General features: G+C 48.4%; 58 protein-coding genes, 2 tRNA genes and 1 riboswitch. Of the genes, 27 read left to right on the top strand and 33 right to left on the bottom strand.

Annotated elements, in window-relative coordinates:
- The first annotated feature begins 155 nt into the window (after window positions 1–155).
- Window positions 156–1160, top strand: a complete 1005-nt coding sequence (locus tag SYN6312_RS00790) for an acyltransferase (protein WP_015122958.1) — start codon at window positions 156–158, stop codon at window positions 1158–1160.
- A gap of 52 nt (window positions 1161–1212) precedes the next feature.
- Here the strand turns inward: SYN6312_RS00790 and ilvB are convergent, their stop codons facing one another.
- Complete coding sequence (ilvB, locus tag SYN6312_RS00785) at window positions 1213–3021, bottom strand: biosynthetic-type acetolactate synthase large subunit (RefSeq protein ID WP_015122957.1); 1809 nt, start codon at window positions 3019–3021, stop codon at window positions 1213–1215.
- A gap of 320 nt (window positions 3022–3341) precedes the next feature.
- Here ilvB and SYN6312_RS00780 point away from each other — a divergent pair, with 320 nt between their 5' ends.
- The 4 genes from SYN6312_RS00780 to SYN6312_RS00765 all read left to right on the top strand — a co-directional run bounded on the left by SYN6312_RS00780 (window position 3342) and on the right by SYN6312_RS00765 (window position 6612).
- On the top strand, window positions 3342–4034 hold the full coding sequence (locus tag SYN6312_RS00780; RefSeq protein WP_015122956.1) for an N-acetylmannosamine-6-phosphate 2-epimerase: 693 nt from the start codon (window positions 3342–3344) through the stop codon (window positions 4032–4034).
- A gap of 68 nt (window positions 4035–4102) precedes the next feature.
- On the top strand, window positions 4103–4690 hold the full coding sequence (locus SYN6312_RS00775) for a Uma2 family endonuclease (RefSeq protein ID WP_015122955.1): 588 nt from the start codon (window positions 4103–4105) through the stop codon (window positions 4688–4690).
- A gap of 211 nt (window positions 4691–4901) precedes the next feature.
- The gene (locus SYN6312_RS20480; RefSeq protein ID WP_371257388.1) at window positions 4902–5165 is read left to right on the top strand and encodes a Uma2 family endonuclease; all 264 of its coding nucleotides are present in this window, start codon (window positions 4902–4904) and stop codon (window positions 5163–5165) included.
- 34 nt (window positions 5166–5199) lie between these two features.
- Window positions 5200–6612: a YdiU family protein gene (locus tag SYN6312_RS00765; RefSeq protein ID WP_015122954.1), complete on the top strand. Its 1413-nt coding sequence runs from the start codon at window positions 5200–5202 to the stop codon at window positions 6610–6612.
- Here the strand turns inward: SYN6312_RS00765 and SYN6312_RS00760 are convergent.
- Window positions 6609–7130 carry a hypothetical protein gene (locus SYN6312_RS00760; protein ID WP_015122953.1) on the bottom strand — a complete coding sequence of 174 codons (522 nt, stop codon included), beginning with the start codon at window positions 7128–7130 and terminating at the stop codon, window positions 6609–6611. The genes SYN6312_RS00765 and SYN6312_RS00760 overlap by 4 nt on opposite strands.
- 142 nt (window positions 7131–7272) lie before the next feature.
- Here SYN6312_RS00760 and SYN6312_RS00755 point away from each other — a divergent pair, with 142 nt between their 5' ends.
- Genes SYN6312_RS00755 through SYN6312_RS00745 form a run of 3 tightly spaced genes read left to right on the top strand, consistent with a single transcriptional unit; the run spans window position 7273 to window position 10487 of the window.
- A complete protein-coding gene (locus SYN6312_RS00755; protein ID WP_015122952.1) occupies window positions 7273–8319 on the top strand; it encodes a thiamine phosphate synthase in 1047 nt (348 codons plus the stop codon).
- Between the two features lie 17 nt (window positions 8320–8336).
- Entirely contained in the window at window positions 8337–8561 is a 225-nt protein-coding gene (gene thiS, locus SYN6312_RS00750) for a sulfur carrier protein ThiS (RefSeq protein WP_015122951.1), read from the top strand.
- 6 nt (window positions 8562–8567) lie between these two features.
- Window positions 8568–10487 (top strand): ABC-F family ATP-binding cassette domain-containing protein, encoded by a 1920-nt coding sequence (locus tag SYN6312_RS00745; RefSeq protein ID WP_015122950.1) that lies wholly within the window; start codon window positions 8568–8570, stop codon window positions 10485–10487.
- On the opposite strand, the gene SYN6312_RS00740 is transcribed toward SYN6312_RS00745, so the two are convergent.
- Window positions 10477–11253 carry a TIGR01548 family HAD-type hydrolase gene (locus SYN6312_RS00740; protein ID WP_015122949.1) on the bottom strand — a complete coding sequence of 259 codons (777 nt, stop codon included), beginning with the start codon at window positions 11251–11253 and terminating at the stop codon, window positions 10477–10479. The two genes, SYN6312_RS00745 and SYN6312_RS00740, sit on opposite strands and share 11 nt — an antisense overlap.
- Before the next feature lie 120 nt (window positions 11254–11373).
- On the opposite strand from SYN6312_RS00740, the gene SYN6312_RS00735 reads away from it, so the two are divergent.
- A complete protein-coding gene (locus tag SYN6312_RS00735) occupies window positions 11374–11673 on the top strand; it encodes a 30S ribosomal protein PSRP-3 (protein WP_015122948.1) in 300 nt (99 codons plus the stop codon).
- A 21-nt stretch (window positions 11674–11694) separates the two neighbouring features.
- Here SYN6312_RS00735 and SYN6312_RS00730 read toward each other — a convergent pair whose 3' ends face one another.
- The 15 genes from SYN6312_RS00730 to SYN6312_RS00655 form a co-directional block, all read right to left on the bottom strand.
- Window positions 11695–11964 carry a hypothetical protein gene (locus tag SYN6312_RS00730; protein ID WP_015122947.1) on the bottom strand — a complete coding sequence of 90 codons (270 nt, stop codon included), beginning with the start codon at window positions 11962–11964 and terminating at the stop codon, window positions 11695–11697.
- A 352-nt stretch (window positions 11965–12316) separates the two neighbouring features.
- A complete protein-coding gene (locus tag SYN6312_RS00725) occupies window positions 12317–13306 on the bottom strand; it encodes a J domain-containing protein (RefSeq protein WP_015122946.1) in 990 nt (329 codons plus the stop codon).
- A gap of 27 nt (window positions 13307–13333) precedes the next feature.
- A complete protein-coding gene (locus tag SYN6312_RS00720) occupies window positions 13334–13606 on the bottom strand; it encodes a glutaredoxin family protein (RefSeq protein ID WP_041430951.1) in 273 nt (90 codons plus the stop codon).
- A 19-nt stretch (window positions 13607–13625) separates the two neighbouring features.
- Window positions 13626–14885: a VWA domain-containing protein gene (locus SYN6312_RS00715; protein ID WP_015122944.1), complete on the bottom strand. Its 1260-nt coding sequence runs from the start codon at window positions 14883–14885 to the stop codon at window positions 13626–13628.
- A 623-nt stretch (window positions 14886–15508) separates the two neighbouring features.
- On the bottom strand, window positions 15509–15736 hold the full coding sequence (locus tag SYN6312_RS00705) for a hypothetical protein (protein WP_015122942.1): 228 nt from the start codon (window positions 15734–15736) through the stop codon (window positions 15509–15511).
- A 27-nt stretch (window positions 15737–15763) separates the two neighbouring features.
- Window positions 15764–17476, bottom strand: coding sequence for an ATP-binding protein (locus SYN6312_RS00700; protein ID WP_015122941.1), 1713 nt, complete (start codon window positions 17474–17476; stop codon window positions 15764–15766).
- Between the two features lie 391 nt (window positions 17477–17867).
- Window positions 17868–17940, bottom strand: a tRNA-Ala gene (locus SYN6312_RS00695).
- Window positions 17941–17967: 27 nt separating this feature from the next.
- Window positions 17968–18525, bottom strand: a complete 558-nt coding sequence (gene psbP, locus SYN6312_RS00690; protein WP_041430950.1) for a photosystem II reaction center PsbP — start codon at window positions 18523–18525, stop codon at window positions 17968–17970.
- A gap of 113 nt (window positions 18526–18638) precedes the next feature.
- Window positions 18639–19142 carry a universal stress protein gene (locus SYN6312_RS00685; protein ID WP_015122939.1) on the bottom strand — a complete coding sequence of 168 codons (504 nt, stop codon included), beginning with the start codon at window positions 19140–19142 and terminating at the stop codon, window positions 18639–18641.
- Between the two features lie 338 nt (window positions 19143–19480).
- Window positions 19481–20617 (bottom strand): glycine oxidase ThiO, encoded by a 1137-nt coding sequence (gene thiO / locus SYN6312_RS00680; protein ID WP_041430466.1) that lies wholly within the window; start codon window positions 20615–20617, stop codon window positions 19481–19483.
- 87 nt (window positions 20618–20704) lie between these two features.
- Entirely contained in the window at window positions 20705–21169 is a 465-nt protein-coding gene (locus SYN6312_RS00675) for an ASCH domain-containing protein (protein ID WP_015122937.1), read from the bottom strand.
- 165 nt (window positions 21170–21334) lie between these two features.
- Window positions 21335–22363 (bottom strand): cobalamin biosynthesis protein CobW, encoded by a 1029-nt coding sequence (gene cobW, locus SYN6312_RS00670; protein ID WP_015122936.1) that lies wholly within the window; start codon window positions 22361–22363, stop codon window positions 21335–21337.
- A 128-nt stretch (window positions 22364–22491) separates the two neighbouring features.
- Window positions 22492–22821 carry an energy-coupling factor ABC transporter substrate-binding protein gene (locus tag SYN6312_RS00665; RefSeq protein ID WP_015122935.1) on the bottom strand — a complete coding sequence of 110 codons (330 nt, stop codon included), beginning with the start codon at window positions 22819–22821 and terminating at the stop codon, window positions 22492–22494.
- Window positions 22822–22862: 41 nt separating this feature from the next.
- Window positions 22863–23108 carry a hypothetical protein gene (locus SYN6312_RS00660; RefSeq protein WP_015122934.1) on the bottom strand — a complete coding sequence of 82 codons (246 nt, stop codon included), beginning with the start codon at window positions 23106–23108 and terminating at the stop codon, window positions 22863–22865.
- Window positions 23109–23113: 5 nt separating this feature from the next.
- Complete coding sequence (locus SYN6312_RS00655; RefSeq protein ID WP_015122933.1) at window positions 23114–23878, bottom strand: energy-coupling factor ABC transporter permease; 765 nt, start codon at window positions 23876–23878, stop codon at window positions 23114–23116.
- Between the two features lie 30 nt (window positions 23879–23908).
- Window positions 23909–24062: riboswitch (cobalamin riboswitch) on the bottom strand.
- A gap of 130 nt (window positions 24063–24192) precedes the next feature.
- Here SYN6312_RS00655 and SYN6312_RS00650 point away from each other — a divergent pair.
- Window positions 24193–24265 (top strand) — tRNA-Arg (locus tag SYN6312_RS00650).
- Window positions 24266–24438: 173 nt separating this feature from the next.
- Here the strand turns inward: SYN6312_RS00650 and SYN6312_RS18070 are convergent.
- From SYN6312_RS18070 to nblB, 6 genes are all read right to left on the bottom strand, one after another.
- Window positions 24439–26751, bottom strand: a complete 2313-nt coding sequence (locus SYN6312_RS18070; protein ID WP_015122932.1) for an ATP-binding protein — start codon at window positions 26749–26751, stop codon at window positions 24439–24441.
- Complete coding sequence (locus SYN6312_RS00640; RefSeq protein ID WP_015122931.1) at window positions 26751–28532, bottom strand: bifunctional diguanylate cyclase/phosphodiesterase; 1782 nt, start codon at window positions 28530–28532, stop codon at window positions 26751–26753. Before SYN6312_RS00640 ends, SYN6312_RS18070 begins: the two co-directional genes overlap by 1 nt.
- A 474-nt stretch (window positions 28533–29006) precedes the next feature.
- Window positions 29007–30254 carry an FtsW/RodA/SpoVE family cell cycle protein gene (locus SYN6312_RS00635; RefSeq protein WP_015122930.1) on the bottom strand — a complete coding sequence of 416 codons (1248 nt, stop codon included), beginning with the start codon at window positions 30252–30254 and terminating at the stop codon, window positions 29007–29009.
- Between the two features lie 123 nt (window positions 30255–30377).
- Window positions 30378–30935, bottom strand: a complete 558-nt coding sequence (locus tag SYN6312_RS00630) for a thioredoxin family protein (RefSeq protein ID WP_015122929.1) — start codon at window positions 30933–30935, stop codon at window positions 30378–30380.
- A gap of 151 nt (window positions 30936–31086) precedes the next feature.
- Window positions 31087–33216 carry a TIGR00300 family protein gene (locus SYN6312_RS00625; protein ID WP_015122928.1) on the bottom strand — a complete coding sequence of 710 codons (2130 nt, stop codon included), beginning with the start codon at window positions 33214–33216 and terminating at the stop codon, window positions 31087–31089.
- Window positions 33217–33308: 92 nt separating this feature from the next.
- Window positions 33309–33977, bottom strand: a complete 669-nt coding sequence (gene nblB, locus SYN6312_RS00620; RefSeq protein ID WP_015122927.1) for a phycobilisome degradation protein NblB — start codon at window positions 33975–33977, stop codon at window positions 33309–33311.
- A 293-nt stretch (window positions 33978–34270) separates the two neighbouring features.
- Here nblB and petE point away from each other — a divergent pair, with 293 nt between their 5' ends.
- The 3 genes from petE (at window position 34271) to SYN6312_RS00605 (ending at window position 36570) form a co-directional block, all read left to right on the top strand.
- Window positions 34271–34693 carry a plastocyanin gene (gene petE / locus SYN6312_RS00615; RefSeq protein ID WP_015122926.1) on the top strand — a complete coding sequence of 141 codons (423 nt, stop codon included), beginning with the start codon at window positions 34271–34273 and terminating at the stop codon, window positions 34691–34693.
- A 26-nt stretch (window positions 34694–34719) separates the two neighbouring features.
- Complete coding sequence (locus tag SYN6312_RS00610; protein WP_015122925.1) at window positions 34720–35946, top strand: FAD-dependent hydroxylase; 1227 nt, start codon at window positions 34720–34722, stop codon at window positions 35944–35946.
- 168 nt (window positions 35947–36114) lie between these two features.
- Complete coding sequence (locus SYN6312_RS00605) at window positions 36115–36570, top strand: COG3650 family protein (RefSeq protein WP_015122924.1); 456 nt, start codon at window positions 36115–36117, stop codon at window positions 36568–36570.
- Window positions 36571–36650: 80 nt separating this feature from the next.
- Here the strand turns inward: SYN6312_RS00605 and SYN6312_RS18615 are convergent, their stop codons facing one another.
- A complete protein-coding gene (locus SYN6312_RS18615; RefSeq protein ID WP_015122923.1) occupies window positions 36651–37094 on the bottom strand; it encodes a hypothetical protein in 444 nt (147 codons plus the stop codon).
- 170 nt (window positions 37095–37264) lie between these two features.
- On the opposite strand from SYN6312_RS18615, the gene SYN6312_RS00595 reads away from it, so the two are divergent.
- From SYN6312_RS00595 to secF, 3 genes are read left to right on the top strand one after another with little or no spacing between them, the layout of a single operon-like run.
- On the top strand, window positions 37265–38248 hold the full coding sequence (locus SYN6312_RS00595; RefSeq protein WP_015122922.1) for an alpha-ketoacid dehydrogenase subunit beta: 984 nt from the start codon (window positions 37265–37267) through the stop codon (window positions 38246–38248).
- Between the two features lie 28 nt (window positions 38249–38276).
- Window positions 38277–39713 carry a protein translocase subunit SecD gene (secD, locus tag SYN6312_RS00590; RefSeq protein WP_015122921.1) on the top strand — a complete coding sequence of 479 codons (1437 nt, stop codon included), beginning with the start codon at window positions 38277–38279 and terminating at the stop codon, window positions 39711–39713.
- On the top strand, window positions 39710–40627 hold the full coding sequence (secF, locus tag SYN6312_RS00585; RefSeq protein WP_015122920.1) for a protein translocase subunit SecF: 918 nt from the start codon (window positions 39710–39712) through the stop codon (window positions 40625–40627). Before secD ends, secF begins: the two co-directional genes overlap by 4 nt.
- 43 nt (window positions 40628–40670) lie before the next feature.
- On the opposite strand, the gene SYN6312_RS00580 is transcribed toward secF, so the two are convergent.
- Complete coding sequence (locus tag SYN6312_RS00580) at window positions 40671–41525, bottom strand: alpha/beta fold hydrolase (RefSeq protein ID WP_015122919.1); 855 nt, start codon at window positions 41523–41525, stop codon at window positions 40671–40673.
- Window positions 41526–41616: 91 nt separating this feature from the next.
- Entirely contained in the window at window positions 41617–42525 is a 909-nt protein-coding gene (locus SYN6312_RS00575; RefSeq protein ID WP_015122918.1) for a Sll0314/Alr1548 family TPR repeat-containing protein, read from the bottom strand.
- A gap of 25 nt (window positions 42526–42550) precedes the next feature.
- Between SYN6312_RS00575 and SYN6312_RS00570 the strand changes: the two genes are divergently transcribed.
- The 6 genes from SYN6312_RS00570 (at window position 42551) to SYN6312_RS00545 (ending at window position 46824) form a co-directional block, all read left to right on the top strand.
- Window positions 42551–43213 (top strand): ABC transporter ATP-binding protein, encoded by a 663-nt coding sequence (locus SYN6312_RS00570; RefSeq protein ID WP_015122917.1) that lies wholly within the window; start codon window positions 42551–42553, stop codon window positions 43211–43213.
- Between the two features lie 225 nt (window positions 43214–43438).
- The gene (gene gmd, locus SYN6312_RS00565; protein WP_015122916.1) at window positions 43439–44521 is read left to right on the top strand and encodes a GDP-mannose 4,6-dehydratase; all 1083 of its coding nucleotides are present in this window, start codon (window positions 43439–43441) and stop codon (window positions 44519–44521) included.
- Between the two features lie 4 nt (window positions 44522–44525).
- Window positions 44526–45464 (top strand): GDP-L-fucose synthase, encoded by a 939-nt coding sequence (locus SYN6312_RS00560; protein WP_015122915.1) that lies wholly within the window; start codon window positions 44526–44528, stop codon window positions 45462–45464.
- A gap of 116 nt (window positions 45465–45580) precedes the next feature.
- On the top strand, window positions 45581–45937 hold the full coding sequence (locus SYN6312_RS00555; protein WP_015122914.1) for a hypothetical protein: 357 nt from the start codon (window positions 45581–45583) through the stop codon (window positions 45935–45937).
- A 2-nt stretch (window positions 45938–45939) separates the two neighbouring features.
- Window positions 45940–46296, top strand: coding sequence for a YtxH domain-containing protein (locus SYN6312_RS00550; protein ID WP_015122913.1), 357 nt, complete (start codon window positions 45940–45942; stop codon window positions 46294–46296).
- 18 nt (window positions 46297–46314) lie between these two features.
- Window positions 46315–46824, top strand: a complete 510-nt coding sequence (locus tag SYN6312_RS00545) for a hypothetical protein (RefSeq protein ID WP_015122912.1) — start codon at window positions 46315–46317, stop codon at window positions 46822–46824.
- Here SYN6312_RS00545 and holA read toward each other — a convergent pair.
- Window positions 46775–47773, bottom strand: coding sequence for a DNA polymerase III subunit delta (gene holA, locus SYN6312_RS00540; RefSeq protein ID WP_015122911.1), 999 nt, complete (start codon window positions 47771–47773; stop codon window positions 46775–46777). The two genes, SYN6312_RS00545 and holA, sit on opposite strands and share 50 nt — an antisense overlap.
- A gap of 22 nt (window positions 47774–47795) precedes the next feature.
- Between holA and SYN6312_RS00535 the strand changes: the two genes are divergently transcribed.
- Entirely contained in the window at window positions 47796–48557 is a 762-nt protein-coding gene (locus tag SYN6312_RS00535) for an HAD family hydrolase (RefSeq protein WP_253276393.1), read from the top strand.
- Window positions 48558–48602: 45 nt separating this feature from the next.
- On the opposite strand, the gene csaB is transcribed toward SYN6312_RS00535, so the two are convergent.
- Window positions 48603–49661, bottom strand: a complete 1059-nt coding sequence (gene csaB, locus SYN6312_RS00530) for a polysaccharide pyruvyl transferase CsaB (protein ID WP_015122909.1) — start codon at window positions 49659–49661, stop codon at window positions 48603–48605.
- Between the two features lie 302 nt (window positions 49662–49963).
- Window positions 49964–50503: a hypothetical protein gene (locus SYN6312_RS00525; RefSeq protein WP_015122908.1), complete on the bottom strand. Its 540-nt coding sequence runs from the start codon at window positions 50501–50503 to the stop codon at window positions 49964–49966.
- 234 nt (window positions 50504–50737) lie between these two features.
- Between SYN6312_RS00525 and SYN6312_RS00520 the strand changes: the two genes are divergently transcribed.
- Together SYN6312_RS00520 and SYN6312_RS00515 are read left to right on the top strand one after the other, a co-directional pair.
- Entirely contained in the window at window positions 50738–51409 is a 672-nt protein-coding gene (locus tag SYN6312_RS00520; RefSeq protein ID WP_015122907.1) for a response regulator transcription factor, read from the top strand.
- A gap of 33 nt (window positions 51410–51442) precedes the next feature.
- On the top strand, window positions 51443–52717 hold the full coding sequence (locus SYN6312_RS00515; RefSeq protein ID WP_015122906.1) for a GAF domain-containing sensor histidine kinase: 1275 nt from the start codon (window positions 51443–51445) through the stop codon (window positions 52715–52717).
- Here SYN6312_RS00515 and SYN6312_RS00510 read toward each other — a convergent pair whose 3' ends face one another.
- Both SYN6312_RS00510 and SYN6312_RS00505 read right to left on the bottom strand, forming a co-directional pair.
- A complete protein-coding gene (locus SYN6312_RS00510) occupies window positions 52718–53896 on the bottom strand; it encodes an aminotransferase class V-fold PLP-dependent enzyme (RefSeq protein ID WP_015122905.1) in 1179 nt (392 codons plus the stop codon). It abuts the gene before it with no gap.
- Between the two features lie 16 nt (window positions 53897–53912).
- A complete protein-coding gene (locus SYN6312_RS00505; RefSeq protein ID WP_015122904.1) occupies window positions 53913–54131 on the bottom strand; it encodes a DUF433 domain-containing protein in 219 nt (72 codons plus the stop codon).
- Between the two features lie 135 nt (window positions 54132–54266).
- Between SYN6312_RS00505 and SYN6312_RS00500 the strand changes: the two genes are divergently transcribed.
- Window positions 54267–54491, top strand: coding sequence for a hypothetical protein (locus SYN6312_RS00500; RefSeq protein ID WP_015122903.1), 225 nt, complete (start codon window positions 54267–54269; stop codon window positions 54489–54491).
- A gap of 20 nt (window positions 54492–54511) precedes the next feature.
- Entirely contained in the window at window positions 54512–54826 is a 315-nt protein-coding gene (locus tag SYN6312_RS00495; protein ID WP_253276392.1) for a type II toxin-antitoxin system PemK/MazF family toxin, read from the top strand.
- Between the two features lie 40 nt (window positions 54827–54866).
- Here SYN6312_RS00495 and SYN6312_RS00490 read toward each other — a convergent pair whose 3' ends face one another.
- Window positions 54867–56096 carry an FIST N-terminal domain-containing protein gene (locus SYN6312_RS00490; protein ID WP_015122901.1) on the bottom strand — a complete coding sequence of 410 codons (1230 nt, stop codon included), beginning with the start codon at window positions 56094–56096 and terminating at the stop codon, window positions 54867–54869.
- Window positions 56097–56132: the final 36 nt, after the last annotated feature.

The raw sequence follows: 56132 nt of genomic DNA, 5'->3' as shown, positions 1-56132 counted from the left end.
CGTACTTTAGCCGCTGGCCAATCATAAAAAATAATGACTTATTGTAGTGACTAAATCTCTCACGACTAATCCTACCCCAGAAAAGGATTATGCCATTATTTCTCAGTATCTCAATAGAATAACTAATAGTATTCAATCTTAAGGTTCCTAATTTAATGAAACTCCAACGATTAGAAGCTGTTCGAGGCTGTGCCGCTGTATATGTGGTTTTAGGTCATCTATTTCCTAATAATTTTATTTTATCCTTTGGTCAAGAGGCTGTTATTGTTTTTTTCCTCCTTGCAGGTTTTGTAATTGAGTATTCTTCACGGAAAACTCTTGACAAAGGATTCATATATTATTTCAATAAAAGGTTTATTCGTATCTATTCAATTCTCATATGTCTATTTTTAGTGGTAATTCTCCTTCAGAAAACACAATTATCTTCTATTCAGTTTTGGGGACAACTTGCTGGTAATCTGCTGATGCTGCAAGATTTTGGGACTGGGAAGCCTAACGTTATAGTGCCAACCTTATTTGCCAGTGCATTATGGTCTTTACACTATGAATGGTGGTTTTATATGTTTTATTTCCCAGCCGCCACAATGTTAAAGAGAGAAAAGCAAACATTGGTTATTGGCGTAACAGGGCTTGTTTCTGTTATCACTTATTTAATCTATCCAAACTTCATTAGTCGTTTACTATTTTACTTTCCAGTCTGGTGGACAGGAGTAGTTATTGCTAGAATTTATATTGAAAATAAAAAAATAGAATGGAGAACTCTCAAGGTTTCTTGTTTTTCCATGATGGCAGTATCTACCATTTTATTTATTTCCTGTATTCATTACATTGCCTACAGGGGGGGGAAATTCACACCTGGTATTCACCCTTTCTTAGAGTTTCGTCATATTACAGCTGCTCTTGTAATCATCGCTATGGCACTTGGTTGGCAGAAATTAAAATGGATTGGATTTAACCAGATTTTAGGCTGGGGTTGCTGGATTGCTCCGGTTTCATATGCTCTATATATTGCACATCAGCCTTTGTTTGTAGATGCTTCTTATTTGAAAGATTATATGAACCCTATAGTTGCAAAAATATTCTACTTTCTGATATTGATTTTATTCTGCTTGGCTACAGAACTCTGGCTATATCCTAAACTAAGAAAAAAGATTAAATAGCTAGTTATCAACCGATTGGGATAGCAATATTATTAATTTCCGATAGTTATTATTAAAGTTTACTACCACACTCTGGACAAAAATGATGACTGGAAATAGTCTTTGCACCGCAACTAGGGCAATAAATTAGCTCTGCTGCTTTTTCAAGAGTGCGTTTTTCCGGCAAGCCAATCATCTGGGCATTACTCTTACCGGGAGCCACCATCGGATAGCAGTTTTCATTCCGCACCACATGGGCATCAATGAGTACCGGGCCATCGGAGGCTAACATCTCGGTAATAGCAGACTCCAATTCATCTCGATGGGAAATTCGCAGCCCCCGCACGCCAAAGGCCTCCGCTAACTTCACAAAGTCTGGCATTCCGGGTTCCATATTGGAGTGGGAATAGCGTTCTGCGTAAAAAGCCTCTTGCCACTGACGCACCATTCCCTGCCAGAAGTTGTTAATAATCACCGTTTTGACTGCAATTCCGTACTGAGCCAAGGTGGCCAATTCTTGGAAGTTCATCTGAAAACTGGCATCACCACTAATGCAAATAACCTGTCGTTGACCCACGGCCATTTTGGCCCCCATTGCGGCGGGTAAGCCAAACCCCATTGTCCCCAGGCCTGCACTGGAAATCCATTGCCGTGGCCCGTTTTTGAGGAATTGCGCCGCCCACATTTGGTGTTGCCCAACATCGGTGGTAAAAAAGGCATCCGGGGCCTGGACTCCTAATTGATAAATGACTTCTTGGGGCGACAATTTTCCATCAGGATGGGGGACAACGAGGGGATAGTCCGCTTGCCAATGGCGAATTCGTTCTAACCAGGCCTGGGTCTTACTCATGGTGGGTGGTTCATTGTCCCGAATCAGGGTGAGTAATTCGGTCAACACAGCCCGGACATCACCCACAATCGGCACATCGGGGGCGCGATTTTTACCCACTTCCGCCGGATCAATATCAATGTGAATCACTTTCGCCCGGGCCGCAAATTCATCTAACTTGCCCGTAACCCGATCATCAAACCGCGCTCCCACTGCAATCAAGAGATCACATTCACTCACGGCAAAGTTGGCATAGGCGGTTCCGTGCATCCCCAACATCCCTAGGGCTAATTCATGGGTTTCATCAAACGCGCCTTTCCCCATTAGGGTTGTTGTCACCGGAATCTGGAACTGTTCGGCGAGATGTTTAATCTCTGTATGGGCCCCGGCGGCAATGGCTCCTCCACCTACATAAAGTAAGGGCCGATGGCTTTGGCGAATGAGTTTGAGGGCCTGGGTGACTTGACGGGCGTTCCCTTTGACGGTGGGCTTATAGCCAGGCAGTTTGACGCTCCCAGGGGCAATGGGTTTGTAGGTACATTCCTCCAGGCCAACATCCTTGGGAATATCCACTAACACAGGGCCTGGGCGGCCGGTACCCGCAATATAAAACGCTTCGGCAATGATCCGGGCCATGTCCGCGCCTTGGCGCACCACATAGGAATGTTTAACAATCGGCAGCGTAATCCCGTAGATATCCGTTTCTTGGAAAGCATCTGTGCCAATGGCATGACGGGGAACTTGGCCGGTAATCACGACCATCGGAATCGAGTCCATATGGGCTGTGGCAATTCCTGTGACAAGGTTCGTGGCTCCTGGCCCCGATGTCCCAAAACAGACACCCACTTTCCCTGTGGCCCGGGCGTAACCATCGGCTGCATGGGCGGCTCCCTGTTCATGGCGGACAAGAATGTGGCGAATATCTCCGCGGGCCTCGGCACGGTATAGCTCATCATAAATTGGGAGGATCGCCCCACCGGGATAGCCAAAGATACACTCGACCCCATGACGACAAAGGCTATCGAGGAGAATAAACGCACCAGTTGCACGCACAGGCCAACCTCACAGACAAGCACTAAAGAAAGCTAGGTAATTTTTGAGAAAAACTAAAGCTAAGTTTATTAATTGTAATTGGGCGACTTCTAGTGTGTCGAGACGAGCGGAGGGAATCAAGGCCGATACTTAATATTCTGTTACAAGCATTCCTTGGCCTGGGAAAACCAACGTTTCTATCGCGGCAAGATTTCAAGCCTTAAATCCTTAAGTATAGTCTTTGTAAATGCCATGCCCCATGATTGCCAAACAGGAACTATAGAGTATTGTTAAGGCTCGGTGTTGATTGCTGATGATTCACGGTTGCTTAGGTAATTTTTATGATGAATAAGTCCTTTCCTCCAGGCCTGGAGTCTTTAGCAGGTGGTCTTGTGGTCTCCTGCCAGGCCCCGAGTGATTCCCCGTTACATAATCCAATGGTGATTGCCGCCATGGCCCAAGCAGCGGTTATTCAAGGGGCCGTTGGGGTTCGGATTGACAGTCCCGCCCATGTTGCCGCCGTCCGTAACCTGGTCTCGGTCCCGATCATTGGCCTGTGGAAACAAGTCAGTCCCGATTATCCGGTCTATATCACCCCCCGATTTGATCAAGCGGAAGCGGTTGCCTTAGCTGGAGCCGATATTATTGCGATTGATGCCACCCAACGTCCCCGCCCGGAAGACTTAGGATATTTAATTACCCAAATTCAGGATGTTTTAGGCAAGCCTGTGATGGCCGATATTGATACCGAAGAAGCCGCTCAAATTGCTGCCGATTTAGGGGTGGATTGTGTGGGGACAACATTATTTGGCTACACAGAATTAACAGGACAGGAGAAACCGCCGGCCTGGGATTTACTGACAAAATTAGTAAAAACAATGACCATTCCCGTTATTTGTGAAGGGGGGATCAGTTCACCAACAATGGCCCGCCAAGCCCTAGATTTAGGAGCCAACTGTGTTGTTGTGGGAACAGACATTACTGGCATTGATCTGAAAGTCCAGGCCTATCTCAGAGCAATGTGTCTCACCTAAAATATCGGTCATAATAGTTAAAAAATAGCCTCAAAATAGTCAAACTGCTTCATCAAGTGAATAAAATTATGTCCCAGGCCACTGCCCGCAAACTCTATAGCCCAGAAGAATACCTGACATTTGAGGAGACTGCCCTAGAGCGACATGAATATCTTGATGGAGAAATTAGACTCATGCCTGGGGGAATGCCTAATCACAATAAAATTTCTGGCAGATCGTATGCACTATTACTAACAGGCCTGGATTCACAACCGTTTGATGTATTTCATGCTGATCAACGCCTATGGATTCCCGAAAAAAACACTTATACATATCCTGATGTGATGGTGCTTCCTGATCCCTGGGAAAGTCAACCCGGCCGAGAAGACAACCTGATGAATCCAGTATTGATTGCTGAAGTCCTATCTAAATCTACCCAGGCCTATGATCGAGATGAAAAATTTGACATTTACAAAGCTATTCCCAGCTTGCGAGAATATCTCTTAGTTGATCAATACCAGCTTGAAGTCTGGCAATTTATTAAGCAACCGGATCATCAATGGAGCGAAACAATTCTCAATGGGCTGGATGCGACCTTAGCCTTAACAATCGCCAACATTACCATCAAACTCACTGATCTTTATCAAAAAACTAACTTAACCTCCACAGCATCATGATCTCCATAAGTCCTCAAACCTACAGCCCCCAAGCCTATCTGGACGATGAAGAAACGGCCCAAGAACGGCATGAGTATATTCATGGAGAAATTAGACTGATGCCCGGGAAACCTTTACACACAACAGCATATCTGGCAGCCTACTATTTTTGCTGAAATTAGCGTTACGGTTCCAACCTGACAAAATCTTTCATACCGATCAACAATTGTGAATTCCTGAAAAGAATATCTATACCTATCCCGATCTGATTGTGACTCGCAAACCGATTGAACTCAAACCTGGTCGCAGTGATACGGTGATGAATCCCGTTTTAGTCGCCGAAATATTATCTACATCGAATCGTAATTATGACTATGGAGAAACATTTGCTACCTATCGTATAATTATGGTTCTATCTCTAGATGTAATAGGTATTCAGTTCAAAATTGCTGATATTTATGAGGCTATTGAGTGTGAATCTCTGGAATCAGTCTAAGTGTTACATTTCTGATTTAGATGGAATGAATTAAATGAATCCTTTCCTTGGCCTGGACTATATCCCTGCGCTGCAATCCCTAGGTGATAACTACTCAGATCCAGTTGCTGCTGCCGAATTTCCCCAACATATCCTTCGATTTCGTAATGATCAGGTCTTAAAGATTCTTGGCCTGGAGCCGGAAGCAGTCACAGATGAAGATTTTATTGCGGCATTTGGTAAGTTTCAAGAGCGAGAACCCCTTTTGGCCATGCGCTATCACGGTTATCAATTTGGTGAATATAATCCCCGTTTAGGTGATGGGCGTGGTTTTTTGTATGGGCAGGTGCGGGGCCTGGATGGGGAACTCTACGACTTTGGCACCAAAGGCTCCGGGACAACTCCCTATTCGCGGGGCGGAGATGGCCGCTTAACCCTCAAAGGCGGGGTGCGAGAAGTTTTAGGCTCAGAAATGTTGGCCCGTTTGGGCGTGCGAACCTCGCGAACCTTAAGCCTGATTGAAACGGGAGAACAACTCTGGCGGGGGGATGAACCCTCTCCAACTCGTTCATCGGTGTTAGTCCGGTTCAGTCGTTCCCATATTCGTTTTGGTACCTTTGAGCGTCTCCATGCCCTCCAACGTCCTGACTTAATTCCCCCCTTGTTGGATCATGTTCTGGAATATTACTATCCTCACCTCTTAACAAGGAGTGAACCCTATCTAGATTTCTATCAAGAATTGGTGGCTAAAACAGCAAATTTAGTGGCGCAATGGATGGCGGCGGGTTTCTGTCATGCGGTATTGAATACAGATAATATGTCCATTACTGGGGAAAGTTTTGATTACGGCCCCTTTGCCTTTATTCCCACCTACGATACCCACTTTACAGCCGCCTATTTTGACCATTACGGACGCTATAGCTATGGCAATCAACCAGGGATTTGTGTCTGGAATTTAGAAATGTTACAACGGCCCCTAGCAGCAGTCATTGATCCAGCGGGGATGGCGGAACGGTTAGAGAAATTTGCTCCTCTGTTTCAAACCGCCTATGTCCAGGCCATGATCCAACGGCTGGGATTACCCCAATTGGGACTTCCAGAGGCAACAAAGCTCGTCCAGGCCACGGGAGAATTTCTAGCCGCCAGCCAAGTTGGGTACAGTGAGTTTTTTGTTGAACTCCGACAAAAATTTAGTCCATTGTGGCGAGTGGATTCTGGTCATATTTTGAGAACATCAGAATTAGTTCAATCAGTAAAACCAGAGATTTTGAATACCTGGCAAACTGCTTATTTCCACGCCCTCAACCAACTACCGGAATCGGAATTAACCCACATTCAAGCCAACCTGAAAACCTATAATTCCCTGGTGATCATGACCCGACCAACTATTGAGCAGGTTTGGGCAGCCATTACAGAGCGGGATGACTGGGAACCCTTTAATCAACTGATTTTGGACATCCAAGACTAGGGTAACATTTCAATCGCGGCCTGGAAACCATTATTGGCCAGCACTTGGACAAAATTCTCGGCCCGGTGACGCTCCTGAAAACTCCCCACTTGCATTGCAGATTGACCTTGATAGCGGCTGAAAAAGGCTCCTGGGGCCAACGTTTGCAGTTGTGGCTCGCCTAAGTTTGAGAGAACAACCACTCGATAGCGGGGACCACTGGCAACAACACTAACCGTACTACCGGGTGGAGGGGGTAAGCGGTTGGCCTGGGTAGATTCCCCCACATAACCCATTGGAATAGTGGCCCGCGGCACGGGTAAAATCCCTTCACTACTGGGAATCGCGGGCGGGGCAGGCGGGGGAAAACGGTCTGCTGGGGTCGTCAGGGCAGGAGATTCCGGCGGCGGCACAAGAATGGTCACGGCTTCCGGGCGATTTAAGGGATTGGCCTGGGCCGTTTGGATTACGATGCCAGTCACAAAGACCATGACTGAAAGCGTGATGATCAATTTAGTGCGGGAGTTGATCCGATTCATAACCATCAATTCAAGACAAGATAAGGTTGGCAAAGGTTGACGAGATGCAATATGACGTTAGTTCCCCCAGGCCTGGGGCCATAAACCCAGAGGCGATAATAGAAGAGGGACGTTAGTAGTTTTTGGTGTTGTTGCCGACCCTATGCAAAATTTAGTGATGTCAGAACCAGCCCTGTGGCGGATTTTAGATGCGAACCTTGACCGAGCCAGAGAAGGATTACGGGTGATTGAAGAATGGTGTCGCTTTGGCCGCGAAGATCAAGGCCTCACCCAAACCTGTAAAGAACTCCGGCAAACCCTTGGTGCACTCCATCTCCCCCACTATCGCCAGGCCCGGAACACCGCCACCGATCCGGGGACAACCTTAACCCACCACCAAGAAACCCAGCGCACAGATATTCGCGATGTTTTACAGGTAAACCTCAGCCGGATTCAGGAGTCTCTGCGGGTTCTAGAAGAATATGCCAAGCTAGCCGACCCAGGCCTGGCCCAAGCCGCCAAAGAGAGCCGCTATCAGGTATATATCCTGGAAAGCCAACTCCTGCCCCAGGCCAAGCTAGACAAACTGAAAAATACCCCTTTATATTTAGTCACCTCCCCCCATGAGAACCTGATCACAATGGTCAAAGCCGCGTTAGAAGGGGGCCTGCAACTCGTCCAATATCGAGATAAAACCAGCGACGACCAAACTCGCCTGCATCTAGCCCAGGCCCTGAAAACCCTCTGTCAGCAATACAATGCCCTGTTTATCCTGAATGACCGCGTTGATTTAGCCCTAGCGGTAGATACCGATGGTGTCCATTTAGGGCAACAAGATGTCCCCATGACCTTAGCGCGGCGAATTTTAGGCCCTGATAAACTGGTCGGTCGCTCCACCACAAACCCCCAGGAAATGGAACGGGCCATTGCGGAAGGGGCAGACTATATTGGTGTCGGGCCAATTTACACCACACCTACCAAACCCGGAAAAGCCGCCGTGGGATTTGACTATATTCGCTATGCCCAGGCCCAGGCCCCGATGCCTTGGTTTGCGATTGGGGGCATTGACGACACAAATATTGGGGAAGTCGTCCAGGCTGGAGCTAAACAAGTCGCGGTCGTCCGAGCCATTATGGCCGCTGCCGATCCCCAAGCCGCCACCCAGAAACTGCTCCAGACCCTCAACACCCATCCCAACTCAAAACATTAGTTGCTCAGGTAAACCCAATGACCGCTGCCACAGCCCAAAACATCACAATTTACTTGAATGGCGAAACCCTCCCCTTGCCAACGTCTCTCAAGCTATTAGAATTACTCGAAAGCCGGCATCTCAATCCCCGCCTGATTGCCATTGAATATAACGGAGAAATTCTCCATCGTCAGTTCTGGCCTGGGCAAATGGTTCAAGATGGAGATCGCTTAGAAATTGTCACCATCGTTGGGGGCGGTTAAGGTTCCATGGCCTTATTAACACTGCGGTCACTATCGAAAGACTTTGGGATTAAGGAAATTCTCCGAGATGCCAATTTCACCCTCAATGAAGGGGATAAAGTGGGGCTGATTGGGATCAATGGCTCTGGTAAATCTACCTTCCTAAAAATTATTGCTGGCCTGGAACCCTATGACAGTGGGGACGTTTGGGTGAACTCCAGTGCCAAAATTGTTTACTTACCGCAGCAACCAGATTTAAACCCAGAGCTGACGGTACTCGAGCAGGTGTTTGCTGACAGTGGGCCACAGATGGCTTTGGTTAAGGAATATGAGGAACTCTCAGCCCAGCTAGCCCACCCCCAGGCCAATAGTGATTTATTCATGGCTCGCTTATCCCAGGTCTCAGAACAGATGGATACACTCGGGGCCTGGGATTTGGAAACCCAAGCCAAGATTATTCTCAGCAAATTAGCTATTACGGATTTAGAAGCCAATATTGGGGATCTCTCAGGCGGCTATCGAAAGCGAATTGCCCTTGCGGCGGCCCTGATCTCGACCCCAGATGTCCTGTTGATGGATGAACCAACCAACCACTTGGATGCCCTTTCGGTGGAATGGCTCCAGGCCTACTTAAGTCGGTTTCGGGGGGCTATTTTATTAATCACCCATGATCGCTATTTCTTAGATCGGGTTACGCAACGGATTGTCGAAATTGATCGAGGCGAGCTTTTTGCCTATGACGGTAATTACGCCTACTATCTGGATAAAAAAGCTGAAGCTGAAGAGTCCGCGGCCAGCAGCCAACGTAAACATAGCGGGGTTTTACGGCGAGAACTAGAATGGCTCAAGCGCGGCCCCAAAGCTCGCAGCACCAAACAAAAAGCTCGGATTGAGCGAATTCGGGATCTGCAGGAGCAAGAATTTAAATCTGCCCACGGCAAAGTTGATATCACCACGGCTGGGCGGCGAATTGGCAAGAAAGTCATTGAACTTAAGAATCTATCCAAGGGATATAACGGCCGCACTCTCATCCACAACTTTAGTCATACCTTTGGCCCAGAAGACCGGATTGGGATTATTGGTAGCAATGGCGCGGGTAAATCAACCCTCATGGACTTAATCAGCGGGCGAGTCCAACCAGATGCCGGCAGCGTTGAAATTGGCTCGACCATTGCCATTGGCTATTTTGATCAACATTCCGATGACCTGACTGCCCACGGCAATAGGCGCGTTATTGACTATCTCAAGGGTGTAGCCGAATTAGTCACCACAGCGGATGGAACGGTGATCACAGCCTCGCAGATGCTAGAGCGGTTTCTGTTTCCCCCCAATCAGCAATATGCCCCCATTAGTCTTCTCTCAGGAGGGGAAAAACGCCGTCTGTTTCTCTTACAAGTGCTGATCAGTGCCCCGAATTTACTGATTTTAGATGAGCCCACCAATGACCTAGATGTCCAAACCCTCGCTGTTTTAGAAGACTATCTTGAGGACTTTAATGGAGCGGTAATTGTCGTTTCCCATGATCGCTATTTCTTAGATCGGGTGGTGGAGACAATTTTTGCCCTTGAACCCGGGGGGAGTTTACGCCAATATCCGGGTAACTATAGCGTTTACTTGGACTACAAACAGGCCGAGGCGGTGGAAGATCCCAAGCCCATCCGTAAACAACCGACCGCCACTAAGCCAGCCAACCCCCCTGCAATACCCCACAACCAGGAGAAGCCCCGTAAACTATCCTTTAAGGAAAAACAGGAATATGAAGCCTTAGAAAGCCAAATTCCCGCCATGGAACTGGCCAAAGAGAACCTGGAAAAGCAACTCTATCTCAACCCACCAGATGGCTTTACGGAACTCCAGAAACTCTCCCAACAGTTGGCAGATTTAAATGCATCCATTGACGCGGCTACAGCACGTTGGCTGGCCCTAGCCGAACGGATTAGCTCGTAAGGTGGACTTGGGTCATTAACCCGTAAATGAGTTGGGGAGTTAGGTCTAAGGTCTGATCCAAAACCTGCCAGGCCCCAGCCTTGAGCAAAATCTCGGTATAAGCTTGACGATCTTGAACATGGGGCGGAATCACTCCCACGGCAACCCAATGGCCATAGTCAGCTTGTTGTTGCGCTTGCTTAATGGTCAGCATATCTGCCACCGTATCCCCAACATAGATGACCGTAGAGTTTGGCTGAAGTGGGAAGTTAAGTTGCTCAAGGGCCTGAAATAGTCCGGTGGGATTAGGTTTGCTGGGGGCATCTTCCATTGCAATTAAGCAGGGAGATAATAAGCCTAATCTGCCTGTCAAGATATATTCAGCAGACTTTCTCGTTGCTCCACTAAAAAAACCCCAATGAATTCCGGCCTGGGTTAACGGCGCAAAAAACTCTAAATTGACGAGAAGAGGTTCATCGCGAATATAGCCATTAAAATTTTCACCGCGATATTTGGATTGGAAAAAGGCCTTAATGGTCTCAAAGCTCAGGGCGGGAGTTACATCAGGGGCCTGGGTTGCCCAGTAGCGACGGATTAATTCCTGGGACGCGTCCCAATCGTTATTCCAACACCCTTCGGCTTTGAGTTGATCAATGTCTTCTGGGGTGGGGCGATAGGCCTGGGTAAAATGCTCAACTGTGTCCGCAAGGGCCCGCCGATAGGAATTCCCCACATCCCGAATAACGCCGTCAATATCAAAAATTACCGCAATTGGAGTGTGAGGCATAACCCGGCCACCAACAGAACAAACCCCTGCCAGAAATACCCCCCCAGGCCTGAGGCATCCCTGACAGAAGTATAATCAAGGATAGTCCTTTTTTGAGTCTGGTTGTTTTAGGAGGCTTAATTGTCCAAGTACATTTTGAAAGTGTTGTGGTTAGAAAAGAATGTGGCCATTGCCGTTGACCAAGTAGTCGGGAAAGGAACCAGCCCGCTCACCTCTTACTTCTTCTGGCCACGCTCCGATGCCTGGGAATTACTGAAAACCGAAATCGAAGGTAAATCTTGGATCACAGAAGCTGAACGGATTGAAATCCTCAATCGGGCTACAGAGATTATCAACTATTGGCAAGAAGAAGGAAACAATCGCCCCGTTGCCGATGCCCAAGGTAAGTTTCCTGATATCAGCTTTGTCGGTACAGCCTAATTTTAGAAAAGTAAAAAAGACTCAGGCCTGGGGAGTTCCTAAGGTTTCACAGAGGGTTGGCAAGGGTGCGCTTGGGGAGGACTGGGGATGACAGTTGACTTCCTGCCACTCTTGAACCGCCTCGTTTTCGGTTTGGGTTGCCGCCGTATTGACCAGAACAGTAATTTCTCGGGGTGAAAAACCCTCCTCGATTAACTCCAAGTAAATTGGCAGCAAGTTACCCTGGAGTTCTTTGAAAATAGCCTTGGCTCGGGCTGTATATTTGAAGTCTGGCTCGAAAAGGCTGGCCATAGGGTTATATCTAAACGCTCGTTGTATGAGTAGAGTTAGCCTAACCAATGCAGTTGATAGCTATCTAAGCATTATAACGTTATGCAGGCTGTGCAGAATGGACTGATATGCCTGGCTTTATCTTATTTATTGGAAAATTCATAATGAGATTCCCCTCTATGGATAGTATTGGTCGATAAAAAGAGGTCAGGTAAACGCTGCGTCTTAAACACCTTTGAGGTCGGGTTAAGATTGAGGTCGTTTGAGCCAGGGATAGACTCCGAGTAGCATCTCGTTCTTAAACTTTAGCCCGCCCAATAGATAGATAGACGTTGTTAAGATCAGGCGCAAATCTTATTTTTCTGAGTTATGGTCATGATTTAACCACGGTTGTGGCCCCAAAAAGCATATTCATAATGCCCATGGAAATTGTGATTTGAGCTACTTCTCTGAGACTGTGATCGAGTTGACCAAAATCGGATCGTTCCCGCAAGGCCTGGAGCAAGAAAAACTGATGTTCTGCATCAAGAGTCGCAACATAATCTGCCGTGAGTTTATAGATGGGAATCGTTTTATAAAAGTCAATCTGTTGACGCAATTGTTGTTGCCAGAGTTGTTTTGCTTCGGTGCGACTCTGATTTGCCTTCGCCGTGGCATGCTTGAGTTCTTGATTGATCCGTTGGGACTGGTTAAAGATGGCCTGGGATACCACTGGAATTAAGCATGATTTGATGGCCATAAACCCAAACGCCAAGATTCCCACCAAGGCCAGTAAAAAGAGCAGAGCGAGCAGTATCCACAGGATTGGGAAACCGTTGATCCAGGCCTGGCGAATCACAATCAGCATTCCCTGCACAACAGCCAAGCTAACTAAACTTAAAAGGCTATAGAAAATGACAATCGAGGCTTTTCCCTGCCGAGTCATGGCGGTGAGATCCCTGGGTTGAATCCCTAAGGCTCCCATGCGGCGGCTAATGGTCTGGTGAATTTCGTTCAGGCGGCGTTGATAGGTGAGTTCAATTTCCTGGCAGTCCTGCTCCAAGCGTTCGGAAACACGATTCATTTTTTGAGGACTAAAAATATCTCGATAGTAGGGTGGGGGTTCGGGAGTGGGCTCGTTTTGAGTCTGCCAGGCCGGGTTAGTGGGTTGGGAGAAGGTTGGTGGTGCTTCTTGCTCGGACAGGACTTGATAGGCTTCGTTAATTTTTTTGAAATGCTCTTCAACTAACTGACGGGCTTTTTTCGGTGTACCGGGGGGGAGTTTATCGGGGTGATACTCTTTACAAAGTTGGAGAAAGGCGGCTTTAATTTCAGCTTTTGAGGCTCGCGGGGATAGTCCCAAGAGTTTGTAATAATCATTCATGCCAACCAACTGAATCAGAATAAATGCTTATGCCGGAGTCCCAATCAAATGTTTTTGTAAATGGGTTGCTAATTGACTGGCGGATAAGCGGGGTGAGGGGCGGGGAATTGGCATCTCTTGACCCTTGATCAGCTGCTTGAGAACCGGAATCTCGTACTGATAGGCATTCAACCAATGATCCTGAGTTGTAATGTCGCGAATTTCCAACTCAAATAGGAGGTCTTGAATCTGATTTAATTTTTCCACCAGGCCCGCACAGAGATGACATCCCGGCTTACTGTAGAGAATTAAATGAACCATTAAAGCACCGGACATAACATTAGGGAGTGGGGGGCGCGCCGAGAACAGTTTTGGACGCTAAGAGGGTCTTCTTGCGCTCGGCCTGGCTGAGTTCTTCTCCGGCCTGAAGTTGAGTAGCTGTCTTTTGGAGGACGGTTGCCCCATTTTGATCTCCCATTTGGAGGGCCGTTTTAGCAGCCGTTTGGAGCAGAGTTGCCGCCCCGGCCTTGTCTCCCGCCGCCAGTTTTTTCTCAGCCATTTGGGTTTGACGATATTTTCCCAAGGCAAGAATACTCTTTTGCACCTCTAGATCGGGTTGGGGCTGATAGGTCGCTTCGGCTTTGATCATCAGGGGAATTTTATCAGAGAGCAATCCCGTCAGGCCTTGGGCTGGATCGTCGTATTTCACCTGGAGTTCCGCCATGGGATAGGTTCCGCTAGGTAAGGGATCCAGGTAAACATTGATCAGCAAGGTGCGGGGGCTGGCTATTAAAATATCGCCAATCCGAATACTGGCAACATTGGGGGAAAGGTGGTTAATTTGTTGATCCAGTTCAATGGTTTCTGGGGCCACTTGGGCAGCGGCTTTCAGGTCGGCTAATTTCACCCCTGACCCGAGGTTTATTTCCAAATGGGCGTTGGTTAAACCAATGGATTGGATCCGGCTGAACAACTCTTGGAATACCGAGATCGCCTGTTCCGGGTATTCAATGTAACTCAGGAGTCCTGCCCCCACATCAGCAATTTTTTCCAGGGTGTATTGATTCCAATGCTCGCCAAAACCCAAGGCATTGAAGGTGATGTTATAGGTGGTGGCCAATTGGGCATAGGTGAGGCATTTTTCATTATTTCCATGCTCATTTTCGCCATCGGTTAAGAGAAAGGCCTGGGAAATCGCATCTTTTTTACCTTCCGCCAGTTGCTCTAACCCTAACTTCATCCCTAAATCAATGGCGGTTCCACCCGCGGCGGTAACGGAGGCAATTTTGGCTTTAATTTGGGCCGGATTGGTCACGGTTTGATTGGGGACAAGGACTTTGGCACTGTGATCAAAAATGACAATGGCGAGGCGATCCTGGGGGCGCATCCGATCCACAATACTTTGGGCCGCTTTTTTGACGGTTTCTAGGGGTTGCCCGGCCATGGAGCCACTGTGATCCAAAATTAGGCAGACATTCAGGGGGGCATTGGGGCCGGTTTGGTTGGCCTGGGCAGAGAGGGAGACGGAAATTTGGCGTTGGCTGGCCTGGTTAGCGGGAAGGGCCGCATCACTCAAACTGGCCTGGAGTTGGATGATCATTGGGGTTATGAAACTCTACAGGTAAGGGTTAAACTCAGCCGCAACCAGTGATATTGGGTAATGAAAAAAGTCTAGCATAGGGTTTAGGGGGCTAATTTCGGGGGATTACTCCTATTTCTTCCCTAAAATCTTGTCATATTCAGAGTGTGATCCTACCCAAAACCAAATGATTTTCGTTTCTTCTAGCTTCATAATTCCTAAGGCGCGCCAGCCTATCCCTACTCTGACTGACCAGATTTTTTGCTTGGGCTTGACTTCCTTAAATTCTAGACTGGGATGAGATGGGTTATTTTTCCACAACTCATAATTTTTCTGAGCTGTTTCTTGGACTCTCTCCGGGAGAAGTAAGAATAACTGACGAAACCGTTTGGTTCTGGATGAATTCATAAGGGTTACACGAAATATATTACTGAAAACATAGCTCTAGAGAATTTTGTTAGTGTAATCAGGTTACGATTGGTTATAAAGTATTTCTTCAAGTAAGCAGAATCTGTAAAATTCGTTTTGGCTGCATAGCATGTTTAGGACAACTACTGCATAAGAAAGGGGATTAACCCCCAGGCATTTAACATGAGAAGATGGACTAGTTTATCTAAGAATTCTCTGAGGCAGAACCAATTTTATTATATTTCTCCAAAGCCCTTATCTTCAGTTTCTCCTAGTTCTTCCTCAATAAGAGCTTCTTGGGCCATTTCCATCAAAATTCCTAATTCAATATCTGGATCAGATAGAGTCGTCTGCCACTTCAGTTCATTTTCAATATCATTCAATAATTGTTGGGCAAGTTCATCTTGAAGATAGTCAGGGAGTTTCTGAACTTCTAAGAACGCTTTTTGCCACAAAGTTGTCATAAATTTCCCTCTTTTTCTATATTTTATCTAAAGACCGAGATCGGATTTGGCGGCTTCGGCCAGTTGCAAAAGAGCCGGAGTAGATAAGTCTGACCAGGCCATGTCTCCCATTTCTTCGTAAAACTGGACATCATAGGGCCGCGTCCGAATCACTACTGGCATCGGTACGGCATGACCCAAGACCAAAGCCTGTTGTTTTGAGTCCAATTTAGCCAGAACGGCCCGCAAACTTTGCCCACCGGATACCCCCGTGAAAATCGCATCTATATCTTTTTCGTCATTCAGTAAGGCGGTAATCCGGGTACCAATTTGGGACATCACCTCACTGTCAATGCCTGAGGGACGTTGATCCACGACCAACAATGTGACGTAATATTTCCGCATTTCTCGGGCAATGATCCCAAAAATAGTTTGCTTGACGGTGGCTGACTCTAAAAACCGGTGGGCTTCTTCGATGGTAATGACGAGGGGGCGGGGGCGATCACTGGGATTTTTAGATTGGAGATAGGTTTCGGCCTGGCGGACATAGGCCTGGTGGATGCGGCGCGAAATAATATTGGTGGCCAGCATATAAGAGAGCAGGTTGGCCTGAGACCCAAATTCAATCACGACGTGTTTCCCATTGGCTAAAGCGGCTAAAATCTGCCCTATGTAGTTATGGCTGGTGGTATTGCGGAGATATTTCAGGCCTTCTAGGCGGGTTAACTTCCGTTGCAGGGCCATGATCGAAGCCTTACTCCCCATTTTGGTTTCGCAAAACTCCTGAATTTCTGAGTTAGTCATCACGAGTAACCGATTAATCCAGGCCTGGCCAAACTCATTCCGTAAAATAATGGCATTTTCTAAACTAGCATCGGAAAGATTCAGTTCATTTTTAACCAACATCAAATCTTCAACTTCAATTTGATCAAAGCCAATAAATAACTCTTGGGCATCCCTAACTCCCCGCCGCTTTGTGGAATCTACATCCAAAGTATAAATTTGTACTTGGGCTGGGAAGAGTTGCCGTAGTCCTTTCACCATTCGGAGATCTTTACCTTCACAAGTTGCTTCCCAGCCATACTCCGAGTGCATATCAAAGATCAAATTCACGGCTGCCTGTTTCTGAATAATTCCGGCCAATAATAACCGTGTTAAAAAGGATTTACCCGTTCCCGACTTGCCAAAAATGCCATTACTACGCTCAATGAACCGATCTAAATCCAAACAAATCGGTACATCCATATCAATTGGCTGCCCAATGGTAAAATTCCGCCGATGGGGGTCATCTTCCCAACCAAAAACGGCCCGGAAATCCCCTGGGGTGGCTTCATAAACTTGACTAAAATGACTGGGAATTGTTTTGACGGGCAACAACTCTATTTCGGCACTTGATTGGGGCGGCATCCCTTGTTTTTGGCGTTTATGGTTGCGACTTGTGGGTAATGGCAGTAGAGTTGGGCGGGCCTGGGTAATCATCAGCATTGGTGCCAGATTAATCGTCCCATAGGTGCTACTCCCAGCTAAAACTTCTTGCAAAAAGGTATTGGTGGGGGCGGGTGGGTTGGCCAGGATACGGGGATTCGTTGTTCCTAGAGAAACATCAGTTAATAAACAGAAAAAGCGTGATTTAATCCCCTGAATGACAAGAAACTTACCAACTCGCATTTCCTCAACCGAAATATCAGGATGTAAGCGAATCTCTAAACCTTGACTCAAACATCCCTGAATCACAGAACCTAGAGGATTAGATGGCTCCACTTTAAATCTCAAGGGTAGGGGGTATTTCTCATCTTAAATAAGTTTCTAGATTCAGACAATAGCGAGTTTCACGTCAGACTGGCGGTTAATAGAACCCCAGTTAGAAAATCCAGTGACCAAGTGCTGTGAACCGATCTCTATAATTTTTCCAGATTTAGGCAGTGACAACAGTTCTAAGTAACGATAGGAAACAAGTCAATATTTTAAAATTAGGGTTAAAAACACTTTTGCATTTTAGGGATGGATTAATCAAACTGAGTCAAAATAGGGCATTTTGTCTTTCAGCAACGTTCCTTGGTGACGGCATTAGCCAATATAAGCGTGTTGGAACATCATCGGAAATCAGAGGAAATAGTTAGAGAGTGGTTCAGAGCCTTCTCGATTTTACTTATGGAGAGTAGGGAATTCGAATCCCTGACCTTTGCGGTGCGATCGCAACGCTCTACCAACTGAGCTAACTCCCCAGGCCCCTGATGTGCAGGATCAATATTCTAATACACCGAGAAAGACTGAGCAATTTGCTGATAGCGATTTTCTACTTTTGGCCAGCGACCTTCTGGGGCAGACACACTGAGGGTAAACACCTTGCCCCGACTAACCGCAATGGTTGAGAGATTATGTCGCTCTTGGAATTCACCATTGGCAGCCGGGATTTGAACCAGGTATTCCAAAGAGTAATAGGTTTTGGGGCCAATTTCCGCAGCGGCGGCTGATAATAATTCCGCATTACGTCCAGATTCCTGAGGAGCAATTACATTTCGGAGCAGGCGTTGTCCCACTTCTTCCGGGCTACCCAAATCCGTCAAGGTCTTATTGCTACTGGTTTGGCTGACTACGACACTAACATTTTCAGAGGTTTGAATGATGTCATGGAACACAACATCGGCGTTTCCAGAAACGTCCACTTGCACCCAACCCGTGGGATAGAGAAACTCATAGCCATCAATACTATCCACATAGGCCTGGAGGCCCGTAGCGGCATTGGCACCACAGCCACCCAGCATTAGGGCTACGACCAAAATGAAAACCGAAACAATCCGTTGCACCATAGAGCTGACCATGAGGGATAAACTGAGCATAAAACATTGAGGATCAGGGTTTCTAGCCAGAGATAAGTTATCCACTTCCCTAATCTGGATATGTGCTGATTTTGGCTGGTCGATTATTCAGCAGCTTTGGCTTTTGCACCTTGAATCGTCAAAACGGAACAATGGGCATGGTGCAGGACGTAGTTACTCACGCTACCCAAGAATAATTCACTCAATCCTTTTAGGCCCCGTCGCCCCAACACAATTAAGTCAGCGTCCCACTCGAAGGCCAAGTTACAAATCGCCTTACCCGGATCTCCAAGGGCCTGGGTAAATTCCGTTGGTACACCCGCAGCAGTGGCCATCTCCGTAAGGTTTTTTAGTAAATCCAGGCCCCGTTGTTCAAAGGCTTCCCACTGTTCGGTATAAACTTTCATCACTTCTTCATGGAGACCCACATAGACCCCAGTAGCTCCCGGTGCAGCAAAAATTGGATCTGGATAGGCTTCATTCATCGGGGACATGACATGGACAAGCATTAAGTTACTTTGATTGGCCTGGGCCATGGCAAGGGCTTCTTGAAAGGCCAGATCCCCCAAATCAGTTCCATCTACAGCCACGACAATTTTTTTAAACATGATGACTCTCAATCCTCGCAAATCACAACAGCAACTATTCCAGTTCTACTTTAATTATCTGGTGGCAAAGGCACAACTTACTTCATATCGTTATCAGATTTGATAGGTTTCGCAAAGACTGTTTACAAGATTGAGAATTAATAAGGTGGGTTGAGGGGCTTCAGTAGTTTATGAACAGGTTAACAACTTACAGCCAGTTTAAATCTGAATTACATTGCGCGATCCAAGCTGTTCTGGAGCGATAGAAATCGTGAGGTCAGTGGTCATCAAACTTTTCTGAACTAATTCTTGTCCGGCTGGGAGCAGTCATAGTCGTTCAGACTAATTTTTATCAGAAACTATGAAAAGCGTTGGTAGCTGAAGGGAGTTAGGGAAGGAACCGATTGCCCCTTGAGAACAGACTCACTGATGTGGTAGGCAGTAATGGGGGCAAGCAAGATACCGTTGCGATAATGTCCGGTAGCTAACCAAAGATTGTCCCAGGCCCCTTGACCTAAAACCGGCCATTCATCGGGGGTTAAGGGGCGAAATCCCCACCAAATTTCTTCAATCGTTAATTCCGCCAAGGCCGGGCAGACAGCAATCGCAGCGTTTAAGAGTTGTTGGACTCCTTGAGCCGTATTTCCAGGGGCAAAATCCACATCTTCACTGGTGGCTCCAATGACAATTCGCGCGGACTGGCGCGGGACTAAATAAACATCTGGGGCAAAGATGACCTGATTTAAGGGGCGAGGTTGATCAGGGGCGAGTTTAAGAGAGAGCATTTGCCCTTTCCGGGGAGTCACAGGAATCGGCACTAAACTCTGACTCCAGGCCCCACTGGCTAAGACATACTGCTCGGCCTGCCAAAGTCCGGTGTTGGTGACAATGCCATTAATTTTTTGATTCGTTGTTACAAACTCCGTGGCGGTTGTGTTGGTTTTGATTGCAATCCCCAATTCTCTCGCCGCCGTCAACAATACCTTTGCTAAAGCCCGATTATCCACCTGCCCATCCTTGGGATACCACCAGGCCCCCTTAACTTTGCGACTTAATCCTGGTTGTCGTTGTTCTAACGCCTCTCCCGTTAACCAGTGGGCGGCCAGATTTTTGGAGTCTGAGAGTTCCGGGGCTGGAGATGTTGGGGGGCTAACTTGGGGTTGGGGATAATTTTGATCGTCATAAACCGGAGTAAGAATTCCACAGGGCCAATAGCCGGCATCCAGGCCCGTCAGTTGGGCTAATTTACTAATCCAATCGGGATAAAGCGCGCGACTGGCTAAACATAAGTCCAACATTGGGCCGGGGGACAGTTGTTCGGCCTGGGGAGCTAACATTCCAGCGGCGGCATAGAGGGCGGCTTCTTCTAAATTACGGGTGAGGATGGTCGGTTTTGCCCCTTGGAGAGCGAGTTCTATTGCAATGGCTAGCCCCATTGTCCCACCGCCAACAATGAGAACATCAGTTGTATTTTGCTCAGAGAGCGAAAGAGTCATACCCATGGTCAGAAGTTAGGGATCCCCCTCTTAACATACTCTCAAGGTATCAGTGCTCCAGTTGAGTTTGGAGAAACACTCCCAGAATTATGAAAAAATAACTCTAAAACGCTCACACACCAAAGGCATTTCTGGAGTAGGCTGTTGACTAATTTCAGGTAAAACTCGAGAAAAATAAGTCCAGTGTTCCCGCCGCCAACTAGACAGAGTACAATCTCCTTCACCCTCATCCGCTGCAAATTGTGCATCAACCTGATTAAATGGACAAAGCTTGACTTCGGTGGTTTCAATTACGCACAAAGGGTTATTTGCCCCATCTATAACAATGCGCTTGAGACCAACTTTAGGAATTTCCTCTGCGGCTGCTTCCCATTCCCAAAGAGCCGAGCAGGTGGCGGTTTTGTTCCCTTTAAGAACTAACTGCCCTAATTCATTGGCTAAATCAGGATAATCGCCAAATTGCACTGCCCCAGCATAATCACTGGTAGATAAAACAGTCGGATTTGACTCTAGGTAAGCTTGCCAAAATTGATCTAACGCCTGCTGATTCATTAGAGTTGATACGGGATAATAAAGTTAAATTAGTTTCAAGCAACTGGTTCTTGCCTCAAGCAAAGTTACTAGCAAAAGGTTTAGCTCCACAGAACTCATCCAACAACAAGGCAGTAAAAAACAGCATACAAAACCATTCAAGGTCATCCTGATCAGCCACGTGTTTCAAGAAATTAAATGCATCATTAACCGCTCGGGATCTAAATTTCGCCCAATAAATACCAAGCGGGTTTGGCGAGGTTCTTCGGGTTGCCAGAGTCGATCATAGAAATAATCCAGGCGTTGGCCCACTCCCTGCATGACGAGACGCATTGGTTTTTCCGGAACCGCAACAAATCCCTTAATCCGATAAATTTCTTCAGTTTGGAGTAAGGCCTCAAGACGTTGGCGGAGGATATCCGGTTGAAATTCCTGGTCTTGGATAATGTGAGCCGAGTTGATGTCTTCGTCATGATCATGATCTTCCTCTAGGTCGTGGTGGCTAGGGCGAGCATCCAGATCATCTTCCACGGCGGCATTAAAGCCAAGGACTAGCTCTAAACTCACTTGGGCCTGGTGGGTGGATAATATTTTGACGCGAGGAGACAATTCCTGTTTAAGTTCGACCATGACGCGCGCCTGGGTATTCGCATCGACTTGATCGGTTTTATTGAGAATCACCAAATCTGAGCAGGCCAGTTGATCTTCAAAAAGTTCTCCCAGGGGCGTGTCGTGGTCTAAGCTCTCATCGGCCTGGCGTTGGGCAGCAATGGCGGCTAAATCTGGGGCAAATTGACCCGCAGCTACGGCAAAACAATCCACAACGGTGACAACACCATCCACAGTCGCCCCCTGACGAATTTCTGGCCAACGAAAGGCAGTTACCAGGGGTTTGGGCAAGGCCAGGCCAGAGGTTTCAATCAAAATATGATCGAGTTGATCCCGTCGCTTTAAGAGTTGCAGCATTGTTGGTAAAAATTCTTCCTGAACCGTGCAACACAAGCAGCCATTGGTTAACTCCCAAATTTTGCTGTCTTCACAGGTTTCCGGCGTGCAGGCGCGTAACAAGTCTCCATCAATGCCAATTTCCCCGAATTCATTCACCAAGACTGCAATTCGCCGCCCTTGATTGTTTTGGAGGAGATGGCGAATTAGGGTTGTTTTACCACTGCCTAAAAAGCCGGTGATGATCGTAACAGGAATTTTACTAGCCATATCACGTTTCCCATTGAGAATTAAACAAGGATAGGTTAAAAAGCGTTTTTCTAGGAAGATTTCTCAGGTTCTTATGGCTCAGAACAGCCTACATAACGCTCTAGTTTGAGATTGTTAGATTGATAAATTCAATTCGGATTTCGATTTTTCATCGGGGATGGGGAGGCATCGGTTCTAGCTTCCTGACGGCCACGATACCAACCCATGACATAGCCAATCATTCCGGCTCCGAAAGCGGCCTGGGCAGCAAATAACAGAGATTCAACACTACTGGCAGGTTTAAAAATTGGCTGTGTCCAGGGTTTGTAGTTGGGGTGAAGGGCGGTAATCGCATCCTGGGCCTGGTTATCTGCACCGGAAAATTCAGCTTCTCGAAGCATGGCTAAGGGAACAGCAATCAGGATTAAGACTCCAGCAGTTAAGCCAAGATTGAGGCGCAATGAACGGGATTTAAGCATCGAGAGAAACAACCTCAGCGGTGAATGGATAGAAATTAGGATCAAGTCCAATCATTGGCGGCCTCAATAATTGCAGCTTCCATATCTTCATGAGAGACTTCAGCTATCCCAGGCCAGTGAAGGATTCCAGACAGCGGTTCAACTTCAACATTGAGTGGAAAGAGTTTGACTTGTCCCTGATCATTAATAACAAACTTAATTCTGCTGCCACTGACGAGTTTCAAGTAATCACGAATTTCTGGCGCGAGGGTGACTTGTTCGGTTTCGGTCTCGGTTGTAATGTGCATAAGCTTTAGGTTTCTTTTAGGGCTGCGGGTAAATGTTTTAATAATTTGAGTTCTTCCGGTGAGTAGGCCTGGAGCCAATTCCAGACTAAAACAGTGAGTAATCCTTCACTCAAGGCCAAGGGGACTTGGGTAATCATAAAAATGCCACCGAACTTCAGAAATGAGGCTAAAACCCCGCCCACTGGGGCCGGAAATGCCAGGGCTAATTGCAAAGACGTGACTCCATAGGTTGCCAGATCTGCCAGGGCTGCGGCTAAGAAAATCGCCACTTTCTGCTTATGGGTTGTTTTGAGAATCAGCCAATAAACTCCATAGGCAACCAATGGGCCGATCACAGCCATCGAAACCGCATTGGCTCCTAAAGTCGTTAAGCCACCATGGGCTAAAAGGAGGGCCTGGAACAATAAAACCAGCGCGCCCAAAACACTCATCACCCAAGGGCCAAATAAAATTGTCCCCAGGCCCGTCCCAGTTGGATGAGAGCTACTGCCTGTGACCGAGGGAAGTTTTAGGGCTGACAAGACAAAAGTAAACGCCCCAGCCAAAGCCAAAAGGAGCTTTAATTCCGGCTGTTCCTTAACAATACGGTTGAGAGATCGGAAGCCTAACCAAAAACAAGGTAGAAAAACAATCCACCAAAAAACTGCCCACCTGAGAGGTAAGAAGCCTTCCATAATGTGCATGGCATAGGCAGGAGCGGGAGAGGCGATAACAAGATAAAAACTTAGCCCAGCTATCATCCCCAGGCTTAACCAGCGGGAAATATTCATGTTTGCCTGTACCTCGCAGACGCAACGTTAATTGGAGTTCATCACATCGGCGGGCATTCTGACTGAGAGAACCTAGGTTAGAAATTCTCATCACAGTTGCGGGACAGCGGTAGATTCGGCACTACTCTTTCCCCCTTGCGTCTGATGGCTGCTCCCCATCAAAACCGATTCCATCACCATATCACCTGGTCGGATTTCCTGAGTAATTCAGTTTTGTTAACCCAGCCATCCCCACCTTAATGACCTGATAGGATTGAATTAATCCAGCCGGTCATTGGCCTGGGCTTAAGTTACCGTTTTTACCTAACACTTGTGTACCCGTAGCTCAGCGGATAGAGCACTCGCCTTCTAAGCGATCGGTCGTTGGTTCGATCCCAACCGGGTACGTTTACGTAGTCCCAACCGGGTAGGTTCACGTCATATTGGGTATGTAATTTAGAAACCTATAGCTTCTCATTCCCCCGATACAATGCTTCCTCAACAATAGTGGGGCCTCTTACCATACCAAGGCAGTTCCTAGCCACCCAAAATCTCCCCCTTAGGCCATCAGTCAATCCTGTTTAGCTAGCTTTAGATAAAACCGCCAAATGATTGGGGAGCCACACCCGAAACCGAGTCCCCTGATCTAAAACACTTGCCACCTGAATTGAGCCGCCATGCAAATCCACGCAGGTTTTAACAATACTCAACCCCAGGCCGGTGCCGTGAATATTGCCAACATTACTAGCCCGTTGAAATGTCCGAAACAGTTTGGGTAAATCTTCCGCCGGAACGCCAATCCCCTGATCAATCACTTGGACTTCAACCCCGGCGTTGACAATGGCAACCTTCACCTCGACAGGATGCATCGGTAACGAGTATTTGACGGCATTGGATAGTAAATTGGTAAAAATATATTTAATCAGTTTGGCATCCATGAAGACTGGCTGATCCACATTGTCAAAACTAACGTTAATCTGGTGATGGCGGCCAATCCCCGCTTGAATCGAATCAACAATATCTTTCATCACAAATTCTAAATTCATGGCATCGGGCTGGAACTGCAACTTACCTGATTCAACCCGACCAATCAGTAAGACATCATCCAGCATTTGTTCTAAGCGGTAGATGGAGGAGTAGATGCGTTCAAAATGTTTTTTTTGCCGTTCTGGGTTCGTTTTTCCATCAAAAGATCCCAATAGTTCAGTTGAGGAAAAGATACTCGTGAGGGGAGTTCTAAACTCATGGGAGACCATCGAAATAAAGCTAGTTTTTAAGCCATTAATCTCTTGCTCGCGGCTCAGGGTTTGGGCCAGTTGTTCTTCTTGGCGGCGTTGCTCAGAAATATCCCGAAACACCATGACTACCCCTTCCACTAAACCACTGGAGCCAATAATTGGGGCACAGCTATCATCAACATCAATTTTTTCTCCATCTCGCCGGACTAAGGACACCGCACTATGTAGGGATTGATTCACCTGAGACTTAATAGCCGCAGTGGCGGGGGAGGGATAGGGTGCTTGGGTTTCGGTGTTGATCAGGTTCAGAATGGTTGAAAATTTCTGTCCCACCGCCTCTTGGTGGGGCCAATTGGTTAACACCTCCGCCACCGGATTCATCAGGATAATCGTTTCATCGGCATCAGTCATCAACACGGCATCCCCAATGCTGGCCAAGGTAACTTCTAAAAATTCTTCCTGTTGGTTTGCTTTAGATTCTCGGTGATAACGGCGGCGGATTTCGCGATAAATCCAGATCAGAATCACAATCAGAATTAATAGGGTAATCCCCAAGTTTGCCCAGGTTATGGTTGAGCTTAACTCATCATTCTCCTTAAAAGCCTTTCGTCGCTGTTGGAGTAAGACTAATTCTCGGTCTCTAACTCTCCTTAGCGTTTGGACTAAATTTGGAATTAACGGGTTGGACTCCGTCGTGATATAGGCTCGTCTAACGATATCAACATTTTGACGATCAATATCATCAATCAGTTGATTAAGAATTTTAATTTTTTCATTCATTAATAATTCTAACTTTCTTAATTCCATCTGTTGATTGGGGTTATCTTCTGTTAGAATCTTTAATTGAGCTAAATGCTGATAAATATCTTTGATCTGAGTATCATAGTTATTTAGGTTAGTAGTGCGATTATTAAGGATGGTATAGTTCCGCACGGCTAACTGGGCTTCACGCAACGATAATTCCAACTCGTTGATGTGGGCTAGTATCTCCTGAGTATGAATGACCGATGTTGAGAGTTTTTGAGCGTGAGCAGTCATCCAAAGAGTGGGGAGGACGGAGGCAATTCTCAGGGCAATCACCAGGCCAAACCCCAGGCCTAATTTCCAAAAGAATCGATCTTGGCGATGATGACTAATCCGCTCCAGAGCCTCCAGGTTAATACTCTCGATCACCCGCCGTTTTTGAATTTCAATCACCACTTGCCGGGCCAATTCGGTCATGGTTTGGACTTGGCTGGATGTTAGCTCGCGGGGCAGAAAATCAATAATACACAGCACCCCCAGGCCATAGCCATCCGGGGTAATCAGGGGCATTCCGGCATAAAACCGCACCAATTGCTCATTCAAATAGGCCGGCTTGTTGATAAATACAGGGTCTTGGAGCGTATCGGGAATCATCAACATTTGCTGCTGTTGTAGGGCAACATTACAGTAAGAAGTTTCGCGGGGGGCTTCAGTTAAGCCACAGCCAACTTTGGCCTTAAACCATTCTCGCTCCTGATCCATTAACCCAAACAGAGCCACAGGAACCTGACAGACTTCTTTCAGGGTTAAAACAATCTGATCAAAGGCATAGTCGGGAACCGTGTCTAAGAGGCGACAACTTTTGAGGATTTCCAGTCGTTTCTGCTCGTAAGCATCCGTTTGGACACGCATTAGCCCGCCTCATCCGCAAATACTGGCAATAGCTGGGAAAGCTCTGGTGCGTCTGAGGCTGACCAGTCCAGCCAGAATTGATAAAACTGTGGTTCTGGCACCGGCCGACTAAACAAATAGCCTTGGAGTTGATCACAGCCTAGACTCTGTAAAAATCTGACCTCAGCAACGGTTTCAACTCCTTCCGCGACCACCTGCAAATTCAGTTCGTGGCACAGTTGAATCACCGACTTAACAATGCTGGCGTTCCTGGGATTCGTCTCTAAGTCTCGAACGAAACACTGATCAATTTTGACCACATCCACTGGCAACACTTGCAAATACTCTAGGGAGGAGTATCCAGTCCCAAAATCATCAATGGCGATGGTGATCCCCAAAGTTTTCAGGGAGGTTAAGATTTCACAGGCCCGGGGCACATTGGCAATTAAGCAGGATTCTGTCACTTCTAATTCGAGGAAATTGGGGGAAAGGAGAAGTTCATGGGTGGCGAGTAACTGGGCTATAGTTTGATCCAGGTTGGCCTGGCGAAATTGGAGGGGCGACAGATTCACGGCAATCTTCAGCGGCGGCAGACTCAGCTTATGCCATTGTTTTTGATCCAGGCAGACCTGTTCTAGAACCTTTAAGCCAATCGGAACCATTAAGCCCGTTGCTTCAGCGATAGGAATAAATTTTGCCGGTGGTAAGAGGCCTTTCTGCGGATGTTGACAGCGCACTAAGGCTTCTGCCCCGACTATCGCCCCCGTGTTGGCATCAATTTTTGGTTGATAAAAGACCCGAAACCAAGAGTCCTCTAAGGCCTGGAGCAACTCATCTTCCATCATCAATTGCTCGAGGTTTTCTTCTCGATGATGAGACGAATAAAATTCGTAAGTCACGTCCTCGGAAGCCAGACTCGCGGCAAGATCCGCTTTTTCCACCAGTCCCTCTAAGCGAATATCATCTTCTGGGAAGCAACTAATCCCCATCTGTACCGATAAGCGGGTGCGAAATGTGCCGATTCGGATCGGTTGAGCCATCACCTCTTGAATTAATTCAACAAAGCTTTGAATTTCCCCCCGAGTCTTAGGGACAGCCGCAATAATCAGATAGCGGTCATGATCCATCAAGAAAAGAACATCCTTTTCCCCTAACTGACTCCTTAAACGGCGGGTTAACTCCAGGATCAGTTGTTGTCGTTCTTGGGGATTGAGCACCATTTCTACCTGGCGCAGTTGCAGAATCTGAAGCGTGAGAATCCCGACTAATTCCGCCAAGCTGTTGCGGGTAGCCACCGTTTCATTAAATTTTCGCCGCAACAAGAAGCGATTCGGCAGGCCAGAGTCCGGGTCATAGTGATACATTTGCTCAAGTTTTTCTCGCTCCCGTGCCACTTTGACATCACTGTATCCTTCTTGAGAATTAGCCTTGGCTAAACGAGTTGAAATGGCTTCAAGGAGATCCGCCCGACTAAAGGGTTTAGTGACATAATCATCCGCTCCCAATTGCATCCCTATCCGTTGGTCAGTTCGATCCGCTCGCGCCGTCAGAAAAATGAAGGGGATCAATTCCGTATCTGGCTTTTGCCGCAATGCTAATAACACCCCATAACCATCCAATTGAGGCATCATAATATCGCACAAAATCAGGTTAGGATGATTCTCCTGGGCAATTCTCAAACCGGAAACACCATTCTCAGCTACCAGTACTTGAAAGCCTGCATCTGTAAGCATTTCAACAATATTTTCTCTAATATTTTCATCATCTTCAATGACTAAAATGATAATATTTTCGGTATTCATGAATTCGCACCTCTGTAATCTTGAACCAAAATCAAAATCTGAAAAATCAGGCAATAGGGAATTAGAAACCATCAGTTTTCAGCTCACAAAAGCCAAGATCACGGATGGGATCACTAGTTTGAATGATTATTTCGACTTGAATCTCTAAATAAGTTAAAGAGTTGAATATTTTTTCATACTGTACCGTAATCTTAATCTGACCGTTGTTTGAATTAGGGTATAAAATGTATAGCAATGAGATCAAATGTTATTTATTGCGCTGTTTATCCGTATAAAGTAATTTAGAATTTTTGACTCAATTACTTATAGTAAGCAGGGATCATCTGAAAATAGTGAAAAGATTGAAAGATTAATAAAGATTCAGAAATTAGAGTTTTTACTGGGCAACAGGAAACCTTGTATATGCAAGAGGTTTTAATAAGCCTAGGAAGATAGTGTTGGAGATGTTCTTATCAATCGAAGGCTATTCACAACTCACGGCCGGATTGTCTTAGAACTAGAGACCGGGAATCCGGCAGAAGTTGAGGCCAGCTTGCTTTTACGTTGGCTGATCCGAGGTTGACGGGATGACGGGGAATTAATTGAGCGCACCGCTGATGTTTGGGATTCCCGTGCCGCCCGAATCAAGAGGCCAGCAATCGCCAGGCTTGCGATCATGGAACTACCGCCATAGCTAAACAGGGGAAAGGGCAAACCCGTGGTCGGTAAAATTCCAATAGATACCCCAATATTGATCAAGGCCTGGAGCAGTATCATCACCAAGCAGCCCACTACAATCAGTCGCTTGGTCGGATTTTGAGTCCGGTCAGCTACTCTAACGGCTACGGCTCCGTAGGCAAGGAGTAACAACAACAGGAACAAGCAACCCACCAGGCCGGTTTCTTCAGCAAAGACCGAAAAGATAAAATCCGTATGCTCCACTGGGAGATAGCCTAGTTTCTGTTGAGACATCCCAAATCCTGCCCCTGTAACTCCGCCCGAACCAACGGCCAATAGGCTTTGGACAAGCTGATAGCCATCACCCATTTGATCTGACCAAGGATCTAGAAACGACATCACCCGCCGCCGTTGGTACTCTCGCAAGCTAATGCTGGTTAGGGCCAAACTAAACCCTAAAAATGCACTCCCACCCATCTGCCAGTAGGGAAGTCCGGCGGCTAAGGCCATAAACCAGAGGGTCATCCCACAGAGGGCGGTGGTGCTGAGGTTAGGCTGGAGCAAAATACTCAGCAGGGTAATGGCAAAGATACTTAACCAAACTAAGCGGGATACCAGTTTTAAGCGAAACCACTGACTGAACACCCAGGCCGCTTGCAGGACAAGAAAGGGTTTAAGGAACTCCGATGGCTGGAGTTGAAAGATACCCAAATTAATCCAGCGGGTCGCCCCCATGACCGTACTGCCCAGGCCAGGGAGATAGGTGGCAAAGACCAGGCCAAGGGTGACAAAAAAACCAGGCAAGGCAAGCTGAATCATTCGGTCTAGGGGAGTATTAACCAGAAACTGGAACCCAACCCAACCAGCAAAGATCCAGAGGCATTGCCGTTCGACAAAATAGAGACCATCCCCGGTTTCAGCCAGGCCAGTGTGAAAGGAGGCGGAAAACAGGACAACCAGGCCCAGGCCCAACCAAATTAGGGTTAGCCAGTGGAGCAGGCGCGCCTCAAGATTCCAAGCCCGAATACCGGGTGTAACAAACGGGATAAACTGCCACCACTTCACAACAACTCAATCCTGGTTTGAAGAGCTACATTTGCTGAGGACATCCTAGACTGTGTTTGGCTCAGGTGATCAATCAATGCAAATTCCATGCTAGGGGGGACTGTTTAGCCACCTTGGTTGAGCTTAACGGCTTGGTAACCTCCCATGACTGCGGGGATCATCGGTTTGAGGGCCAAGATTAGCTTTCAGAGCCGATGTTTCGCCAAGGGCTTGATTGAATTCTAAGGATTGACCATTGACGAGGGCGGTTAAATTTTTGGTCATAATTTTCAAGGGTTGCTGACCAATAGCCATCCCGACCACCTCGGCCTGGGGGTTGAGAAAGACAAAGTGGGGAATCCCATCCACGTTATATTTCAGCATTTCTGGAAGCCACTTGTCGTTATCCACATTCAACATGACAAAGTTGACCCGCTCGCTGAAATCTTGCTTAAGCGTGCCAATATCAGCGGCCATCGCCCGACAACTACTGCACCAGTTGGCATAAAACTCTAACAGGGTCGGCTTGCCATTGGTTTGAGCCTCAGCCCAAGGGGTTGAATTCTCGGCCTGATAAGCTAGGGTGGCCGGATTGTTTTGGGAGCCACTACCCACATAAATGGATAGGCCCAAGAAAACCGCGACTAATACAATCATAAAATTGCGTAACCGCTGCCCTGTGGCTGGTGATGCCTGCGCCATAATCGCGTGCCTGTGATCGGGGGAATAAGACAAGTCAAACTGTTTTTACTGTATAGCATCAGTCATGATCCTAGAGGCCGGAACACTGTCCCTCACGACTCCCTCCCCTGAGTTTCGCTGCTTCAACCTGGCGGATCAAATGCTCACATTATCAAGAGACCAATTGCCCAGGCCTGGCCTGTTGATAGGGACGATTTAACTTGTTAAGCTGCTGCACCATCAAGCTCAGGAACAGACCGACATCCGTCACGACTCCGACTGACTCGACCGAACCCCGATCCGCAAGTTTTGTCACCACCGCCGGATTAATGTCCACACAAACGAGTTTTACACCCGCCGGAGTCATATTTCCCACCCCAATGGAATGGAGCATTGAGGAGAGCATCAAAATCATGTCCGCCCCTTGGATCAGACGGCTATACTCCCGCTGACATTGAATTAAATCCATTTCGGTATCGGGCAACGGCCCATCATCCCGAATCGAACCGGCCAAGCAGAAGGGAATTTGGTTTTTCACACATTCGTACATAATCCCTTGGGTCAGCCAACCTTTTTCGACTGCGGCGGCAATAGTTCCGGCCCGGCGAACTTGGTTAATCACCTTGAGATGATGCCGATGTCCCCCCCGCACCGAGACCCCCCGCTTCATATCCACTCCCAGGGAAGTTCCCATCATCGCCTGTTCCATATCGTGCACCGCAATGGCATTTCCCCCCAACAGGGCCTGGACATAGCCTTCCCGGATTAATTTGGCCAGATGTTCGCCACCGCCGGTATGGATGACCACGGGGCCGGCCACCACCACTACTTTGCCACCTTGATCCCGAATCCGCCGTAGTTCCCAGGCAATTTGCTCGACGACCAATTCCACCCTGCGTTCACTAGAAACCCCAGCCCCCATAAAACTAAATTCTTGGCTGCTGCCCCGTTGTTCCCGACTTTCAGGTTTGCGTACCGTGCGAATCCCTTCCACACCGACCACAACTTGATCCCCTTTGACTAAATCCCGTAACAGCCGACATTCCGCCACCGGCCCCTCAGGAGTATGTCGGACGACAATTGCCCCATCCATCCGTTGCCCTTGCACCCTTACCCATTCGCAGTTAATACGCACTTCAGTGGGATAAATGGTCGTGACGTAAAAGTCATCTGGCGCAACCCCATCTTGGATCACCGTTTCCAGGCTGTTATCACAGAGTTCTTGGGGCGGGGCAATGGCACCTAAGTCAATCAATTGGGCCATTAATTCGTCCATGACATCCCGCGAGGGGGCCGTGACGCGAACTTCGGCCTGGCTGGTACTTTGCCGTTGTTCACCCAAGTTAAAGTTGATGACTTGGAAGCTGCCCCCCCCTTCCACAATCACATCCAAGGCCCGATTGATTAAGCCAGAATCGAGTAAATGCCCTTCGAGGCGAATGATGCGGGTTTCCAGGCTGGCCTGGGCGTGAATATCCGCTTGCACAGGTTCGGTGACGCGCAAGGTTAAGCATTTGGAGGCTCCCCCGGCTTTCAAAAATTCGGTTAAGGGAGTTTCAATTACTTCAAAGCCAGCGGTATTTAAGGCGTTTTTGAGATCATCACTGGCCTGGTTGAGAATCACGGTTTGATGGATGTTGACCGCATTACAGGCGAAATTCACCGCATCTGGTTCTATCACAGCAATTCGTTTTTCGGCGGGAACCCGCAACTCGATCAAACGATTGGAGTACGCATCAAAGGCGGGCGGGTAGTAGAGAAGATAACCACCACTGAGGGGACAGAAACAGGTATCGAGATGATAGAACCGCTCATCCATTAACCGTAGCGACAGGACTTCAATATCCAGCCATTTAGCCAGATAGGCATGGGAATCTAACTCCGACCGAAAACCATACCCGGCCCAAAGCCAGCGACCTTCCCGATCCAACAGGGCATCGCCGGCCCCTTCAAAGGGTAAGTCTTGGGGTAAGGTATAGACGGTGTAGCCTTGGGACTCAAACCAGGCCTGGAAAAAGGGTTCTTCCCCTTGGCGTTCTTTATGGAAAAAGCGACTGAGGACAACTGTATCGCCCAAAACCAAACCAGCATTGGCGGTAAAGACCATATCCGGCCAACCTTTTTCCGGGTTAACTAGGGCAACTTCAGCCCGTTTGGAAATAATAGTATAGAGTCCTTGCCATTGTTCTTGTGCCAGATGTTGGGAGGACTTGTGGATGTTGCCTTCCATCCAAGGATTAATCACATAGTCAACGTCATAGTGCTCTGGGGCACACATGAGAAAGCGCAAGACAGAACTCATAGCGGGGGAGAAACCTTTGCTGAATTGAATTGGAGAATCAGGATTCGCGAAAATTTAGCCGTTTTGGGCATAGGGTGTCATTATACCTGAGTTCAGGCGGACTGCATGGCCAACAAAGTTGTGGCGGTTTCCGCAACCGTGCTAGAGCTATCTTGGGTAAGTTGATGCAAAAGATTGTGGGCCTGTTCGCCGCCAATTTGCCCCAGCGCAATGGCTAAGCGATGCCGAACTTGCCAATCGGGATAGTCAATGTAGCTGGCTAAGACTGGCAAAATCGCCCTATCCCCTAACTCCCCCAAGGAGCCAATGGCCGCCAATTTGAGGAGTTCCTGATCAGTTTCTAAAGCGGCCAAAAGTAGGGGAGTTGCAGCGGGATTGCCCAGTTCTCCCAGAGCCGCCACAATACTAAATTGCAATAACCACTCGGACGTATTGCTATAAACACTAGCTAAGTCAGCAAAAGCTTCGGTGAGTTTTAATGCACCAATGGCATCGGCGGCGGCGGCTTTAACATCCACTTCCCCATCGTTATGGAGACGATCACAGAGGATGGCCTGGGCTTTTTCTAGATCGCATTTACCCAAACTGGCCAGTTGACTAACAGCGGCATAACGTACCCGAGGATTGGCATCTTCAATAACGGGCTGAATCAGTTCAAAAGCCACATCAGGGGGAAGTTGTCGGAGTTGATTAACACCTGAAAGCCGATCTCCCAGATCTTCAGAAGCCAAAGCTGCTTGCACTGCTGCTACTGTCGTCATGCCTCAATCCATTCATTGCTTAAGACTTACTGAGGCAGATCCTACAGTGATTCTTAGGACGGTTTTATTAACTTATTTAGACTTTCAGCCCGCCCCCCCTGTAAATAGGCATCCTTAAATTTCTGGAAATTGGCTTAGGGTAACCCTATCCAGGGTTTCTAGGGCTGGCTATTCCCAGCGCGATTCGTCCAGGCCACGACCCTTTTGTTAACATGAAAAGGAGCTTAACAAAACTTAAGCATTCACAGAATTTCTTCCCCTAGGAACGGCGCAGTTAGGAGCAAGCTTTGCAGATGAACAGTAAACTCTCTCGTCCTTTTATCCATATCCTGAGCTTAGTTTTGGTGATCATCACCTGTATTGGGGCCTGGTTGGGGCCGGTCACCGTGGCCTCGGCAGAAACCTACACCATCCGGATGGGATCCGATAGTGGCAACTTGGCCTTTGAACCTGCAACCCTAACAGTCAAACCAGGGGATGTTGTCCAGTGGCAGAACAATAAGCTCCCTCCCCACAATGTGATCTTTGATGGCAGTAAGGTTCCCGCCGATACCATTGATCTGGTGGGTGAACTCTCCCATAGCAAGCTGATGGTTAAAGCCAATGAAACCTATGAGCTAGAAATTACCGATGCGTTGCCCCCTGGAGAATATGCCTATTTCTGTGCGCCACATCGGGGGGCTGGCATGGTTGGAAAGCTAATCATTACGGGTTAAGTTTTAAATCAGATTGTAGATTTTCTATGGTTGCCACAGCATTACGGTCAAGCCCAGAAACCTTAAGCCCAGGCCAGTTCTATGATTTGGTGATTGTGGGCGGCGGAATTGTCGGCCTGACCTTGGCTAGTTTTTTCCGAAATCAGGCTTTGACCGTGGCAGTTGTGGAACGTCAAACCCAATCCCAGGCCGCGGCTAAACAACAGGCCTATGCGCTCCATTTGTGTTCTCAAAAAATTTTGGCCGGCCTGGGAATTTGGTCAGATCTAGAGCCCCGGGTACAGCCCTTTACCGAAGTCAAACTGTCCGATGGGAACTATCCCTACATTGTGCAGTACCAGGCCAGGGATATTGGCACGGATACGGTTGGATATGTGGCCCAACATGGCGCATTACTTTCCCTCCTGCAAGGGGCGATCAATCACGCTGATAACATTCACTATCTCTGTCCCTATGTTGTCCAAGGGATGACCCCCCAGGCTAATACCACTCGGTTGAGTTTAAGCAATTCTACAGGTGAATCCTTAACCCTAGAAGCCCGCCTAGTCATTGCCGCCGATGGCAGTCAGTCTTCCCTCCGGCAACAGGTCGGTATTACCCAACAAGGCTGGCCCTATCCCCAAAACTGTGTGGTCGCCACCCTGGAATTTAGCCAAACTCAGGCCCCCATTGCCTATGAACGCTTTTGGCCCACCGGCCCCTTGGGTGTCTTGCCCCTCTCCTCAACTCAGTATCGGATTGTTTGGACATTACCCGCCCCCCAGGCCGATATTGCGGTCAATATGACCGATGGAGAATTTTGCCAAGCCCTCCAGCCCCATTTGGATCCGGCCATGGGAGAGTTCCATATCCTCGGGCCACGGTTTCAATTTCCCACCAGACTTTGCCAGAGCCAGGCCTATGTCCAATCCCGGTTTGCCTTAGTGGGGGATGCGGCCCATACCTGTCATCCAGTGGGGGGACAAGGCTTAAATTTAGGGATTCGGGACGCAGCGGCCCTCGCCCAAGTGATTCTCCAGGCCTGGGAGCGGGGGGAAGATATTGGTACACCCTCGGTCTTGAAGCGCTATCAACGCTGGCGGCTGTGGCAAAACTGGCTCATCTTGGGGTTTACAGACATCCTCAATCGACTCTTTTCCAACCAGGCCTGGGGCATTGTCCAACTACGACGGTTGATTTTACAAGGTCTGGGGCGAGTGGCCCTGTTGCGCTATCTGAGCTTACGGTTTATGGCTGGCCTGTGGGGTAACTAAATTCTGCTTTATGAGAGCATTTAAGCCTGGCCTGGGTTAAGAATTTGTAACCCGTCATAAAAACTGACAAAGCCTGGAACATCTCTCCTCTGCGCACCAGTCATAGTGAATAGCAATCACAACACCCCCTGAATTGCTCAACATTAAGTAAAAATCAGGTCAAACAGGATGCTGCAAAAACGCTGGCTGGCTTTAATTGTCCCCATGTTCTGGTTGGGTTTCACTCTGGAGGGGGCGGGCGGCACAGGTCAGTTAAAACTCCCCAATTCCCAATCCCCATCAAAGCCAGAATTAGTTGCAGAACGTTCCCCGGCCTGGCAGTTTCGGGCATTTGGGACAGAACCCTTTTGGGGCGTGAATATTACTCCGAGTGGCATTGCTTATAGTACGCCAGCAGGGACTCAAGCTGAATTTCCCTATGTTCGTCCTCTGTATGCGGCTGGTCGTCCAGAAGAACTGGTTTTATTTTTCAATTTGGGCAAGACTAACTCGCTGACCCTCATTCAGACCCAATGCAGTGACGGCATGAGCGATCAGACCCACCTCTATCGAGCAATTTTTGTCTTTAACAATCGGGTCTATGATGGCTGTGCCAATCCCAGGGCATCATCCGGCCGCACCTGAGAACCTCTAACAGGATGATCAATGAGCGTTTTGGGGGATTCTGAATTGCGAGGGCCTGGATCAAGCTTGGCGGTTTTGTGTTATTCCCCGTACTCTTCTAGGAAAGCCAGAAAGTCTCTTAAGGGTGCTGCTGTTTCTTGGCCTGGGGTAAGTTGATACCGTATTTGGAGAATAGCGAATCGATTTTGGATTCTAGCTCGGCGAGCCGCTCGTTCTCTTTCCTGATCTGCTCGGTCTCGTTCTTGCTCTGCAAAATCATCTTGTCGAGCTTCTCTATCCTTAATTCGTCTTCTTTCTTCCTCTGCGCGTGTGCGATTTCGATGTCCACTGTGCCACTCAAGGCCGAGATTAACCAAGAGAGCCGTTGACCCCAAGATAAACGCCCAGAAGCTGTAATCCAGGAGGGTGAGGGAGATGAAGGGGAGGGGGATGGTGTTGGTGTTTCCATAGAACCTTAAAAGAGCAGCAACGGCATAGAGGAACGTGGTCAGGGAGCGGGGAAGAAGAGCCAGAAAACTTAGCATAGTTAAGCTCTATTGTAATGATGCTCAACTCGGCCTGGAGGGTAATCCCATCCTCATTTTTGGGTTGCGCTTGCCCGATGGCCTGGGGTTGGGATCACGGAACCATCCAGAGATTCTGATAAGGTAAGAAATAGTCATCTTTTTTAGGCTAGATTTTGTAGGATGCGCCCATGTCGGAAATGTTAATGTTCAATGCGCTTCGGGCTGCCATTGATGAAGAAATGGATCATGATCCCACCGTATTTGTCATGGGGGAAGATGTTGGGCATTACGGCGGCTCCTATAAAGTTACCAAAGACCTCTACAAAAAGTTTGGTGATCTGCGCTTACTGGATACTCCCATTGCCGAAAATGCCTTTACAGGGATGGCAGTTGGAGCCGCAATGACAGGCTTAAAACCGATTGTGGAAGGGATGAACATGGGCTTTTTGCTCTTGGCCTTCAACCAAATTGCCAATAATGCCGGGATGTTGCGTTATACCTCCGGGGGAAATTTCAAGATTCCGCTAGTCATTCGCGGGCCGGGGGGGGTCGGACGGCAACTGGGGGCGGAACATTCCCAACGCTTAGAAGCCTATTTCCAGGCCGTGCCGGGGTTAAAAATTGTTGCTTGCTCGACGGCCTACAATGCCAAAGGTCTTTTGAAGTCAGCGATTCGGGATCCCAATCCGGTTTTATTTTTTGAGCACGTTCTTCTCTACAACCTCAAAGACGACATTCCCGCAGAAGAATACTGGTTGCCCTTGGATAAGGCAGAAATTGTCCGACCTGGGACTGATGTGACGATCCTGACCTATTCCCGGATGCGGCATCATGTTCTCCAAGCGGTCAAAACCCTCGAAAGCCAAGGGTATGATCCAGAAGTTATTGATTTAATTTCCCTCAAACCGTTGGACTACGACACCATTGGGGCTTCAGTCCAGAAAACCCATCGGGTGGTGATTGTGGAAGAATGCATGAAAACAGGCGGAATTGGGGCAGAATTGAGTGCTTCAATCCATGAGCGGTACTTTGATGAGCTAGATGCTCCTGTGTTGCGATTATCCTCCCAAGATATTCCTACCCCCTACAACGGTCGCTTAGAAAACCTGACCATTGTCCAACCGGCCCAGATTGTGGAAGCGGTGCAAAAAATGACGGCTGATCAGATTTAAGGAAAGCGGGATAAGGGATTCAGACATTATGGGTAAGCACCGCGGGTTTCTACTGGTTATTGTCGGGTTACTCATTGCCGCACTCTGGGTCATTGTCCAAACCCCCCCACGCCTGGGCCTGGATTTACGGGGTGGAGCCCAATTGACTTTGCAAGTGAAAACAACCGAGAAGGTGAGGCAAATTACCCCGACAATTTTAGAGGCGACCCTGAAAGTGGTTGAGAATCGGATCAATGGCCTGGGGGTTTCGGAGTCCCAAGTCCAAACAGCGGGGGAAGATAAACTCTTGGTTCAGTTGCCCGGTGTCACGGATCCAGAACAAGCTGAACGGGTACTTAAAGGCACTGCTCAATTAGATTTTCGCTGGCAAAAACCTGGGACAGAAGCCCAACTCCCGATTGAAAAGCAATTAGAAGGGCAACTTTTATTTGAGCAAATTAAATTATTGGCGGCCCAGGCCCAGCTTGAAGATGAAAATAAACCGACAGAGTTAGCTGAAAACCAGGCCGCTCTGGAGAAAAATAAAGAGTCCCTTGCTAAAAGTGCCGCTGCCATCCAAGGCCTGTTTGAAAAAACTGACCTAACCGGAGCGATGGTGCGGGAGGCCTTGGCCAGTCCAGTGGGGCCAGGTTCCCAAAGTTGGAGTGTGGTAATTCGGTTTGATTCGCAGGGGGCGACTCTTTTCGCGGATTTAACTAAGCGGGTTGCTGGTACCGGCCGGAGCATTGGGATATTCCTGGATGACAAGCTGATTAGTTCCCCCACCGTCTCGGTTGAATATGCCCAAACAGGGATTCAAGGGGGTAGTGCCGAAATTTCTGGGGGATTTACCGCCCAAACCGCCAATGATCTGGCTGTCCAACTCCAGGCCGGAGCTTTACCTGTCCCCTTAGAACTGGTCGAAAACCGGACGGTCGGGGCAACCCTGGGCCAAGATAGTATTCGCAGCAGTGTCATTGCTGGAATTGGGGGCCTGGTACTGGTCTTAGCCTTCATGGTGGCCTATTACCGTTTGCCAGGAGCCATTGCCAACATTGCTTTAATTCTCTATGCCATCTACTGCTATGCCCTGTTTTTACTGTTGGGGGTGACATTGACACTGCCGGGAATTGCCGGGTTTATCCTTAGTATCGGGATGGCGGTTGATGCCAATGTCTTAATTTTTGAACGGACAAGGGAAGAGTTACGGGCCGGGCGCACCCTCTATCGCTCAGTCGAAGCTGGGTTTGAGCGGGCCTTTGCCAGTATTTTGGATAGTAATGTTACAACTCTCATCGCCTGTGGGGCCTTGTTTTGGTTGGGGTCGGGCCTGGTGCGGGGGTTTGCCTTAACCTTAGCCATTGGTGTCGCTGTCAGTATGTTTACCGCCTTGACCTGTAGCCGCACCCTCTTATTTATCTCCCTGACGTTTCCGAGTTTGCGTAAACCCAATTGGTTTTGTCCCCGTCTGGAGTCAGCCCGATGAGTTGGAGTGTTACCAAAAATCGCTATCTCTGGTGGAGCGTATCTCTGGGGGTGATCCTGGCGGGTCTGGTGGCTATGGCTCTGGCTTGGCTCAACCCACAAATTCAAGCTCCCTTAAAACTGGGCCTGGACTTTATGGGCGGAACTCGGCTCCAAGTGGTGTTAGCTTGCGACTCGGCTGGGGCCTGTGATAGCCCCATTGATCTAGCCGATGTCCGGGCCATTCTCAGCGAACAAGGGTTAGGCAACAGCAGTTTACAAGTTGTGGACCAAACGGGTATTTCCATTCGCACCCAGCCCTTAGATGTAGATCAACGCACCAAATTAGTCTCCCAATTGGCCCAAGGCTTAGGAAAATTTGACCCGAAACAAACCCAAATCGAAACAGTGGGGCCAACCCTAGGCAGACAACTCCTCAATTCCGGTTTACTCGCCTTACTGGTCTCCTTTGTCGGGATTACCGTTTACCTTACCTTACGGTTTCAGTTTGACTATGCCTTCTTTGCCCTCGTCGCCCTTGTCCATGATGTTCTAGTCACCATTGGTATTTTTGCTATTTTGGGCATTACCTTGGGCGTGGAAGTCGATAGTTTATTTGTCGTGGCTTTACTGACGATCATTGGCTTTTCCGTGAATGATACGGTCGTGATTTATGACCGAATTCGGGAAAATCTAAAAATCCATCCAGAAAACTCTATTGACGATGTGGTTGATGACTCAGTTAACCAAACCCTGACTCGTTCCATCAACACGACCCTGACTACAACCTTGCCTCTAATTGCCATTGTTTTATTTGGAGGCGAAACCCTGCGCTTTTTTGCCTTAGCCTTGATCATTGGCTTTGTTAGTGGGGCCTACTCTAGTATTTTCTGTGCCAGTACTCTCCTTGGCTGGTGGCGGAAACGGGAAGCTTAGCAGATCGAGATCGGCCATAAAATCTTGAAAAGTGTAGCAATCGTCATAGAAACTCACTTAGATATTGATTCACTAGCTGGGGTTGCTCCTGTTGAACCCAGTGGCCACAGTGGGGAATATAGTGGATTCTCAGGTCACGAACATATTCTTCAGTTCCCAAGGTGAGGTTTTGGCTGAGGGTTTTATCTCCTTCCCCCCAGAGCATGAGAGTGGGGATATTCAGAATTGGCCAATCTCGCTCCCCCAGGCCAGGGGCCAGATTTCGATAATAATTGAGCATCGCCCTCAAGGCACCGCGACGGCTGGCGGCATTTTTATAGGCTTCAAGATCTGCGGGAGTAAAAGCTGTTTGATTAATGGCATTACTTTGAAGGATGGTGACAATGGCCTGGTAGTCGTTCCATGCCAAAAGGGTTTCCGGTAACCAAGGGAGTTGAAACAGACCAATATACCAACTACTGAGCAATTGTTGAGGGTCAAATAATCCCTGACAAAACTTAGCCGGATGGGGCGCATTCAACAGACAGAGCTTTTGAATCCGTTGCGGATAGGTCTCAGCCACCCCCCAGGCCAGGAATCCGCCCCAATCATGACCGACTAAAATACACCGCTCATAGCCCAGGCTCGAGATCACCCCTTCAATGTCTAAAACCAGTTCCTCTAAGGCATAACTTCCCACATCCGGTGGTTTATCACTTTCGTTATAGCCCCGTAAATCTAAGGCAACGACTTTGAAGGTAGCTGCCAAAATAGGAATTTGATGCCGCCACGAGTACCAGAATTCTGGAAACCCATGTAGGAGCAACACCAGTGGCCCTTCCCCTTGGGTGACATAGTGGAGCTTAATGCCGTTACTAATGAGGAATTTATGTGTCCAGGGGCCATCGAGAACTGACATGATTCTGTTCCACCCAAACCTGAATCCAACCCGATCATGAGGGATTTCCTCCATTGTGGCTCAGGCCTGGGGGATTATTCTGGGGGAGACTCTACTGGGGTAACGCCGCTTGCACTTGATCTCGCTCCAACTTGATTTGCTTGACCAGTTCGCTCGGGAGTTGATCCCCCATGGCCAGAGCCTGGTTGAACAGAGAGAGAGAGGCCTGCTTATTCCCCGCTTGACTGAGGATTTGGGCCTTGAGATAGATCAATTCCGGGTTATTGGGCGCGGCGGCAAGAGCTTTTTCAATAGCTTCTAGGGCGGCCTGGGACTGATTCAGATCTCGATAGGCCAGAGCCACGCCCCGATAGCTGAGGTAGGGCGGTGCAGCTTGAGTTTGGAGTCGGTTGATCCCATCCTCAATTTTGAAAATTCCCAAATTATTGGCCACGCCCCATTCAATAAAGCCTTGGATCAGGTTTAATTCTGGGTCATTGGGATTGATGGCCTTGGCCTGGTTGAGATAGCCAAACACATCCTGAGCCCGCATTAAGGCCAACGCTGCCCCGGCCACCGGCCCGGATCCCCCATCAGACATATCATAGGCCGCCAAAAGAAAGTTACCCACGGCCTGGTAGAGGTTACTACGAAGAGGGTCTTTGGTGGATAGTCGTTGTGCTGCTTGGATGGTTTGATTGGCATAGCGATTTAGATCTGCCCAGTTCCCATCGAGAAAAGCCATCCCCCCCGCCATCGTTAAGGTTAAGGGTTCCTGAGCACTAGCCTTTAGTGCCGCTGGTAGGAGTTGCCGGCCTTTAACATAATTACCTTCTCGAAAGACCGCCACAAAGACCGCTTCTGTAGCATCTGAGATGGGACGGCTGTTTTCCCCAGTCCGAAAGGGATCCGCCGCCCAGGCCCCACTGGTATGGGTGAGTACAATGGCAGCACAGGCTAATAAAGCACGTTGAGCAGTCTGGCGAAACCCTAATTTGATCGGGGACAATTGGCTAGGCATGGGTCTTACTCCAAGGGCAAACGTCTTGCTTAAATTAAAACGACTCTCGTACCATCCTCCAGCAACACCCCAAGCCATTTTGCGGGATATTACCTTGGAATTGGCACCTCAGCAGTTAGGACTGATCATTGGCCCCAGTGGTTCCGGGAAAACAACCCTTTTAGAAATTTTGGCCGGCCTAGCAGCGCCCACATCCGGTCAGGTATTCTGGCATAGTCAAGAACTCACCCCCCAACATCTGCAACAACTGGCCGGCCTGGTCTTTCAGTTTCCAGATCGCTACTTTTGTGGCGGAACCATTCTTGAAGAACTTCGCTTGGGGCATCCTGAAATTCCCTTAGACCGAGTTGAACAGGCCCTGGCATCCGTAGGTTTAGAAACTCTCCCCTTCCATACTCGGCCCCAGGCCCTCAGTGGGGGGCAACAACGCCGATTAGCTTTGGCTGTGCAATTAATCCGTCAACCTTACCTGCTACTGTTAGATGAACCTACAGCTGGACTGGACTGGTCAATGCGGCAACAACTTATTAGTTTATTAGGACTATTAAAAAAGGACTGGAGTTTGTTAATTGTCACCCACGAAGCCCAAGAACTTGAGGCCATTGCCGATGTCACTTGGCATATTGAACATGGGCAATTAACAGAAAATTTTTATCCATCTAATGAGAAAAGCTTCCTAGGCAGGTAATGAAATCGGGATGAGGTTAACTTATTTTTCGGAAAAGTCACCCCATAACGAGACAAAATATGGCAAACTTTTGTAAATCTATCCTGGATTAACTCTTTAGTGTTTTCAACAACTAGCCCTACCTGCCCACTATCCTCCTTGCAATCCAGATATATTCCCTGGTTTGGCCAGGCCAGTGATCTGATGATCTTTTCTATTCTTTAAAGATAAGGATATTTGAACTACATGACTCAAGCTAAACGTGCCCTGATTACCGGGATTACTGGCCAAGATGGTTCTTATTTAACAGAGTTGTTGTTAGAGAAGGGCTATGAAGTTCACGGAATTATTCGCCGGACTTCCACCTTTAACACCGACCGGATTGATCACGTCTATCAGGATCCGCACCAAGAGCATCCCCAACTCACCTTGCATTACGGGGATCTGGCGGATGGAACAACCCTGCGGAAAATTATTGAACAAGTCCAGCCCGATGAAATTTATAATCTCGGGGCCCAGTCCCATGTGCGGGTGAGTTTTGATGCCCCAGAATACACAGTGGATACAGTGGGCGTTGGGACATTACGGCTCCTAGAAGCACTTCGGGACTATCAGCAACGCACCAATGCCGCCGTGCGCTATTACCAGGCCGGGTCTTCGGAAATGTATGGACTAGTCCAGGCCGTCCCCCAAAGCGAAACCACCCCGTTTTATCCCCGCAGTCCCTACGCCTGTGCCAAAGTTTATGCCCACTGGCAGACTGTGAATTACCGCGAATCCTATAACCTGTTTGCCTGTAACGGGATTTTGTTTAACCACGAATCTCCCCGGCGGGGCGAAACCTTTGTCACTCGGAAAATTACGCGGGCTGTAGCGCGCATTGTGGCCGGCCAACAGAAAAAACTATACCTAGGAAATCTGGATTCCAAGCGAGACTGGGGCTATGCCAAAGACTATGTCCGGGCGATGTGGCTGATGCTCCAACAGGATCAACCCGATGACTATGTGGTCGCCACTGGGGAAACCTACTCAGTCAAAGAATTCTTAGATTTAGCCTTCAACCATGTCAATCTGGACTGGCATGATTATGTCGAGTTTGACCCCCGTTATTTACGTCCGGCGGAAGTGGAGTTGCTGATTGGGGATCCAACCAAAGCCAAAGCTAAACTCGGTTGGTCGCCCTCTGTCACCTTCCCAGAACTCGTCGCCTTGATGGTGAATGCAGATCTCCAGGCCGTAGGAATTAGTCAAAACAATGGCCAGGCCATTACCAGTGAAAGTGTTTTGGATGTGGTCGCTAGTCGGCAGTTAATTAGCAAGGCGGACTAAATTTATGCTGGATTTAACCGACCAGAAAATTCTCGTCACCGGCGGCGCGGGCTTTCTCGGGCAATTGGTAGTGCAACAACTCCTCCAGGCCGGGGCGAGCAAAGGCAAGATCATGATTCCCCGCTCGAAAGACTATGATTTGCGCTCTCTTGAAGTTTGCCAGGCCGTGGTTCAGGATCAGGATATTGTCATCCACTTGGCGGCCCATGTCGGCGGGATTGGTCTGAATCGGGAAAAGCCAGGGGAACTCTTTTACGACAACCTGATCATGGGGACGCAACTGATCCATACGGCATACCAGGCCGGGGTGAAGAAGTTTGTTTGTGTCGGGACGATTTGCGCCTATCCGAAATTTACCCCCGTGCCGTTTAAGGAAGAAAACCTTTGGGATGGCTATCCGGAAGAAACCAATGCTCCCTACGGGGTGGCCAAAAAAGCTCTCTTAGTTCAACTCCAGGCCTACCGTCAACAGTATGGGTTTAATGGGATTTATCTCTTGCCGGTGAACTTATACGGGCCGGGTGATAATTTTGACCCCCGCAGTTCCCATGTGATTCCGGCCCTAATTCGCAAAGTCCATGAAGCCCAATTACGGGGTGATACAGACCTTCCTGTTTGGGGTGATGGCAGTCCAACGCGGGAATTTATTTATGGCGATGATGCGGCTCGGGGGATTGTCCTGGGAACCCTTGCCTATGACGACTCTGATCCGGTGAATTTAGGGACGAACTTTGAGATTTCGATCAAGGATTTAGTCGAGTTAATTGTCGAGTTGATGGAATTCAAGGGCAAAATTGTCTGGCAACCGGATCAACCCAATGGGCAACCGCGGCGGTGTTTGGATACGGAACGGGCTAAGGCGGCGTTTGGATTTACAGCGCAGATGGATTTACGGCAAGGCTTGAAACATACGATTGATTGGTATCGTCAACATGCTGCTTAACGGGTGGAGATTTCTTCAGCTTTAATTTATCTCTCAATTAACCAATTCCTCAGGGCCGAGGGGTATGATCAGCGGTAAAGTCCATTTCCCTTAGCTCTGAGTCTTGTGGGACAGTTATGGTGACAATTGTCCTAGCCAGTAATCTGTTTATTGCCCTTCTATGTCTGCTGACGGCATGGCAACTGCTCCAGGCCCGGGTGATGATCCGTGCGATTGCCGATACCCTAATACAGGTGGAACAAGACACCCATAATATTTTGGGCGAGGCTCCGAATGTGATTATTATTGGTCAGATTAGTGTGGGCGGTCTACGGCAAAATCTCAAGCGGGACAAAGGTAAACCCTCGGCCTGGCAACGCTTAAAATTAACTCTGACCCTGCTCAACCAGGCCCAGCGGATTTGGCAATTTCGGTTTCGTTCTGTCCCAATTCCCACGCCTAGAACATCCCGGAGACCCCCACGAGGAAGATAATTATGGCTAATCAACGTTCTGGATTTTTCTTAGGTGGCGTTCTGGTCGGAACAGCGATTGGGGCCCTAGTTGGTGTCTTGTTAGCCCCCCGCTCTGGGCGAGAAACCCGCTCTATGCTCAAGAAATCTGCGGATGCCCTCCCGGAACTCGTCGAAGATTTAGCCGATAGCTTGCAAATTCATACGGATCGCCTTTCGGAAGCAGCCCGGGTCAGTTGGGATGACACTCTTGAACGACTGCGGGAAGCGATTCAAGATGGCCTGGAAGTCTCCCAACAACAACGGCAAGCCCTCCAAACTGCCCTCGAACAACCCGATGTGGATGAAACGCTGGATGACGACGAAGTGGTTAAACTTTAGGGGCCTGGGGCAATTGCTGTGACCGAACCAATTTTCTGGTTAGCCCTTTCTTTCCTGCTGGTAGCGGTCTGCTTAACGGCGGTCTTGTTGGCGGCATTGCCCGTATTAGCCGAATTGGGACGGGCGGCCCGCAGTGCGGAAAAAATGTTTGATACCCTCGGGCGAGAGTTACCCCCAACCCTAGAAGCCATTCGTTTGACGGGCCTGGAAATTAGTGATTTGACTGATGACATCAGTGAAGGGGTGCAAAGTGCTGGCCGAGTTGTCAAGCAAGTGGATCAAAGCTTAGACTCTGCCAAACAACAAGTCCGCCAGGCCAGTGTTACCACCCGCAGCGTCATGGCCGGAGTCAAAGCCGCTTGGCAAACCTGGAATCGGCCCACCCCCCACCGTTCCCTCAATCAACGCCGGAATGAATCCTTAGCCTCTGCCAATAGTTCGCCTGATTCTGGGAGCATGGAGTCGCAAAATCCAGAACTTAATCCCGCCCCAGCCCAGTCTTCCCAAAGCACTGACACAGTTGAATAATCCCCATCGGTAAGGTGATCTGGGGATCGTTGCCCTGCTTGAGTTGTAGCTCCATCGTCAATAGAAGTGGGAGGGCCTGTTCCAAGCTTTGGCGACTGAGGGGTTGAACTTCTTTTTGGAGGAAATAGACTCGCTTGGGGTTGCCAATCTCCGCCGCTTTGGCAATGACTTGCGGATCCCGTTCTTGGGCATCGCTGAGGAGTTTGACCCATAACCACGTCCGAAATTGACGGGTAAGACTGGCGAGGAGACGCAGGGGTGGTTCATTTTGGCGTAAGAGGTCGCCCAAGAGATCCAGGGATTTTCCGACTTGCCCTTTCAGAACCGTGCTGGCCAATTCCAAGCTGTTTTGGGTGGTGGTCGTGACTAAATTTTGGACGTGTTGGGCAGTAATGGTCATTTGAGGGGGGACATAGAGCCGGAGTTTTTCCAGTTCATTCACCAATTGCCGGGTATCGTTGCCCACCGCTTCTACAAGTAAATCCACTGCCTCTGAGGTGAGTTCCAGGCCCAGGCCCTTGGCCGTCGTTTTAATATGCTGCTCCAACTCATCGGTTTTCCAGGCCGGGATCAAACTAAATTCGAGAAACTTGGCCTGTTGTTGGAGAAATTTAACCGCTTTGCTGCGGCCATCGGGCTTAGCACTACTGGTTAAAAGTAAATGGGACTCGGCCGGGATCAGGGGCAGGGTGCGTTCTAATTCGGCTAAGAGTTCGGCACTGCAGCGTTGCCCCACCGTAGTTTCCTGTACCCAAACCAGTCGTTGTCCACTGCCAAAGGGAGGCGTGAGGGCCTGGGTCATCGCTTGAATGAGGATGTCCGATTGTTCCCCAGAGAGCTTTTCAAAATTAAAACTGTCCCAGGTCGGATCCACAAGTTTATCCCGTAAGGCTTGACAGGCCTGGTGGAGTCGGTAGCTATCTTCGCCCCAATAAAAATAGACTGGCATTTTAGACCAAAAGGTATGCTAGATGGGGAACTGTGAGGGTGGGGATATGGTTGATATTGTCTGCGCTGGGCATCGGTTTTCCTCAATTACGGGCATTATTTTTGATAAGGATGGGACTCTTGCTCATTCGGAAGATTATCTCAAAACAATCACCTCCAAGCGGGCCCGCTTCATTGATGCCCAAATTCCCGGAGTCCAAGACCCCCTATTATCAGCCTTTGGCCTGGAAAATGGCCGACTCAACCCCAGTGGTTTACAGGCCGTGGGAACCCGTCAAGAAAACTTAATTGCCGCGGCGGCCTATATTGCCGAAACGGGGCGGAGTTGGTTAGAGTCTTTGCGGATTGCCCAGGCCGCCTTTGCCGAGGTGGATCATTTTATGAAGGTTAAAGCCGACCATACACCCGTATTTCCCGGAATTTTAGCATTGGTGCAGCGTTTACAGGGAGCCGGATTAAAGTTGGGGGTGTTGTCGGCCGATGTCACCGTGAATGTTAAAGCCTTTCTAGAAAAATACGAATTAGCCGATTATTTTCTAGTCCAAAAAGGCACAGATCAGGGGCCCAGCAAACCCGACCCAACTCCTTTTCTCCAGGCCTGTGAATTATTAGGGGAGAGTCCAGGAAATGTGCTGATGATTGGAGATGCCGATGTGGATGGGCAAATGGCGAGAGCAGCCGGAGCGGCTGGAATGATTGGCGTAGCGTGGGGCTGGTCAATACCGCCAAAACTCACTGAGGTTGATGTCGTCATTTCCGAAATAACTGAGATTCAGGTTGGGTAATCGTTTATCATTCTGTGAAGACTTGAAGATTATCTTGATTGAACTTTAGTGGGCCTGGGGAAAAATACTCAGCGCGTTTTGATGGGCTTGGGTGGCCTGGCAGATACCTTGGATGCGTTTGGGAGAGAGGGCTTGCCCATGGGTATAAAGGTCTAACCAGGCCTGGGTCATTTCACTGGCAGTGTTCGGTAAATCGGGCAAAATCCAGTGGGGTAAGGTTAATTCTTTGGCCAGAGCCTGTACCTTGGGATCATAACTGAGGGCAAAGCATTTGGATCCCGCCGCCGCCGCCATAATCAAAGCATGAAGACGCATGGCAATGGTCATTTCGACCGTCTCAAAAAAGCCTTTAAGTTGACGGGGATTTTCCAGATAGACCGTTTTACTCACTTTGGGAAGGTGGGCCTGGAGGAGTGTTGCCAGGGGAACATCCTTGGATTTTTGGAAGGGGATGAGGACAATGAAGGTATCTGTTGCTTTTTGAAAGTCCACCAAGGCCGCCGTTAAAAGAGATAATCCCCTCGGTGTTAAAGAAGCATGGGGACGTAAGCAAATGGCAACCCGTTGATCGGGCAACTCTTCAGCATAGGCAATGGTGGTTAATGCCCAAACGGGATCGGGGGCCTGGGAATAGGAAATCTGACGTTTTTGCAACCAAGCTGCCGACTGGGAATCTCGGACTGTAACCACTGAGCAGCGGGAAAATAACCAAGCCGTCCACCATTGAGAAAAGGGTCGGGTCAATGGTCCAATCCCCTGGGCCCAGGCCACGGTTTTTAAGCCCCAGATTTGTGCCCAGAGCATTAACCCACCGTAATAGAGCGGACTGATAACACTGGTCGAATCTTGCATTAAACTCCCCCCTCCCCAAATGAATCCCTGGCATTGGCGAATGGTTTGGAGTAATTGGCCGAACTGTTGCCGATTCACGGCCATAACGCGATGCAGGGCCTGGGTTTCGGATACATTCGCTGATAAAACAATTGGGGTTACGTCCACCGGCAATAGTTGTAATAACACTGCCAAAAGTGCTTCATCGCCGCCATTACCAAACCCATAGTAGCCGCAGAGTAAAACCGTTCTGTGAGCTTTGACGTTTCCCAAGTATCCAGTTCCAATTCCTAATATCTGAGGTTGCCCCTGACCATCCTATTCTTTCACAAGGCCTGGCTTAATCAGAGGCTAGGGGCTGGGTCATTCCCCAATCTGTTTTTGAGGTAAGGGCTTGGCAAGGGATTCCAGAGTCGTGAGTCCGCAACAGCATAAGGATGTAGGGTTATCGCCTGAATCTTGGCTTGAAAATTACACAAAAGCTAGGGGGTATCTGAAACTTGGCCGAGTTACACCAGCTTTAGAAAATCCCCCTAACTCAGGATGAGGATGTTAACGAAGGGTCAAGCCAACGATTAATTACGAACCGGGACACTAATTAAGGCTGTGCCAATACTAATATCGCCCTCAGAACCGGCCTGGACAACACTGACTTGGTAGGGCAAGCTTTCACCCCCAGATGTCCGCATCGTCACATTGTTAAACCGAACATCAAAGGAGGTACCGGCCTTCAACGGGCTATCAAAACTAATGTTCAGACGATCCCCTTGTTTGTTGACTTGGGCCGGGATATTCCCTCCAGATTTATTTTGTAGCGTAATCCCCGAAAAACTCTCCATCTGCTGGGGCAGGCCAATGCTGACACTGCTCAAGCTCATCCCATTGCCAGAAATCCCAATCACATGGGAACTGCCAGAAATGGTTGCGCCGGTGATTTTGGGGAATTGAGCCGCGGGCAGGGAAGAAGAGTAAACGGAGGCAGGTGTGGACGTGGTGGGAACTGTCCGGCGGGGAGAGGGGCCGGGGCCTCCGATGGGAGAGGCAATCGCAATCGAGCTTACGGAAAGAACGGCGATGGTTACGGCACTAATGCGACCGAGAATTGAAAGGTTCATAAAGTTATTCTCCTTTGAGAATATGAACATGAAGTTCGAGAAGGTAGTCATGTAATCAACAGTCAATAGCCACAGAATGGAGTCTCCGTCTGAGAAAGTCCTGAGAAGATTTGGAGGATTGGCTGGGAATTTCCCGAAAAAATTGATGCTTTATAAAGTTTTAACAATTGCGAGTAACTCAGGCATCTCTCAGCCAGTCCTGTTAATCTGGAGTTAATCTGGAGGCTCTTGACTATGACCCGCAGGATTTTACTGATTGAAGACGAACCCAAAATTGCTCGGTTTATTCAGTTGGAACTTGAAAGTGAGGGGTATGAAATTACGGTCAGTCATGATGGCCAGGCCGGATTAATTTTAGCCCGTGAGCATCCGTTAGATTTAATGATTGTCGATTGGATGTTACCCGGCTTAACGGGGGTAGAAATTTGTCGGCGGCTGCGGGCAACAGGGAATGTCATGCCAGTCATTATGTTAACGGGGCGAGACGATATTCCGGATCGGATTGCCGGCCTGGATGCGGGCGCCGATGATTATGTGATTAAACCCTTTAGCATTGAAGAACTCTTAGCCAGGATTCGAGCCCGCTTACGGCAAAAGCATCCCCAAGAATCGGATTGGTTAGAGTTTGAAGATTTACGGGTAAATCAACGCACCAGAGAAGTGTATCGGCAGCAACGGCCCATAGATTTAACCGTCAAAGAGTTTGATTTACTGACTTATTTATTATCCCGACCGCGACAGGTCTTTACCCGTGAACAAATTCTCAATCAAGTCTGGGGTTATGATTTTATTGGCGACTCAAACATTATTGAAGTGTATATTCGCTACCTACGATTAAAGCTAGAATCAACCAATCAACCCCGACTCATTCAAACAATTCGGGGTGTGGGCTATAGCTTACGATAATTTTAGTCATAAATCATCAGTTTGGTGGTAGAGATGACTGATCAGCATTGGCAGAAAAGTCACAAAATTCTCTCAATTCTGGCTTCCCTCAGTTGCCGTACCAAAGACTTAAGCAGTTACTTAGAAGCCGTTGCTTGCGGAGTCAGTGAGCTTCTGATGATGGATTGGACAGTGGTGACTCTTTGTAAGGAAAATGAGGAACAATTAATTGCCAGTAACCTTCCCCTTGATCCTGAAGATCGCGTTTGTGATCTCTACGGCACTGTCACCCATACGGTGGTCTTAACGCGCCAACCCCTCTGTGTCAATGATGTGCGGGAACAACCAGAATTTGGCGAACTCCCCGAAGGCTATTTATCCTATTTAGGTGTGCCTCTTTGTACCCTGGAAGGGGAAGTGATAGGGACAATTTGCTCATTTAATATGCAGCCGCGCCCGTTTCACCCCACCGAGGTAGAAACAGTCAAGCTCTTTGCAGAACGGGCCGCCACGGCAATTGATAACTACTTGCTTTACCAGGCCCAGCAGGACTTTAATCAGCGTTTGACCGAGGAAGTGGAAAAACGAACAGCAGATCTCCAACAGGCCCAACATCAACTGGTGGAGCAGGCCCGTTTAGCCGCGATTGGCGAGTTTGCCACGATGATTGTCCATGAATTACGGAACCCCCTGACTACGATCAAAATGGGGCTGAATTACTTTTTTAAGCTTGCCCTACCCGCTGCTGCCCAAGAACGCCTCACCTTAGCCCTTGAGGAAGCCCACCGCTTAGAAATGCTCCTGAGTGAAATTCTGCTCTATGCCAAACCCCAAACCTTAAATAAGTCTTGCTTTGATTTGAATTTTCTGGGCCTGGAAATCCAACATATTTTAGAGGATTTACCAGAAGCCCAAGGACGCTCGATCATATGGCGAGTTGGCCCCCGGCCCGTCTGGATTAAAGGAGATCGGGATAAGCTCAAACAGGTTTTTTTTAATGTGATTCAAAATGCCTGTGAAGCAGCCCCAGCCCATACGCCAATTACTTGCACGATTCAAGTTAACAACCCCGCGCCTCCTTTCAATCAGCAAAATCCTCAACAAGTCACCGTCACCATTCAAAACTGGGGCGAACCGATTCCCGCAACTGAAATTCCCAAACTAACCCAACCTTTTTATTCTCGGAAACCAGGGGGAACTGGCCTGGGGTTGGCGATTGTAGAACGCATCTTAGCTGCCCATCAGGGACGTTTAGAAATTTATTCCAATCAGGATGAAGGCACTAGAGTTCTGATTAAACTTAAGGTTAAAAAGGATGAATCAGGTTGACTAACCATGGGTAAATTCAGCCACAGCCCCAATTAACTGATCGCATTCCTTCAATAAACTCATGTAATGAACACAGGCCCGGACAGAATTCGGAAAAAGTAAAAGACGGACTAAAATGCCTTGATTTTCTAGCCATTCGACTAAGGCCCCGTGTTTACCGGATTCCAGTTGAAATGTCACCAGGCCCGATGAGGGTGGGGTTGAAGTGAGGCATTGTACCCCCGGAATGTTGGCCAGGCCTTGCCAGAGATAGGTACTTAATTCACAAATCTGTTCATAGCGGGTGGGGGTTGTTCCAGCTTGGCGATGGAAATCGAGGGCAGCGGTCAAGCCAGGGACTAAGGGAAAGGCAGTGGTAGCAATTTCAAACTTGGCGGCCGTGGCCTGGAACGATTCGGGAAACCCTTGGGGGCCATTTTTAATACTCCGCCAGCCAACATAGGTGGGTTGAAGGTGTCCAAGCTGCTCAGGATGAACATATAACCCCCCTAGTCCATCCGGCCCACAGAACCATTTATGACCCGTAAACGCATAAAAATCCACCCCCAGGCCGGGTAAATCCAAGGGCATCATTCCCACAGATTGGGCGGCATCAGCAAGGACTAAAACTCCCTGTTTATGACAAGTCGCAACAATTTCTTTGAGGGGTAAAGTCGTGCCGGTGTTCCACAGTAAATGACTGAGGGCAACTAGGCGCGTCCGGGGGGTGAGAGCCTGGCGAAAGCAGGTGACTAGGTGTTCTGGATCAGCCTGGGCCTGTTGAAGGAGGGGTAGAACTGTGAGATCAATCCCAAACCGGGCCTGAAGTTGTTGACCAATGGCCAAAACCCCTGGATGTTCACAATCCGTTAAGAGCAAATGATCACCGGCTCGCCAATCCAGGCCCCACAGGACAATATTGCAGCCCGTTGTGACAGAATCCGTGAGAGCCAGCGTATCCGGCGTAATGTTTAATTCTTGGCTCAAGGCCTGGCGGAGGGCTGTAGTTTGACTTGAAATATAAGCATAGTTTTTGGTACAGAAGGGGCCAGCCTGTTGGATGTGGAGATAACTGTTTTGCATCGCCTCCCAGGCCGGGTTGGGTAAGGGTCCCTGACCACCAAAGTTCAGATAAGTTTTCGATTGCAACGCCAAAAACTGCTGCCGAATTTCCGTAATTTTTGATTCTGTTAAGACCAAGAGTTAAGTCCTCCAGTTAGTCCTCAATGAGTTTAGATGCAATCACTAACCTGGCCTGAACCTCTTCAATCTCAAGATCAAGAAGGTTTTCTAAAATCTCACCAACACTAACATTCTCTGCCAACATTTCCAGAATATCGCTAGCCCTAATTCTCGTGCCACGAATCCAAGGACGACCCTCACATTGACTAGAGGTTTGGGTGATGGGAGTCAACAAGTTAGGGTGTGGGCTCATGATTCAGGTCAAAATCCTTAACCAGAAAGATTTTTTGTACAGGGTATAAGAGGATATTGCAGAGCCTCCAGATAGAAATCTTAACCTGACCCAGAACCAAGAAAAGCTCTAAAATCAGGGATGAGAGGTTCGATTATGCAAACGACTGTCCAAGAAATTTATATTCAAGTGGTTCGTAATTTGTCCCTAGCAGAACAGTTACGATTAGCCACGCTGATTTTGAATGATCTTGTTAAACAGCAATCAACCACAGTAGATGAAAGTAATACTTGGACAGAAGAAGATGAAAGGGATCTGGTCAGTTTTTCACTCCAGTCCGCAGCCAGAAATTTCTCTGAGATGGAAGAGGCTGAACAATGAATCTATCTGCTGGGGATATCGTGACTGTTGATTTCCCTGGTGTTACAGGTATTAAACGCCGTCCCGCTGTCGTCTTATCATCAGAAATTTATCATTCAATTCGCCCAGATGTGATTATTGGCCTGATTACAACTCAGACCAAGATTGTCGGAGCTACAGATTATCGCCTTCAAGATTGGGCAGTAGCAGGATTACGAACTACTTCAATATTTCGTTGCTTTATTGTCACCTTGCCACCGTCTGCGAATTGGGTTGTGATTGGCCAACTGTCAGAACGTGATTGGCAGGGGGTTAAGGCCTGTGTCAAAACATCTCTCACAAGTTTAGAGCCATAGGAAGTTCGGGAGTAGATTGATCTCACCCAGACTAAAACCTTTAACTCGCAGAATTAGCGGTGCGGGGATGGAAAATGGCCAGGGCCGAGGTGTAGCCATGCAAAAAGGTTTCTTGACCAATAGGGCCAATTTCTCCAAAGCAGAAAAATCCACTCACCGGAATATTAGGTAAAAATTTGTCAACCATCGTGGCATCAAAATCGGGTTGACCGTAAAGATTAACGCCCCGCCCTAAACAAGAAAACATCATCGTGCCTTCCGGGGGTGGGCCGGGATAGGAGTGGCAGTAGGTTTCTAACCAGGCCTGGAGATCTGCCGCTGAGGCCGCCGCATCCCGGAGATGAAATTGAATCCGTTGCCCCACCCGCACCCGATCGCCCAAGGCCAAAGCTCCCGTTTGGGGATCAATCCCAATCAAATTCCGAATCAAAAAATCCCCAGGCCCGAGGTTGGGTTTGAATTCGTTATGCACCAGGCCAATAAATAGGGCACTGCGGGCTAATTCTCGATCCACTTCCGGGAGCCTTTCCACCAAATTTTCCAACATATCTAAGGGTGGGGCAACCTTGGCTTGGTCATCTTCAAGGGAGAGGATAATATTCTTTTCCCCAGACGCGATCCGATAGAGGGGGCCAATGGGGCGACAGCCTTGGGCCACAATTGGATCAATGCGAATATTACCAGTCAACGCTAACCCAACTGTCCCTTCCCGTTGCACCTTCGTTTGGTAAAACAGCCCTGTCCGGCCCCACCCCTGATTACTGCCCGTAATTCCGCCAACTTTTACGGCTTGTGGGTAGGCATAATCCAGGCCCCGTAACAGGTCATTAATTCGGGCACTACTGGTATCAGCCAAGAGTAAAAATTCGGGTTGTTGCTCTGGGTCAACACCAATCAGTCTCCACCAGGCCTGGGGCGGATCATCGGGATCTGGAAGGTCATCGGCCACCAAACTAAAAGGCTTAATCTTCACATCGGGTAAATGGGCCAAGGTCAAGGAGAGGCCGGCTGTTTCTTCCACCTCTTGGGGTTGATCTCGATAGTTGCGCCCAATCACGCCCCCGCCCCCACAACCAATCAAAACGGGCAGATGTAAGGTGGTTTGTAACAGGGGAATGACGCGGGAAAACTCACTGGCAAAGGCCTGGGAAATAAAGACAATCCCTAAGTCTGGCTGGAGATTGCCCAATCGCTCGCGGGCCTGGTCAGTCACTTCTTTAACAGCTTGTTCTAAAGAAAAATGTGTCGAGAGTGCGGTGGCCCATTTCATCGTCGTTAGTACCCCCAGTGGTTTGCCCAGTTTTGA

The organism is Synechococcus sp. PCC 6312 (assembly GCF_000316685.1).
Lineage (GTDB): Bacteria > Cyanobacteriota > Cyanobacteriia > Thermosynechococcales > Thermosynechococcaceae > Pseudocalidococcus.
Note: the sequence above shows the minus strand (reverse complement) of the source record. Positions and strands in the feature narration are given on the sequence as shown.

Bases quoted from the DNA above. Each gene is read 5' to 3' on its own strand.
- SYN6312_RS00790 (WP_015122958.1), top strand. From the start codon at position 156: ATGAAACTCCAACGATTAGAAGCTGTTCGAGGCTGTGCCGCTGTATAT.
- SYN6312_RS00780 (WP_015122956.1), top strand. From the start codon at position 3,342: ATGATGAATAAGTCCTTTCCTCCAGGCCTGGAGTCTTTAGCAGGTGGT.
- SYN6312_RS00775 (WP_015122955.1), top strand. From the start codon at position 4,103: ATGTCCCAGGCCACTGCCCGCAAACTCTATAGCCCAGAAGAATACCTG.
- SYN6312_RS00765 (WP_015122954.1), top strand. From the start codon at position 5,200: ATGAATCCTTTCCTTGGCCTGGACTATATCCCTGCGCTGCAATCCCTA.
- SYN6312_RS00760 (WP_015122953.1), bottom strand. From the start codon at position 7,130: ATGAATCGGATCAACTCCCGCACTAAATTGATCATCACGCTTTCAGTC.
- SYN6312_RS00755 (WP_015122952.1), top strand. From the start codon at position 7,273: ATGCAAAATTTAGTGATGTCAGAACCAGCCCTGTGGCGGATTTTAGAT.
- thiS (WP_015122951.1), top strand. From the start codon at position 8,337: ATGACCGCTGCCACAGCCCAAAACATCACAATTTACTTGAATGGCGAA.
- SYN6312_RS00745 (WP_015122950.1), top strand. From the start codon at position 8,568: ATGGCCTTATTAACACTGCGGTCACTATCGAAAGACTTTGGGATTAAG.
- SYN6312_RS00740 (WP_015122949.1), bottom strand. From the start codon at position 11,253: ATGCCTCACACTCCAATTGCGGTAATTTTTGATATTGACGGCGTTATT.
- SYN6312_RS00730 (WP_015122947.1), bottom strand. From the start codon at position 11,964: ATGGCCAGCCTTTTCGAGCCAGACTTCAAATATACAGCCCGAGCCAAG.
- SYN6312_RS00725 (WP_015122946.1), bottom strand. From the start codon at position 13,306: ATGAATGATTATTACAAACTCTTGGGACTATCCCCGCGAGCCTCAAAA.
- SYN6312_RS00720 (WP_041430951.1), bottom strand. From the start codon at position 13,606: ATGGTTCATTTAATTCTCTACAGTAAGCCGGGATGTCATCTCTGTGCG.
- SYN6312_RS00715 (WP_015122944.1), bottom strand. From the start codon at position 14,885: ATGATCATCCAACTCCAGGCCAGTTTGAGTGATGCGGCCCTTCCCGCT.
- SYN6312_RS00705 (WP_015122942.1), bottom strand. From the start codon at position 15,736: ATGACAACTTTGTGGCAAAAAGCGTTCTTAGAAGTTCAGAAACTCCCT.
- psbP (WP_041430950.1), bottom strand. From the start codon at position 18,525: ATGGTGCAACGGATTGTTTCGGTTTTCATTTTGGTCGTAGCCCTAATG.
- SYN6312_RS00685 (WP_015122939.1), bottom strand. From the start codon at position 19,142: ATGTTTAAAAAAATTGTCGTGGCTGTAGATGGAACTGATTTGGGGGAT.
- thiO (WP_041430466.1), bottom strand. From the start codon at position 20,617: ATGACTCTTTCGCTCTCTGAGCAAAATACAACTGATGTTCTCATTGTT.
- SYN6312_RS00675 (WP_015122937.1), bottom strand. From the start codon at position 21,169: ATGAATCAGCAGGCGTTAGATCAATTTTGGCAAGCTTACCTAGAGTCA.
- cobW (WP_015122936.1), bottom strand. From the start codon at position 22,363: ATGGCTAGTAAAATTCCTGTTACGATCATCACCGGCTTTTTAGGCAGT.
- SYN6312_RS00665 (WP_015122935.1), bottom strand. From the start codon at position 22,821: ATGCTTAAATCCCGTTCATTGCGCCTCAATCTTGGCTTAACTGCTGGA.
- SYN6312_RS00660 (WP_015122934.1), bottom strand. From the start codon at position 23,108: ATGCACATTACAACCGAGACCGAAACCGAACAAGTCACCCTCGCGCCA.
- SYN6312_RS00655 (WP_015122933.1), bottom strand. From the start codon at position 23,878: ATGAATATTTCCCGCTGGTTAAGCCTGGGGATGATAGCTGGGCTAAGT.
- SYN6312_RS18070 (WP_015122932.1), bottom strand. From the start codon at position 26,751: ATGCGTGTCCAAACGGATGCTTACGAGCAGAAACGACTGGAAATCCTC.
- SYN6312_RS00640 (WP_015122931.1), bottom strand. From the start codon at position 28,532: ATGAATACCGAAAATATTATCATTTTAGTCATTGAAGATGATGAAAAT.
- SYN6312_RS00630 (WP_015122929.1), bottom strand. From the start codon at position 30,935: ATGGCGCAGGCATCACCAGCCACAGGGCAGCGGTTACGCAATTTTATG.
- SYN6312_RS00625 (WP_015122928.1), bottom strand. From the start codon at position 33,216: ATGAGTTCTGTCTTGCGCTTTCTCATGTGTGCCCCAGAGCACTATGAC.
- nblB (WP_015122927.1), bottom strand. From the start codon at position 33,977: ATGACGACAGTAGCAGCAGTGCAAGCAGCTTTGGCTTCTGAAGATCTG.
- petE (WP_015122926.1), top strand. From the start codon at position 34,271: ATGAACAGTAAACTCTCTCGTCCTTTTATCCATATCCTGAGCTTAGTT.
- SYN6312_RS00610 (WP_015122925.1), top strand. From the start codon at position 34,720: ATGGTTGCCACAGCATTACGGTCAAGCCCAGAAACCTTAAGCCCAGGC.
- SYN6312_RS00605 (WP_015122924.1), top strand. From the start codon at position 36,115: ATGCTGCAAAAACGCTGGCTGGCTTTAATTGTCCCCATGTTCTGGTTG.
- SYN6312_RS18615 (WP_015122923.1), bottom strand. From the start codon at position 37,094: ATGCTAAGTTTTCTGGCTCTTCTTCCCCGCTCCCTGACCACGTTCCTC.
- SYN6312_RS00595 (WP_015122922.1), top strand. From the start codon at position 37,265: ATGTCGGAAATGTTAATGTTCAATGCGCTTCGGGCTGCCATTGATGAA.
- secD (WP_015122921.1), top strand. From the start codon at position 38,277: ATGGGTAAGCACCGCGGGTTTCTACTGGTTATTGTCGGGTTACTCATT.
- secF (WP_015122920.1), top strand. From the start codon at position 39,710: ATGAGTTGGAGTGTTACCAAAAATCGCTATCTCTGGTGGAGCGTATCT.
- SYN6312_RS00580 (WP_015122919.1), bottom strand. From the start codon at position 41,525: ATGTCAGTTCTCGATGGCCCCTGGACACATAAATTCCTCATTAGTAAC.
- SYN6312_RS00575 (WP_015122918.1), bottom strand. From the start codon at position 42,525: ATGCCTAGCCAATTGTCCCCGATCAAATTAGGGTTTCGCCAGACTGCT.
- gmd (WP_015122916.1), top strand. From the start codon at position 43,439: ATGACTCAAGCTAAACGTGCCCTGATTACCGGGATTACTGGCCAAGAT.
- SYN6312_RS00560 (WP_015122915.1), top strand. From the start codon at position 44,526: ATGCTGGATTTAACCGACCAGAAAATTCTCGTCACCGGCGGCGCGGGC.
- SYN6312_RS00555 (WP_015122914.1), top strand. From the start codon at position 45,581: ATGGTGACAATTGTCCTAGCCAGTAATCTGTTTATTGCCCTTCTATGT.
- SYN6312_RS00550 (WP_015122913.1), top strand. From the start codon at position 45,940: ATGGCTAATCAACGTTCTGGATTTTTCTTAGGTGGCGTTCTGGTCGGA.
- holA (WP_015122911.1), bottom strand. From the start codon at position 47,773: ATGCCAGTCTATTTTTATTGGGGCGAAGATAGCTACCGACTCCACCAG.
- SYN6312_RS00535 (WP_253276393.1), top strand. From the start codon at position 47,796: ATGGGGAACTGTGAGGGTGGGGATATGGTTGATATTGTCTGCGCTGGG.
- SYN6312_RS00525 (WP_015122908.1), bottom strand. From the start codon at position 50,503: ATGAACCTTTCAATTCTCGGTCGCATTAGTGCCGTAACCATCGCCGTT.
- SYN6312_RS00520 (WP_015122907.1), top strand. From the start codon at position 50,738: ATGACCCGCAGGATTTTACTGATTGAAGACGAACCCAAAATTGCTCGG.
- SYN6312_RS00515 (WP_015122906.1), top strand. From the start codon at position 51,443: ATGACTGATCAGCATTGGCAGAAAAGTCACAAAATTCTCTCAATTCTG.
- SYN6312_RS00505 (WP_015122904.1), bottom strand. From the start codon at position 54,131: ATGAGCCCACACCCTAACTTGTTGACTCCCATCACCCAAACCTCTAGT.
- SYN6312_RS00500 (WP_015122903.1), top strand. From the start codon at position 54,267: ATGCAAACGACTGTCCAAGAAATTTATATTCAAGTGGTTCGTAATTTG.
- SYN6312_RS00490 (WP_015122901.1), bottom strand. From the start codon at position 56,096: ATGAAATGGGCCACCGCACTCTCGACACATTTTTCTTTAGAACAAGCT.